The sequence below is a fragment of the Stenotrophomonas maltophilia genome, assembly GCF_013464485.1.
In the GTDB taxonomy this organism is placed as follows: Bacteria; Pseudomonadota; Gammaproteobacteria; order Xanthomonadales; family Xanthomonadaceae; genus Stenotrophomonas; species Stenotrophomonas maltophilia_AW.
The window spans coordinates 54,942-103,774 of record NZ_RAUX01000037.1; the positions used below are offsets into that span (position 1 = coordinate 54,942).

Below are 48,833 nucleotides of genomic sequence, written 5' to 3' on the forward strand. Positions count from 1 at the left end.
GTGGGCGCTGACCGAGCCGATGTTGATGATGCGGCCCCAGCCCCGCGTGGCCATGCCATCGACCACCTGCTTGGTCAGGTTGAACAGCGAATTGAGGTTGGAGGCGATCACCGCGTTCCAGTCTTCCACCGTCATCTGCCGGAACAGCAGATCACGGCTGCCACCGGAATTGTTGACCAGCACGTCCACCTCGCCGACCTCGGCACGCACCTTGGCGAACGCGGCGCTGGTCGAAGCCCAGTCGGTGGCGTTGCCTTCGGAGGCGATGAAGTCAAAGCCCTGTTCGCGCTGCTCGCGCAGCCAGTTGGCCTTGCGCGGTGAGTTCGGCGCGCAGCCGGCAACCACGGTGTGGCCGCTGCGGGCCAGGCTCTGGCAGATGGCAGTGCCGACACTGCCCATTCCACTGGTGACGTAAGCGATTCGAAGCGTCATTGCAGAAGGCTCCTTGGCAAAGGGTCAGGCGGCGAGGGGATACAGGCCGAACAGCAGGCTGCCGATCATCAGCAGCATCGAGATGGCGATGGCCCACTTCAGGGTGAACTTCTGGTGGTCGGCGAATTCGACCTTGGCCAGGCCCACCAGCAGGTAGGTGGACGGCACCAGCGGGCTGAGCAGGTGCACCGGCTGCCCGGCCAGCGAGGCGCGCGCCATTTCCACCGGGGTAATGCCATAGTTGCTGGCCGCCTCGGACAGGATCGGCAGCACGCCGAAGTAGAACGCGTCGTTGGACATGAAGAAGGTGAACGGCATCGACGCCACGGCGGTGATCACCGCCAGGTACGGGCCCCACGATTCCGGAATCACCGCCAGGAAGCTGTGCGACATCGCCTCCACCATGCCGGTGTTGTTGAGGATGCCGGTGAAGATGCCTGCGGCGAAGATCAGCGACACCACCGACAGCACGTTGCCGGCGTGGTTGACCACACGGCGGCGCTGTTCGGCCAGGTTCGGGTAGTTGATCACCAGCGCGATGGCGAAGCCGACCATGAACAGCACCGGCATCGGCAGCACGCCGATGATCAGCGCGGTCATCAGCGCCACGGTCAGCGCCAGATTCACCCACAGCAGCTTCGGGCGCTTGATGTCTTCGGCATCTTCCACGGTCGGCAGCGCATTGCTGTCGTCGGACACGCTGCTGTCCATCCAGCTGCCGCCCTTGGGCAGGGTCACCACGCCGAGGCGGCGGCGTTCCTTCAGGCCCAGGTACCAGGCCAGCAGCAGCACGCCGGCACAGGCGATCACCATCGACGGGATCAGCGGCACGAACACGTCGGCCGGGTCCACGTGCAGCGCGGTGGCCGCGCGTGCGGTCGGGCCGCCCCACGGGGTCAGGTTCATCACACCGCCGGCAAGGATGGTCACGCAGGTCATGTTCAGCGCGTTCATACCCAGCCGCTGGTACAGCGGCAGCATCGCCGAGACGGTGATCATGTAGGTGGTCGAGCCATCACCGTCGAGCGAGATCAGCATCGCCAGCACCGCGGTGCCAAACACGATCTTCATCGGATCGCCCTTGACGAAACGCAGGATCACCCGCACCAGCGGATCGAACAGGCCGGCGTCGATCATCACCCCGAAGTAGAGGATGGCGAACATCAGCATCACACCGGTCGGCGCGATCTTCTTGATGCCCTCCAGCATCATCTCGTCGATGCCGGCGCCGAAGCCTCCGATCAGCGCGAACAGGATGGGGATGGTGATCAGGGCGACCAGTGGCGACAGGCGCTTGCTCATGATCAAGTACATGAACGTAATGACCATGCCAAAGCCGAGGATGCTCAGCATCATCTGCGGACTCCTTGCGAAAACAGGACGTGGGGACGTGGAAGGGGCCCGGGCGGCATGCCCGGGGTATCAGGCTTAGAAGTCGTACTGCAGGCGCCCGGTGACCGCGCGCGTGCGGTCCACCGTCATCCCGGCCAGGCGGTCGCGGTTACGGCTTTCGATCACGTTGAGCATGAAGCGCAGGTTGTCGCGCAGGTACCAGTTGCCGCCCAGGGTCCAGGCTTCGGTGCTGCCGCGGCGCAGGTCCGGCGCACCATCCAGGTGCTGTGCGCCCCACATCTGGTCATAGCGCAGCGCCACTTCGAAGGCACCGGCCTTGTGGCGGATGTCCTTGACCCGTGCGAAGCGGCCGGTCTTGCGATCGTATGCGCGGCTTTCACCGGTGACGAACCAGCTGAGCATGCCGTAGGCGGACATCACATCACCCCGCTGGGCGCCGTCGTCGAAGGTGGCACCGCTGAATTCACCCTGCCAGGACAGTGGGCCGCGCACCTGCGCGTATTCCAGCGACCACTTGTTGACGTCGGTATCGCGGCCGGCAGAGAAATCGACCAGGGTCAGGCGGCTTTCGTCGGACAGGTGGCCGGCCGGGCGCGGGCGGATCTTCAGGCCCGGGGTACCATTGCTGCCGGGGTTGTCGTAGGCCTCGCGGGCCAGCGACAGACCCAGGTGCAGCACGTCGCCGTCGCTGGGCGCGGGCGCCCAGGTGACGCGGCCACCGGCGGCCCGGCCCTTCACCTGCCAGGCGTCGATGCTTTCCAGGCTGTAGACGCTGGCCGCCCAGGTGAAATCACCCGGATTGGCCTGCCAGGACGCACCCAGGCGGTACAGCGGCGCCAGCGTGGTTCCTGCGTTGCCGCGCTCCAGGAAGCTGCCGTAGTTGGAGCTGGTGCGGTCATCCAGCGAGAAGTACTGCTTGAACTGGCCGACGGTGAGCTTGCCGGCCTTGCCGAAGCGGCGTGCCAGGTACACGTCCTTGGCCTCGACGCGGTCGCCGGAGAAATCGGCTTCCAGCTTGTAGTCGACCACGAAGAACTTGCCGGACACGTCAACCCACGCGCGGCGGATTTCGGTGTCGTCCTTGTTCGGGGTGCCGCGGTTGTCGTTGTCGAAGGTGGCGAAGTCCAGGTGCAGGCGGCCACCCAGGGTGGCGGTGACCGGACGGTCGTCTTCGGCAGCGAAGGCTGGCGCCGACAGGGCAGCCAGCGCCATCATGGCGGCAGGACGCCGCCAGGCAAACGTGAATTCCACAAACCCTCCCAGGTGCGCGCCAGGCGCGCGGCAATCGTGGGCACCGGACGGTGCGCGGCCGCAGTCTGGGTCGTCGTAGCTGTCATCGTCCTGTCAGCAATTTGTGCGGTGCAGCGTAAATGGACGCCGGGCCACGCCCGGCGGGCGGACCCGGCACCATGCGGTAGCATTCGTTTCCCCTCCCACCCCCGTGCCCATGCGCCTGCTGCTGGTCGAAGACAACCCGGATCTGGCCGATGCGATCATCCGTCGCATGCGTCGCAGTGGCCATGCCGTGGACTGGCAGGCCGACGGCCTGGCTGCCGCCAGCGTGCTGCGCTACCAGAACTTCGACCTGGTGGTGCTGGATATCGGCCTGCCCAAGCTCGATGGCCTGCGCGTGCTGGCCGGCATGCGCGAGCGCGGCGACAGCACGCCGGTGTTGATGCTGACCGCACGCGATGGCATCGAAGACCGTGTGCAGGCGCTGGATGTCGGCGCCGACGACTACCTGGGCAAACCGTTCGATTTCCGCGAGTTCGAAGCGCGCTGCCGCGTGCTGCTGCGGCGTGCGCGTGGCCAGGCCAGCGAAGTGGTGCAGATCGGTGGCTTCCAGTTCGACAACGCGGCGCACCGGGTCAGTCTCGACGGTGAACCGATCGAACTGCCCAACCGCGAGTACCGGCTGCTGGAGATCCTGGTCGGCCGCCTCGGCCAGGTGGTCGGCAAGGACGAAATCGGCAACGGCCTGTTCGGCTTCGACGACGAAGCCGGCCCGAATGCAATCGAGCTGTATGTGGGTCGCCTGAGAAAGAAGCTGGCAGGCGCACCGCTGCGCATCACCACGGTGCGCGGCGTTGGCTACCTGCTGGAAACCAGTGATGACAGCGCCGACGCCGATGGCTGACGCGCGTACCGCGAATGCCGCACCGGGCTCGCTGCGGCGCACGCTGCTGCTCTACCTCGGCGCGTTGCTGGCGGTGTTCGCGGTGGCCCTGCTGTTTGCCGCGCGCGGCTATGGCCAGCGCGCCGCCAACCGTTCCTACGATCACCTGCTGGTGTCCTCGGCGTTGTCCATTGCCGATTCGGTGGCCCTGGTCGATGGCCAATGGCAGGTCGATCTGCCTTATGCCGCGTTGGACCTGCTGGCGATGGCCCCGGAAGACCGTGTGTTCTATCGGGTGGCCGACAGCCGCGGCAACCTGATCACCGGCTACGGCGACCTGCCGCCGCCGCCGCGCCGGCCCGGCACGCAACCGCAGCTGTTTGATGCGGCGTACAGCGGCGAGACCGTGCGCTTCGTGGTGGTCGGCCGCAGTTTCGCAGCCGCCTCGGCGCAGGGGGAGGTACAGGTGCAGGTCGGCCAGACCCGGCGAGCGCGCGAAGCGGTCGCGCAGGACATGGTCAACCGTGCATTGCTGGCGATCGGTGTGCTGTCCGGCCTGCTGCTGGCGCTGGTGGCCTTTGGCGTGCATCGCGCGTTCCGGCCACTGGTGCGGGTGGAGCGCGAGCTGTCGCGGCGCGAACCGTCCGACCTGAAACCGCTGGATGCGCGCGTGCCGCGCGAGATGGACCAGATGGTAGCGGCGTTGAACCGCTTCATGGAGCGCCTGTCCAGCAGCAACGAGACGCTGCGAGCGTTCATGGCCGAGGCCGCGCATCAGATGCGCACGCCGCTGGCGGCGCTGCGCGCGCAGGCACAGCTGGCGCTGGATGATGACGATCCGGAAGACATGCGACGCAGCCTGCAGGCGATCGAGCGCAATGCCACCCACATGAGCCGGTTGTTGAACCAGCTGCTCAGCGATGCCAGCGTGATCCATCGCTCGCATCTGCAGCGCTTTGCGGCGGTGGACCTGGCCGAGACTGTGCACCAGGCCCTGCATGAAGCCCTGCCGCAGGCCGGCCCAGCACCGCGCGTGCAACTTGCGATGACCGCCGAGCCGGTTCAGGTGCACGGCGACGCGCTGCTGCTGCGCGAGGCGATCAAGAACCTGGTCGACAACGCACTGAAGTACGGCGGCGAGGGCCCGTTGCAGATCGCGCTGACCGTGGAAGGCGGTCAGGCAGTGCTGACCATTGCCGACCATGGCGCAGGCATCGCGCCTGCTGATGCCGAACGCGTGTTCGAGCGCTTCGCCCGTGGCGAAGGCGCGCCGTCCGGCGGCGCCGGGCTCGGCCTGGCCATCGTCAAGCGCGTGGTCGACAGCCATGGCGGTCGCATCGACCTCAGCAACCGCCCGCAAGGCGGGCTGATCGCCACCATCCGCCTGCCCCGGAGCAGTTCATGATCCGTGTGTTCGCCACTGCCCTGGCCCTGTTGCTGGCCCTGCCGGCGCTGGCAGCACCCGGCGAGGTGCGCCGATTCCCGGCACAGGGAAAAACCACCGCGCAGCTGCGCATCCACGGCACCACCGACATCGAAGTGTTCGCGGTGGTGATCGCCGACTACCAGCGCCTGCATCCCGGCACCGAGGTGGTGTACGAAGACATCATCACCCAGGACCTGTACGCGCGTTACCTGCACGACCGCGGTGGACCGGCATCGCCGGACCTGCTGATCTCCAGCGGCATGGACCTGCAGACCAAACTGGTCAACGACGGCCACGCGCTGCCGCATCGTTCGGCGCAGACCGCTGCGCTACCAGCCTGGGCGCAGTGGCGCAGCGAGGCCTTCGGCATCAGCTACGAGCCGGTGGTGATGGTCTACAACACCCGCGCACTGTCGGCTGCGAAGGTGCCGCATACGCGTCGGCAACTGCTGGACCGGCTGCGCGCCGAAGGCGCCCCCCTGCGCGGCAGGGTCGGCACCTATGACATCGAGCGCAGCAGCGTCGGCTACCTGCTGTCTACCCAGGATGCGCAGCGTGGCAGCATCGCTGGCGCGTTGCTGGGCGCGCTGGGCGACAACGACGTGGTGCGCGAAGAGCGCACCGGTGTTCTGCTGGACAAGGTTGCCAGCGGACAGCTGTCGCTGGTCTACAACGTGCTCGGCTCCTACGCGCAGGCGCGCATCGACGCGGGTGCCCCGCTGGCGATTGTGGAGCCCGAGGACTACACGCTGGTGGTGCTGCGTACCGCGGTGATTCCAGGCACCGGCCCACACCCGGAAGAAGCCCGACGCTTCCTCGACTACCTGTTGTCACCGCGTGGCCAGCAGGTGCTGTCGCGCGAGGCGCGGCTGATGCCGATCGTGACCGGCAATGCACGTGGCGACGATGCGCCCGGCCGCAGCCGCCGCCCGATCCAGCTGGGTCCGGGCCTGCTGGTGTATCTGGATGCACTCAAGCGCCGTCAGTTCCTCGATGCCTGGCGCAGCAGCGTGGAGCCGGCAGGGCGCTGATGCTCTGGTTGCGTCGGGCCATGCCCGGCAGACGCGGTTTGCTGCCCGTACAATGGCGGCATGAGCGAATACACCATTCTGATCGCCGATGACCACCCGCTGCTGCGTTCGGCGGTGGTGCAGTCATTGCGGCAGAGCCTGCCGCTGGCGCAGGTGCGCGAGGTCGCCAGCGCCGATGCGCTTGCCGCCGCGCTCGACGCGCATCCGGATGTGGACTTGGTGCTGCTCGACCTGACCATGCCTGGTGCGCACGGTTTCTCCGCGCTGCTGCACGTGCGCGGCTCGCACCCGGACATTCCGGTGGTGATCCTCTCGTCCAACGATCATCCGCGGGTGATCCGCCGCGCCCAGCAGTTCGGCGCGGCCGGTTTCATCCCGAAGTCTGCGCCGGCCGAGACCATCGGCGAAGCCGTGCAGGCGGTGCTCGATGGTGGCCTGTGGTTCCCGGCGATGGCCGCCGAGCGTTCGGAGGCCGATGCGTTGCTTGCCAGCCGCCTGGCGCAACTGACCCCGCAGCAGTTTCGCGTGCTGCTGTGCCTGGCCGATGGGCTGCTCAACAAGCAGATCGCCTACACGCTGGGGCTGGCGGAAAACACGGTGAAGGTGCATGTCACCGCGATCCTGAAGAAACTCGAGTGCCATAGCCGCACCCAGGCAGCGGTGCTGGTGAAGGCGCTGGAGCCGGAAGGCGACGCCGGCGCCGGGCTGTAGTTTCCCGCCAACGGCGCAGCCCCTCGTGGGAGGGTAGAGGTAGAGTCGACTGTTAGTCGACTTGTGCCGTGGCTGGCCGGGTGGGTAGCGCGGACACCCCGCACTACACACCCACCCGGCCGCTGACAGATTCCGATGGTCTGCCACCCACGGATAAGAAAAAGAAGATCAAAAGCAAAAGCAGCCTGGCAGGCCGCCTTTTGTAGAGCCGAGCCCACGCTCGGCTGCTTTCCGGCCGGTCCTCGAAGCCGAGCATGGGCTCGGCTCTACACGAGCAAGCGCAGCGCAGCGGCCCGCTTTTGATCTTCTTTTTCTTCTCCGTGGGTGGACGCGCACGGAACTTGTCCGTGGCCGGGTAGATGGGCTGCGCAGGGGCGTGAGCCGCATGGATGCGGCGACCGAGCTTACAGGGATGTACTTGCAGCGTCCCCTGCGCAGCCCATCTACCCGGCCCCACCGATGAGCTGCTTTGCGCGACCACCCACGAGGGGCTGCGCCGTTGGCTGGAAACTACCCGCGATGGCGGATCAGCAACTGACTCATCAGCGCCCGCAGCGCCGGTGGCTTCACCGGCTTGGCCATCATCCCCCAGCCGCGCTCGGCGGCCATCTCGCGCAGCCCGGCATCGCGCTCTGCAGTCACCAGCACCACCGGCGGGCGCGCCTTCCACAGCGCCGCCAAGGTCTCATACAACACCGGCCCGTGGTGATCACCCATGCGCACATCCAGCAGCACCAGCTCCGGCACCGTTTCGACACTGGCCAGCTGCAGCGCGGCCTGCGGGCCATCGGCCAGCATCACCTCGCAGCCCCAGCGTTCCAGCAGCGCGCGGCTGGCCGCGCAGACGTGCGGATCGTCGTCGATCACCCACACCCGGCGCCCGCGCAGCGGATTGTCTGCGGCCGGTTCCTGCACCAGCACCGGCGCGGGTGCCGTAGCAGGAATCGCGCTGGCCTCGCCCAACGGTACGCCCACCGCGAACACGCTGCCCTGGCCCAGCTGCGAGCGCAGCCGGATCGGATGGCCAAGCAGGCGGCCGATGCGGTCGACGATGGCCAAGCCGAGACCAGCGCCCCGTTGCTGGCCGTCGTGCAGGCGGCGGAATTCCTCGAAGATTTCGCCCTGCAAGGCGTCCGGAATGCCCGGGCCCTGGTCATGCACTTCGATCCACAGCAGTCCGTCGCGGCGGCGGCAGCCGAGCAGCACGCGGCCGCGCTCGCTGTAGCGCAGTGCGTTGGACAGGAAGTTCTGCAGGATGCGGCGCAGCAGTGCTTCATCGCTGACCACCACTGCAGCGGTATCGATCCAGTCGACCACCAGCCCTCGTGACTGCGCGGCGATACCGAACTCGCGCGCCAGCGTCTGCAGCAGCGGGCCCAGCCGGAACGCCTGCACACGGGTGGGCAGGCTGCCTGATTCCAGCCGCGCGATGTCGAGCAGGCTGTTGAGGATCGCGTCCTGCGCGGCCAATGCGGCATCGATATGGTCGCTGGTCTGCTGCTGTGCGGGATCGCTCAGTTTGCCGCGAAGTACCGAGACGAACATGCGCGCGGCGTTGAGCGGCTGCAGCAGGTCGTGCACCGCCGAGGCGACGAAGCGGGTCTTGTAGCGGTTGGCCTGCTCGGCTTCGCGGCGTGCTTCGTCCAGGTCATGGGTGCGCTCGGCGATGCGGTGCTCCAGCGCATCGGCCAGAGAACGCAGTTCGCGAGCAGCGTTCTTGTAGCTGGTGATGTCGGCATAGCTGGTGACGAAGCCGCCGTCGGGCAATGGATTGCCACGGATCTCCAGCACCGTGCCGTCATCCTTCTCGCTTTCGCGCATGTGCGGGCGGCCGCTGCGCAGGTGGTTCAGGCGACGCTCGATGGCCTCGTCGACTGGGCCGGGTCCGAGCAGGCCACGGCGTGCGTTGAAGCGGAACAGTTCCTCGATCGGCCGGCCCACGCGCACCAGGTCTGCCGGGAACCGGAACAGTTCCAGATAGCGTGCATTCCATGCCACCAGCCGCAGTTCGCGGTCGATCACCACCACGCCCTGCGGCAGGTGCGCCAGGCTGCGGCTGAGGCCGCTGTCAGCGTCGGTTGCAGCCTGCAGCAGGCCATCCTGTGCGGTGCGCAGTTCCTGCGCATGCTGCTTGAGCAGGGTTTCCAGCTCGCGGCGACTGCGCAGGCGGTGCTTGGCCAGGCGCCGGCGCTGCTGCACGAACAGCACCAGGAAGCCCAGTGCAAGCCACGCAGCACCGCCGGTGAGCGCGGCCGCGCGACCGGCAGAAGTGGCTGCACTGGCATCGTGCAGCAGATGCAGGTTCCAGTCTTCGGCAGGCAGCGCCAGGCTCTGCCACAGCATCGGCTGCGGCAATGCGGGGTCCAGCAGGCGCACCATGCGTCCGCCGTCGGGCAGCACGTCCTCGGTACGCGCGCGCAATGGCTGCAGCGCGCGGTCGGCGTACTGGCGGGCGTCGAGCATCTCGCGGCGCTCATCGGCACCCAGCGGCCGCAGCAGCCGGTAACGCCACGCATCGCGGTTGGCCAGGAACACCACGTCGTGGTCGTCGCTGGCCAGCACCACGTCGGGGCTGCTCAGCCATTCCTGTTCCAGTGCGGACAGCTCGACCTTGATCACCACCACGCCCAGGCGCTGGCCATGTTCCTCGATAGCCTGCGACAGGTAGTAGCCGGGCACGCCGGTGGTCATGCCGATGCCGTAGAAGCGGCCACGGCCCTGGGCCAGGGCCTGGCGGTAATAGGGCCGGTAGCTGTAGTTCTCGCCGACATTGGTGGTCGGCTGGTCCCAGTTGCTGGCGGCCACCGCCACGCCGTCGTGGCCGACCAGGGTCAGGGTCGAGGCGCGGGTGACCTCATTGGCGCGTTGCAGCTTGAGGTTCAGCCGCTGCCGTTCGGTGGGCGAGGGCGGCACGCGCAGCGCGTGCAGCAGGTCCGGGTCCAGTGCCAGCACCTGCGGCAACGTGCCGAAGCGGTCGATGCGCTGCTGCAGGCCCTGGCCATACAACTGCAGCTGGCGTTGCACCTGGCTGCTTTCGTCACCCAGGGCACGCCGCCAGGCATAGTGGCCGGCGACAATCGCGCACAGCACGGTGCCACCGACCATCACCGCGATGGTCAGCAACAGCATCCGGTGGCGGCTGAGCCAGTACATGGCGGCAGTCTACGCAGGGCCGGCGGGCGKGGCATGCACGCCCGCCGGGGCCTGACGTGGAAGGGGTCAGAAGTGCATCTGCGCGCGCAGTTCGAAGATCTCCGGCGTGCTGTGCACACCGCGACGGCTGGCGTCGACCTTCACATAGTTGGCCTGGAACTTGAAGTGGCTGGTCAGGTACCAGTTCGCGCCCAGGGTCAGGTCGTGCTGGCGGCCACCGAGGATGTTGCCGTCATCCAGGTCCAGGCGGCTGTAGCGGGCCACGAGTTCCACTGCGCCGTAGTCATGCGCCGGCTTGATGTTGGCCACGGCACCGGCGTTGTACGGGCGCGACTCGCCGGTCAGCACCCAGCTGGCCATCGCGTACTGGCCGCTGCCGGTGTAATCCGGCTTGCCGTCATGGCGGGTGACCGTGGCGCGCAGGGCTTCGGCCTGCAGCGAGAACGGGCCGCGGATCCAGATGCCTTCCAGGCCGGTGCGACGGATTTGATCGGCGGTGACCAGGGCACCGGAATCGACGTAGCGGATATCGGTCAGGCCGGCCTCCGGGCGTGCGCGCAGCCGCGCGCTGGCCTCGTGGTGCACGTCGCGGCCATCGCTGTAGCCGCGCGGATTTTCCTGCGAATAGGCCACGCCCAGGTGGATCACGTCACCCGGCGCCTTCACCGGGGTCCACACCGCACGCACCGCCTGGGTGGTGCCGGGGTTGTCACCCTGCAGATCCTTGCCGCCATAGGCGCCGGCCTGCAGCAGGTACTGCGGGCGCTCCAGCACCCACTCCACGCCGGTGCGGCGGCCTGCGTAGAAGGCCTGCACGGGCAGCGCGGTTTCCAGGAAACTGCCGGCGCGCGAGGAGGTGTTGGCGTCCAGGCCGACCGGGGTCTTCATGTAACCGAAGCGGAAACGACCCACGTCGCGGCCGAAGAAGGCCTTGCTCTCGAAGCGAACGAACACGTCCAGCCAGGTGTCGGCCTGGAAGTCGTAGTACACCATCGCGTCATAGACGCCCTTCTTCTTCAGCGTCGCACCGAATTCCTTGCGACGCACGGCGTCGTCGTCCTCAAGGCCGCTGCCCGAGGAGAAATCGTTGTAGTCGTAGGCGATGTTGGCGGTGGCGGCCAACTCGGTGCCGTCGCCGAAGGCGTACTTGGTCGGCCAGTTGTCGAAATCGGCAGCCGAAGCGAAGGCGGGAAGCGCGGCCAGCGACAGGGCCAGCAAGGTGGGAATCGGGCGCATGTTGGGTGCGGCTCTCTCAGATTGCGTGTGGACAGGACAACAACGGCCGCAAGGGCCGGAACTTTCGCAATGACGCGCCCGGCCGTTCAGCTCGGGCCACCGGCCTCCCCGTGATCGGGCGGTGCAGCGCCAGTGTAGGCATCGCGGCCACCTGAACCGGGGGGCTAGTACCAATAGGTTATCTGCGCCAGCGTGCCCGGCGCGTACAAAGGCGTCCATTGGTCGCACCCCCTGCGCGTGCTGCACAGGGCCTGCGGTCAGTTTCCACGGTAACGGTTCCCGTGCAGTCCCGGGGCCGTACGTGCCTGAAAATGCCCCTTCCGGAGTCCGCCATGCACATCCCGACCGCAGCACCGGTGCCTGCAAAGCCGTTGCCGATCTATCGCCAGCTGTACTTCCAGGTGATCGTGGCGATCGTCCTGGGCGCCATCCTCGGCCACTACGAACCGTTGATCGGCGAGAAGATGAAGCCGCTCGGCGATGCCTTCATCAACCTGGTGAAGATGATCATCGCACCGGTGATCTTCCTGACCATCGTCACCGGCATCGCCGGCATGACCCACCTGCGCACGGTGGGCCGCGTATTCGCCAAGGCGATGGCGTACTTCCTGTTCTTCTCCACGCTGGCGCTGATCGTCGGCATGATCGTGGCGCACGTGGTGCAGCCCGGCGCCGGCATGAACATCAACCCGGCCGAGCTGGACCAGACCGCGGTGCACAGCTACGTCGAGAAGTCGCATGACCTGACCCTGGTCGGCTTCCTGATGGACATCATCCCGAAGACGCTGCTCAGCGCGTTCGTCGATGGCAACATCCTGCAGGTGCTGTTCGTGGCCGTGCTGTTCGGCATCGCGCTGGCATCGGTGGGCGAGAAGGGCAAGCCGATCGTGAACTTCCTGGAGGCGCTGGTCGCCCCGGTGTTCAAGCTGGTCCACATCCTGATGAAGGCCGCGCCGATCGGTGCCTTCGGCGCAATCGCCTTCACCATCGGCAAGTACGGCGTTGGCTCGCTGATCAACCTGGCCTGGCTGGTGGGTTCGTTCTACCTCACCGCCTTCCTGTTCGTGGCGGTCATCCTGGGCCTGGTCTGCCGCCTGTGCGGCTTCTCGGTGTTCAAGCTGGCGCGCTACCTGAAGGCCGAACTGCTGCTGGTGCTGGGCACCTCCTCGTCGGAGTCGGCGCTGCCGTCGCTGATGGAGAAGATGGAACGCGCCGGCTGCAGCAAGTCGGTGGTGGGCCTGGTGGTCCCGACCGGCTACTCGTTCAACCTGGACGGCACCAACATCTACATGACCCTGGCGGCGCTGTTCATCGCCCAGGCCACCAACACCGAACTGACCCTGGGCCATCAGATTGCCCTGCTGCTGGTCGCCATGCTCAGCTCCAAGGGCGCGGCCGGCGTCACCGGCGCCGGCTTCATCACCCTGGCCGCCACCCTGGCCGTGGTGCCGGAGGTGCCGGTGGCCGGCATGGCGCTGATCCTGGGCGTGGACCGCTTCATGAGCGAATGCCGCTCGCTGACCAACTTCATCGGCAATGCCGTGGCCACCGTGGTGGTCTCGCGCTGGGAGGGGGCGCTGGACCGCAACCGCCTGAAGCTGGCGCTGGATGGCCGCGAAAGCGAACTGCCGCCGCTGATCGATGCCGTGCCCGAGGCGCTGCCGGCCAGGGGCTGATCCAGGTGTGTGGTACCGCGGGGCCGATCACGACAGTGGTACGGCCCCGCGGCGTTTCAAGGCGTCCCATGGCTGTCATGGGACGCACCGAAGCTGGTGTCGCGGTACCGTCGCATACGGCACGGAATTGTGCGGTCGCAGCATGCCTGCGACAGGATAGCGACAGGTCCAGACGCTCCAACGGGGGTATCATCCCCTGTCCCTTCTGCCCATTCATGTAACCCACATCGATGTCCAACGAAGATTTCAAACAGGCCGCCCTCGATTACCACCGGATGTCCCCGCCGGGAAAGATCAAGGTTTCCGCTACCAAGCCCATGCTGACCCAGCGCGACCTGTCGCTGGCGTATTCGCCGGGCGTGGCGTACGCCTGTGAAGCGATCAAGGCCGACCCGCAGCAGGCCAGCGAGCTGACCGCCCGTGGCAACCTGGTGGCGGTGATCTCCAACGGCACCGCGGTGCTGGGCCTGGGCAACATCGGCGCGCTGGCCGGCAAGCCGGTGATGGAAGGCAAGGGTGTGCTGTTCCAGAAGTTCGCCGGCATCGATGTGTTCGACATCGAAGTGGATGAAACCGACCCGGACAAGCTGGTCGACATCATCGCCTCGCTGGAGCCGACTTTCGGCGGCATCAACCTGGAAGACATCAAGGCGCCGGAATGCTTCGTGGTCGAGCGCAAGCTGCGCGAGCGCATGAAGATCCCGGTGTTCCATGACGACCAGCACGGCACGGCGATCATCGTCGGCGCAGCGGTGCTCAACGCCATGGCGATCACCGGCAAGAAGATCGAGGAAGTGAAGCTGGCGACCACGGGCATGGGCGCGGCCGGCATTTCCTGCGTGAACATGCTGGTGCAGCTGGGCCTGAAGCCGGAGAACATCCTGGCCTTCGACCGCGAGGGCGTGATCCACACCGGTCGTACCGACCTGGACCCGGAAAAGCAGCGCTATGCGCGCGACACCGACAAGCGCACCCTGGCCGAGATCGTCGACGGCGCGGACATCTTCCTGGGCCTGTCGGCGCCGGGCATCCTGACCGCCGACATGGTCAAGACCATGGCGCCGGATCCGGTGATCTTCGCGCTGGCCAACCCGACTCCGGAAATCATGCCGGAACTGGCGCGCGCCGCCCGTCCGGACGCGATCATCGGCACCGGCCGTTCGGATTACCCGAACCAGGTCAACAACGTGCTGTGCTTCCCGTACCTGTTCCGTGGTGCGCTGGACGTGGGCGCGACCGCGATCAACGAGGAAATGAAGATCGCCTGCGTGCGCGCCATCGCGGCGCTGGCGCGTCGTGCGGCCACCGACATGGGTTCGGCCTATGGCGGCGAGACCCCGAGCTTCGGTCGTGAATACCTGATCCCGCGCCCGTTCGACCGCCGCCTGCTGGTGGAGCTGTCGGCCGCCGTGGCCCAGGCCGCGATGGACTCGGGCGTGGCCTCGCGCCCGATCGACGACATGGGCGCTTACCGCGACAAGCTGGCCCAGTTCGTCTACCGCACCAGCCTGATGATGAAGCCGGTCTACGACCGCGCGCGCAGCGACAAGCAGCGCGTTGTGTATGCCGAGGGCGAAGAGGAAGTGGTGCTGCAGGCGGTGCAGAACGTGGTCGATGACGGCCTGGCGCACCCGATCCTGATCGGCCGCCCGGAAGTGATCGAGTCGCGCATCGAGCGCCTCGGCCTGCGCCTGAAGATCGGCGAGAACGTTGAAGTCACCAACATCAACGACGACCCGCGCTTCAACGAGTACTGGCAGTACTACCACGGCCTGACCGGCCGCCGTGGCGTGACCGTGGCCGCGGCGAAGAACCTGATGCGTTCGCGCCCGACCCTGATCGCTGCAGTGATGGTGGCCCGTGGCGAAGCCGATGCGATGCTGACCGGCATCGTCGGCCGTTTCCACAAGAAGCTGGGCTACGTGCGCAGCGTGCTGCCGCTGGAGCCGAAGGTCACCTCGACCTCGGCGATGACCGGCGTGATCAACCAGCAGGGCGTGTTCTTCTTCGTCGATACCCACGTGCAGGAAGACCCGACCGCCGAGCAGCTGTGCGAAGCGACCCTGCAGGCGGCCTACCGCATGAAGCTGTTCGGCATCGAGCCGAAGGTGGCGCTGCTGTCGCACTCCAACTTCGGCAGCCACGATTCGAAGGACGCGCTGAAGATGCGCCAGGTGCGCGAGCTGCTGCTCAAGCGCAACCCGCGTCTGAACGTGGACGGCGAAATGCAGGGTGACACCGCATGGGACGAAGCGCTGCGCCAGAAGCTGCTGCCGGGCTCGACCCTGCAGGGTCGCGCCAACCTGTTCGTGCTGCCGAACCTGGAAGCGGCCAACATCGCCTACAACCTGGTGCGTGTGTTCACCGACGGCGTGGCGATCGGCCCGATCCTGATGGGCGTGAACAAGCCGGTGCATATCCTGACCACCAGCGCGACCTCGCGCAGGATCCTGAACATGACCGCCATTGCGGCGGTGGATGCGCAGATCCGCAAGCAGCTGGAAGCGGAAAAGAAGGCGTAAGCCTTCTTTCCGATTCCAGCTGCAGAAGCGCGCCCCCCGGGGCGCGTTTCTGTTTCCGCAAAGCGGAAACGGGTAGTGCCGGCCGCTGGCCGGCAACCGCAATCATGTCCACCGCCACTGCAGCCGGCCAGCGGCCGGCTCTACCGCCCGCCGGCCTGTGCCACACGCGCTACGCCGCCCGGTCATGTCCCTGCAACGCCTTTGCGGCCCAATACGCCCACGCGGCCCGGCCGTGGGAAGGGACCGGACCGGCCTTCCCACCCTGGGCCCGACCAACTTTTCATGGGCGAGGGTGTCATGCGCAATCGAGTGACGCGGCGGTACTTCCAGCAGCTGTTCGCGCTCTACGCCGGCTTCGTGCGGTCGCGCTGAGGCGTAGAAGGCAGCGAGGTAGAGTCGACCGTTGGTCGACTATCGCGCGAAGCGCGGGGTTTTCGGTGGCTGAATCAAGGGCAGTCGACTAACAGTCGACTCTACCCAGTCGCCCCGATATCCAGTCGACCACCCAGTCAGTGCCGCTTGCCGCGCCGTGCCGGCGCCGGCGGCGGTGCGTCCGAACGCGGCTTGGCGTACTGCGCCCACAACGCTGGCAGTGCCTTGCCGGTGTGCTTCTGCCACAGCGCCGGTGCATAGCGGCCATCGCGCAGGGCCTTGTCCAGTGCCAGCACCAGGCCCGGGTGTTCGGCGTCGGCCCACTTCAGGAACGCACCGGTGACACGGTAGCCGCTGTCGACGTTCTGCCCCTTCTCGACCTTGCCGGGCAATGCCCAGCCGGCGGCGGCGTTATCCATGCCATAGCGGTCGCGGGCGTAGTCGGCGATGCCTTCCACCAGCCAGCCCGGCACCCGTGCATCGCCATAGCCGGGATACCCCTGCACGATGTGCATCGCCTCGTGGGTGACCAGGTCGATGTCGTTCGGGTGCTGCGCCAGCCAACCCGGATTGATGGTGATCGTCGCTGCCTGGTCCTTGTCGCCGACGAAGGCGATGCCGGTGTAGGCCGGATCGATCACGATGCGCACCATTGACGGCGCAGCGGGATGGAAGTCCGCACGTTCGCGCAGGTACGCGAAGAAGAACGTATCGATCACCCGCTTGCGCTGCGGTGCGGCCAGGGCGCCACGGGCGTCCTGGTAGTTCAGCGTCACGCCGTCGCGGGTCAGCTGCGTATCGAACGCCTGGGTCTGGCCGAAGCTTGAGAAGGACAGGGCAACAAGGGCCAGAGGCAATAGACGGAAGCGCATGCAGCTCATTGTACGGTGCCGGCCGCCAGCAGTTCGATCTCCGCCAGCGGCAGCCGTGCCGGTGCCGCCAGGCGCAGGCGGTACTCGCTGTAACGACCGGGTTTGGCGATGCGGAACGGACGGGTCTGGCGGGCGGATTCGAAGTCTTCGCCGCTGCGCTGGTCGAGCACGGCCCAGCTGCCGCCGCCGTTGCGCGCCTCCAGCGTCCACTCACCGCCCTGGATGCGGCCGTCACCGCTGGTCAGCGTGTACATCGTCGGGGTGCCCTCGGCCAGGCCGGTCAGCGCGATGGTTGCACCGGCGCCCAGACCCACCGTGGTGCCGGCATCGTCATCGACCAGCGCGGGCAGGGCACGGCCATCGGCCAGCGTCGCCTTCGTGCCGCTGCCGAGCAGGTCGTGCAGCAGCTGCGGGTGCTGGCCGCGCGCGGTCAACGAGCGCGGCACATCGTCCACGCCGCTGCCCCAGCGCGAGGGGCGGGGTCCCATCACGAAGTCGAGGGTCGCGCCCTTGGCGATCAGGTCGTGCGGCACCCAGGTCTTCGTCCACGGCGTACCGTTGATCTTCAGCGACTGCACGTAGACGTTCTCACGCGAGTTGTTGGCCGCGTTCACGGTCAGCACCGCACCACCCTGCAGCTCCACCCGTGCATGCTCGAATGCCGGCGAGCCGATCACGTACTCCGGGGCGCCCATGCGCAGCGGGTACAGGCCCAGCGAGGCCAGTACGTACCATGCCGAGGTTTCACCGTTGTCCTCATCGCCCGGGTAGCCCTGGCCGATCTCGCTGCCGACGTACAACCGCGACAGGATCTCGCGCACGTGCTGCTGGGTCTTCCACGGCTGCCCGGCGTACAGGTACATCCACGGGATGTGGTGCGCCGGCTGGTTGCTGTGCGCATACATGCCCATGCGCACGTCGCGCGCTTCGGTCATCTCGTGGATGGTACCGCCGTAGGAGCCGGCCAGTGCCGGGTCCGCGGTTTCCGGCGTGGCGAAGAAGGTATCCAGCTTCGCCGCCAGCTTTTCGCGGCCGCCATACAACGCGGCCAGGCCTTCACCGTCGTGCGCGGCGGTGAACGCGAACGTCCAGCCGTTGGATTCGGTGTAGTCGTGGCCCCACACGCGCGGATCGTAGGCCTTTGCGTCCACGCGCCAGCGACCATCGGCCTTGCGGCCCTGGAAGAAGCCTGCCGCCGGATCGAACATCGTCGCGTAGCTGGCGGCGCGATGGCGGAAGTAGTCGGCCTCGGTGCTGTAGCGCTCGCGTGCGGCGGGCGCGGTCGCGCGCTTGGCCAGGGCATCGGCCATGTTGGCGATGCCAAAGTCATTGAGTGCGCCTTCCATCGTCCACGACATGCCTTCGTGCACGTCGGCACTGGCATAGCCGCGGAAGGTCGAACGGTTCATGCCCTTGCGGCCGACATGGCGGTCCGGCGGCACCACGGTCGCGTTCTTCAGCGCGGCGGCATAGGCCTCGGCCGGATCGAAACCGCCGACGCCCTTCAGCCATGCATCGGCGAAGGCCACATCGGAGCTGGTGCCGACCATCAGATCGGCGTAGCCCGGCGACGACCAGCGTGCGATCCAGCCGCCGGCGCGGTACTGCTCGATGAAGCCCTGCACCAGCTGCCCGGCATCGTCGGGCGTGAACAGCGCATAGGCCGGCCAGGTGGTGCGGAAGGTGTCCCAGAAGCCGTTGTTGACGAATACCTTGCCGTCGCGCACGGCGGCATAGCTGCGGGTCGCGCTGCCCTCGGTGTTGTCATCGCTGGCGCTGGCCTGGTTGGCGTAGCGCCATTCCGGTGCGGCGGCGCTGCCCACGTTCTCATGGCCGGAATTGGGGTACAGGAACAGCCGGTACAGGCTGGAGTACAGCGTGGTCTTCTGGTCGTCGCTGGCATCGCCGATGTCGAAACGGGCCAGGCGCGCATCCCATGCATCCTGCGCACGGCCGGACACGCTTTCCAGCGTGTCGGCCGCGGCGATTTCCAGTGCCAGGTTGTGCCGCGCCTGCTCCACCGAGATCAACGACGTGGCGATGCGCATGGTCACCCGCCGGTCGCTGCCGGCATCGAACTTGATGTAACCGGTCGGGCGGCCGGTGTTGAGGCGCCCACTGCTGCGCCAGGGCTTGTCGAAGCTGGCGACCACGTACATGCGACTGGCGCCGTTGGACAGGCCGCTGCGCGTGTCGGTATAGCCGGACAGCGTCTGCGTGGCGGCGTCCAGAGTCAGGCCGCCGCGTGCATCGACATTGTCGAACAGCAGGTTGGCGTCGCCGCCCTCTGGGAAGTCGAAGCGGAACAACGCCGCATGATCGGTTGGCGCGATCGATGCTGCGACGCCGTTGTCGAAGCGCACGTCGTAGCGGTAAGGGCGGGCGCTCTCGTGGCTGCGGTCGAACGGCAAGGCACGCTTGCGGCGATCAGCCTCCGGCACGCCACGGCTGGCCGAGGGCATCACCTGGAAGGTCTGGCGGTCGCCCATCCACGGGCTGGGCTGATGGCTCAGCGCAAGCGCCTGCAGCTGCGGGCGGTTCTGTGCGTCGTTCTGTTCGTTCCAGCGGTACAGCCAGTTCAGTGCGCCGGCATCGGTCACCGGGGTCCAGAAGTTGAAGCCGTGCGGCACCGCGGTGGCCGGGAAATTGTTGCCGCGCGAGAAGGTGCCGTTGGCCTGGGTGCCACGGGTGGTCAGCACCCAGTCGGAGACGCGCGCTGGCTGCTGACGTGGCACTGTGTCCAGGCGCACGTCATCGATCCAGCCGGAGACCGCTGCACCGTCGGTACTGGCCACTTCCAGTTCGATCGCGACCACGCGGCGGCCCTTCAGCGTGGGCACGTCGCCCAGCCGCACCGCCTTGCGCGCCCATTGCTGTGGATACAGCGTCTTCGACGCGCCCTGCGCGCGTGCGCCCACGGCCACGCCATGCTGGTCGCGCGCAGCGCTGGCCGAAATGCGGCTGCCATCGTCCAGCCGCAGGTCCAGCGAGACATAGGTCGAGGCGACGGTGTCCTTGCCGACGATTTCCGGAAGCACCAGCCACGACAGAGTGGTGTCGGCCTCGATGGGCAGGTCGGTGCTGAACAGTTCGCGCCGCGCGCTGCCGCCTCCGCTGCTGTAGCGCAGTGCATGCAGGCCGCTGTAGCCCGCATTGCGCTTGGCGGCGTAAGGCGCCGCAGGGCCGTTGCCGATCGTGACCTGCAGTGCACCTGCGGCCTGCGACGGGGCAGGTTCGCCGGGCTCGAACGAGGTCTGCAGTCCCTGTGCCAGCACCGGCATCGCGGTAGTCGCACAGGCCAGGGCCAGGGCGAGCGGAAGCAGAGCGCGGCGAGGATCGGACAGGGTCATGCAAGGGTCTCCCGGAAGGGCAGGCGGCGGGCAGAACCCGCATCGGCGGACACCACGGACAGCATCGCTCCGCCCGCCGGGGTGGCAGTGGGAGAGGCGATGCCGGTCCGGTGGGGGCGGGCCATGCGATCGGGTCGGATTTGGGGCAGGTCGGTTCACGACCTGGCCCGATCCTGCAACAGCCGTGGCAACCTGACAAGTGCCATTTAGTTCGATCCAAATGCGGAAAATACTGTTGTCGGCGGTTTCCCGGCGTGAACCTGCTGGTTCGGTCAGGAATTTCCAGTGGCACCCCATCCGGAGGTGGCGTGCAAGGTCGCAGGGAATCGGTCCGGTACGCGTAAAGACCCGTTGCGGCGCAATGTCGGGGCGGCCCGGATGCTAGAATCACAGGCCTCGCAACCCGTTCATCGACATCCGCCATGAGCCATACCGCCACTGCGCCCGCCAACGCCGAGAAGCGCTACACCGTGCACCGCAGCGATCTGCCGCTGAGCTGCCCGACCCCGGAAATGGCGCTGTGGAACTCGCATCCGCGCGTGTACCTGCCGATCGAAGACGAGCCCAATGGCGAAGCGCAGTGCCCGTACTGCGGTTCCGTGTTCGTGCTGGCCGACTAAGCGGCTGCCCCTTCGATGCGCCGATTGACCGTGGTGCAGTTGCTGCCGGCGCTGCACTCCGGCGGTGTCGAGCGCTCGACCCTGGAAATCGCTGCGGCGCTGGTCGCTGCCGGCCATCGTGCGCTGGTGGTCTCCGCCGGTGGCCGCCTGGTGCAGCCGCTGCTCGATAGCGGTGCCGAGCACCTCACCCTCGACATCGGCCGCAAATCGCTGCTGACCCTGCGCCACCTGCCGACCCTGCGCCGCCTGTTTGCCGAGGTGGGCGCGGACATCGTGCATGCCCGCTCGCGCCTGCCGGCCTGGCTGGGCCTGTACGCGATCCGTGCCATGCCCGCCGCGCAGCGCCCGCACTGGGTGACCACCGTGCACGGGCTGAATTCGCCCAGCCGCTACAGCGCAGTGATGACCAGTGGTGAACGCGTGATCTGCGTGTCCAACACCGTGCGCGATTACGTGCAGCGGCACTACCCGACCGTGCCGGAAGAGAAGCTGCAGGTGATTCCGCGTGGCGTCGACGTCGCCCAGTTCCCGCGGGTGGCGCGCGCCGACCGCCGGCCACGACTGGCGCTGGCAGCCGACTACCCGTGGCTGGCGCAGGTTGAGGGCCCGCTGCTGCTGTTGCCGGGGCGGGGCACCCGCCTGAAGGGCCACGCACATGCGCTGCAGCTGCTGGCCGATGTGCGCACCGCCGGTGTACCGGCGCAGCTGTGGATGCTGGGCACCGATGAACCCGGTCGCGAAGCCTACGTGGCTGACCTGCGCCTGCAGGCGGCGGCATTGGGTGTGGCCGGCGCGGTGCAGATCAGTACGCCGACCGCGCGCATCGCCCAGGCCTACGCGGCCAGCGACCTGGTGCTGCAGCTGTCGGACAAGCCCGAAGCGTTCGGCCGTACGGTGGTCGAGGCGCTGTCCGTGGGTCGCCCGGTGCTGGGCTGGGACCACGGTGGCGTCGGTGAGCTGCTTCGGCAGCTGCAACCCGCAGGTGCCGTGCCGCTCGGCGATGCGCACGCACTGGGTGAACGTGCGCTGGCCCTGCTGGCCCAGCCGCCGTCCTTGTCGACCCGCATCCCGTTTACCCTGCAGGCCATGCAGCGTGACACCCTCCGCCTCTATGCCGACCTCGCCGGCTGATCCTGCCGTTGTCGTGCGCGACGACCGCGCCGGGCGCTGGGCGCCCTGGTGGGTGCTGGCGTACGTGGCGATGTGGCCGTTGCCGGGCATCGCCGAAACCGTGTTGGGCCTGGGGGCGCTGTACGCCGCGGCGCGCATGGTGATGCGCCGCCTGCAACGCCGCCCGCATCTGTTGAGCACGGCAGCCTGGGCACTGACCTCGATCCTGTTCCTCGGCTACTGGCTGCCGCAGGCGTTTTCCGCGTTCGATGCGATCGATCCGGCGGCGTCGTGGACCAAGGCGGCCGCAGGCCTGCGCTATCTGCCCTTCATGTGGCTGGTGGCGATCGCGGTGGCCACACCGGAACGGCGACGGCTGACCTTCGTTGGCCTCGCGCTGATCACCGGCGCCTGGACGTTGGATGCACTGGTGCAGGCCGTGGCCGGTACCAGCCCATGGTTCTGGTCACTGGAGCACCTGAAGCTGGCAGTGAGCGGCCATGCACTGTGCCCGGCCGAGGAGGCCGCCGTGGCCGATCGGCTCAGTGGCGCCCTGGGACCCTGCAACCTGAAGTTCGGCCAGGTGCTGGCCAGCCTGTCGCCGTTCCTGTTGCTGCCGGTGGCACGCCGCTTCGGCAACGTCGGCTGGCTGCTTGCGGCTGCGGCGCTGGGCAGCGTGCTGCTGCTGGCCGGTTCGCGCGCCTCGTGGATCACCTTCGCGCTGGTGCTGGCCTACAGCGGCATGCGCCAGTTCGGCTGGAAACGGCTGCTGCTGCTGACGCTGGTCGCTGTGATCGGCGCGGGCGCGCTGACCGCCAGCGTGCCGCAGCTGCGCGAACGCTTCGCACGCACGGCGATGGCTTGGGATGAGGGCGAGCGGGGGGTCGACGAGGCATTGTCCGGGCGCGCGCGGATCTGGGAAGCCGCGGCGTGCATGATCGAGGAACACCCGATCAACGGTGTCGGCGCACGTGGCTTCCGCGACGCCTATCCGGCCTGTGTAGCAGAGGAGGGGCCCGCGGTGTGGGGCAACGCCCCGGCGTTGCACGCGCACCAGATCGTTCTGGAAATTCTCGCCGAGACCGGTGTGATCGGCCTGCTGCTGTGGCTGGCGGCAGTTGCCCAGGCCTGGCGTGCATGGCGCTATGCACCGGTGGCCGCGCGTGACCGGGCCCGCCCGGCGATGCTGGCGCTGGCGGTCACCGTGTTCCCGCTCAACACCCACCTGGCTTTCTATTCGGCGTTCTGGGGTGGCCTGACCGTGCTGCTGGCGGCGCTGTTCGCCGGCAGCCTGCTGGCGCGGGACGCGGATGACACACCGGCGGTGACGTAACGGAACATCCACGCATGGCGTGGGTCACCGAACGAACGCCGCCGTAGTAGATCCACGCCATGCGTGGATGAAGCCAACCCGGCCCCGCGTTACTTGTAAAAATCGCTCCGCCCGCCCGGCTGGCGCTTGAAACGGCGGTGAATCCACAGGTACTGGTCGGGCGCCTCGCGCACCATCTCTTCGATGGCCTGGTTGACCCGCGTGGTATCGGCTTCCACATCCTCGCTGGGGAAGTTCTCCAGCGGTGCGCCGATCTTCAGGAAGTACCTCCCGCCTTCACGGCGATGGAAGTACGGAATCACCGCGCAGCCGGTCATCCGCGCCAGCTGGTGGGTGGCGGTGATGGTCGAGGCGGTGTGTCCGAAGAAGGGCACGAAGACGGTGTCCTTGCCACGCATGTCCTGGTCCGGCGCATACCAGAGGAAGCCACCCTTCTTCAGGTGGCGCACGGTGGCGCGGATGTCTTCGTTGGCGAACATCGCCTTCGCATAGCGCAGGCGGCCGAACTTCACCGCCCACTCGTACACCGGGTTCTTGTGCTTGCGGTACATGCCGGACAGGTCGACGTAGTCGCACAGCAGGCGTCCGCACATCTCCAGGGTCATGAAGTGGCCGGATACCAGCAGTACGCCGCGGCCCTCGGCCTGCATCTGCCGCAGATGCTCGAGGCCTTCGATCTTCACCTGCGGGCGGATGCGGTCGATGCTGCCCCACCACGCGCGGACGCACTCGAGCACGCCCACGCCCAGCGCATCGAAGCTGTCGCGCACCAGACGCTGGCGCCAGGCTTCGTCCTTCTCCGGGAAGCACAACTTCAGGTTGACCTCGGCGGCGCGACGGCGGCTGCCGAGCAGGCGCCAGCTGATCCAGCCGACGCCACGGCCGAGCGCACGCTGCAGCATCCACGGCAGGCGGGCGAGGGCGAAGGCGCCGAACATGGCGGCGAACATCGGCCAGTTGCGGGGATCGCGCAGCGACGGGCGGATGGCGGTGGTGGCATCGGACATTGCCCCATTCTACCAACCCGGCCGCGTGTCTTTCCCGGGGGGCTCCCGTATCCTTGCCGCATGCGCAAAGACCCTGTCGAATGGATCCTGCGCGGCCTGTACTCGGCCGTGCTCTATCTTCTTCTGCCGATTACCGTGTACCACCTGGTCTGGCGCGGCTTCCGGGTCCGTGAGTACTTCCGGCGCTGGGATGAGCGCTATGCCTCGTATCCGCAGCCGACCGGCCAGCCGCGGGTCTGGCTGCACGCGGTCTCGGTCGGCGAGGTCAATGCTGCCGCTCCGCTGGTGAATGCCCTTCGCAAGCAGCGCCCGGACATCCGCTGGGTCATCACCACCATCACCCCGACCGGTTCGGAGCGTGTTCGCGCGCTGTGGGGAGATGCGCTCGACCATGTCTACCTGCCATATGACGTGCCGGGCAGCGTCAACCGCTTCCTCGGCCACTTCCAGCCCAGCCTGGCGCTGATCCTGGAAACCGAACTATGGCCGAACATGCTGTTCGGCTGTCGGGACCGCCGCATCCCGGTCTATATCCTCAACGCCCGCCTGTCGGCACGTTCGTTGCGCGGTTACCGGTTGCTCGCGGCGCTGATTCGACGTGCCCTGCGCACGGTCACCTGCGTGGCTGCGCAGTCGCAGGACGACGCCGATCGCTTCGTGCAGCTGGGCGCTGCGCCGGAGCAGGTACAGGCTCTGGGCAACCTGAAGTTCGATATCGCGACACCGGAGGTGCAGGACTTCGTCGCGCAGTTCCATGCCCGCGTACCGGCCGCAAGCCCTGTGTGGATCGCTGCCAGTACCCATGACGGTGAGGAGCAGGCGGTGATCGACCTGCATCGCCACCTGCGCAGGCAGCACCCCGATCTGCTGCTGCTGTGGGCTCCGCGCCATCCTGAGCGCTTCCCGAAAGTGGAGGCGTTGGCGCGCGAGCAGGGCTGGAACGTGGCCACACGGCGTGCAAAGCAGTGGCCGGAGTCGGGCACCGACGTGTTCGTCATCGACACCCTCGGCGAACTGATGCCGTTCTATGCGTGTGCGCAGGTGGCGTTCGTCGGCGGCAGCCTGCAGCCGATCGGCGGCCACAACCTGCTGGAACCGGCCGCGATGGGCACGGCCGCGGTGACCGGCCCGCACCTGCACAATTTCTCTGAAATCTCACGTCGCATGCGCGAAGCCGGCGCACTGCTGATCGGCGAGGATGCGCAGGCCGTCGGCGACCTGCTGCAGCATCTGCTTGATGACGCGCAGGCTCGCGAGGACATGGCGAGGGCCGGCTGCACGCTGGTCAGCAACGGCCGCGGTGCATTGCAGCGCACGCTGGCGCTGGTCGCGCCGCATCTGCCCCCGCCGCGCAGCTGAGTCGGGTCGAAGTAACGGACCGACGCCGTGCTGACGGGCTGACGTGATCAGCTGCTTCAATTCTGCTTAGCGATCGGGGCGCTGTCGCGCTCGGACCGTCGGCGCATCTGCCAATGTGTTTGTGGTCACATCGCGGCACCTACGGCTTGGAATCCGATACCGCTCATTGGCACAGGCTGCCAGCCTGCTGTCGACCGCGCTTGGGCGGATATCAAGAGGACTTGCAATGGACAGCGACTATCGCCACGGCCAGGATGCCGAGCTGGGAATGGATCACTTCGCGATGATGGCGATGGCCCTGTTGCTGGGCGGCAGCGTGACTGCGCTGATCGGCGAGTACACTTCTTCCCTGGCGGGACCGGCCATCGTGCTGAGCCTGGCGCTGGCTGCGCTGGGGACACTGCCGATGCTGTACTGCCTACGTGTTATGAACCTGCATGTCCCGACTGCCGATGGCCTGCTTGGCATGCTGCTGGCCGGCTGGGGCCGGGCACCCGCGCGCCTGATGGGGGCGGCACTGCTGCTGGAACTGGTTGTGGCCAGCATCGGTGCGGCGCAGTCCCTGGCCCGTCATGCGCGTGCCGTACTTGCCAGCCGCAGCATCGAAGCTGGCGATGGGATGCCGGAGCCGCTGATGGCTGCTGCCGGCCTGGCGTTGCTGGGCGGGATCGTGCTGCTGCCGTCGCGCCGCGTGGCGCTTTCGGTCTGCGCGCTGTTGACGGTGAAGATCGGCGTGGGGTTGTTGTTGCTGGCTCTGGCGGCACGGCATGTGCACTACGCGAACTGGGTTCCGTGGCTGCCGGACGCGACGGCCCCTTATCGTTTCGGAGTTGGTGGCGTGCTGGCGGCCAGCGTGCCGTTGCTGGGCATGTATGCCGGTGCCGGGCTGGCGCTGGGGGTTCCTGGCATGGGCCGGCAGGCGCGCGCCCGGTCGCCGCAGCTGCTGGCGGTCGCACTGCTGTCGGGCATGCTGTTGCTGATGGTGCTGGCCGCGTTGCAGGCCGGCCTGGTCGGGTTTCCTTCATTGGCTGGCGGGCAGCCCTTGCCGGTGGCATTGCAGCGCCACCCGCAGCTGCAGTGGGTGCTGCCGCTGCTGCCTCTGGCGAGTGTGGCCGGCCTGGCCGCGCTGATGCTGGTGTTGTTGTCGCTGGCTGCACGCCTGGCGGCCCAGCTGTGGCCTGCGGCCCGCGACGAAGTGCCTGGGCTGCGGATGCGGCTGATGGCGGTCGTCGTAATTCTGCCGGCGGCGCTGCTGGCGCTTGTGTTGCCGATGGGAGGCCTGCCGGTGCTGCCAGGTCCGGTAACGCTGCTGGTGATGGCGGCCTTGAGCCTGGCTGCGCTGCGTGTAGGCCGGCCGGTGCCTGGTGCACTACCGGTGCTGGCGCCGCTGGCCGCTGCGCTGTGCGTGTTGGCTGCTGCCGAGCGGATGCGAGCCTGGCCGGGCTGACATTCAGGCCCACGCGGCACGCGGGTGCGTCGGCATGCACCGCCTACGAAAAAGCCACCCGTGCGGGTGGCTTTTTCATGTCAGGCTGGGCGACGGCTCAGTGCGTGGTCGTCGCCGGGTTGCCTGCGTCCTGGGTCAGCAGGCGGTTCACGTCCTGCAGCTCGGCCACGTCCAGTGCGCCCAGCGACTGGCTCAACAGCAGGCGGTTCTGCAGGAACGTATAGCGCGCATTGGCGTAATCCAGCTGCGCCGAGAACAGGATGCGCTGGTTCTGGATCACGTCCAGCACGGTACGGGTACCGACTTCCAGGCCGACCTGCGACGCGTCGTACGCGCTCTGCGCCGAGACCACCGCCAGGCGGCGGGCTTCCACTTCGCTGATGCCCTGCACCAGGGTCTGGTAGGCATTGCGGGTGTTGCGGTCCAGGGCGCGTTTCTGCTGCTCGTAGCCGTCCTGGGCGATGTCACGCTGGGCCAGCGCCTGGCGCACGTTGGACTGGGTGGCGCCGCCGGCGAAGATCGGCACGTTCAGGGTCAGGCCGATGCTGTTGGTGCGGGCATCGGGGGACAACGAGCCGGAGCCGGTGCTGTCACCCCAGGTGGCGGACTTGCCCCAGCTACCGCCCAGCGACAGGGTCGGATAATGACCACCACGGGCGGCCTGCACGCCGGCTTCGGCCGCGCTGACCTTCAGTTCCTGCGCCTTCAGCGCCGGATTCTGGTTGGTGGCCTGGTGCACCAGCTCGTCGATGTTGCCGCGGTTGGCCGGCACTTCCGGGCGGAAGTCCGCCGGCAGGCCGCGCAGGTTGACCACCGGCTGGCCGGTCAGTTCGGTCAGCGCCTGGTAGTTATCGGCCAGGGTGTTCTGCGCAACGATGGTGTTGGCGCGCGCCTGGTCGTACTGGGCGCGGGCTTCGTGCACGTCGGTGATCGGCGCCAGGCCCACTTCCAGGCGCTTGTCGGCGAAGTCGAACTGCTTCTTCGCGGCCGCTTCATTGGTCTGTGCGGCGTTCAGCGATTCGATCGCCACCAGCACGTTGAAGTAGGCCGCCGAGGTGCGCACGATCAGGCTGTCGTTGGCCGAATCGAGGGTGAAGTCCGCCGCCTTGCTCAGCTCGCGCTGCGAGCGCAGGTTGTTGATCTGGGTCCAGTTGAACAGCGTCTGGCTGCCATCGATCGTGTAATTGCGGCGCTTGCTGGTGAACGAGCCGGAGTTGATGTCGGCGTTCGGCTCGCTGCGCGTGCGGTTCAGCGTGGCCTGGCCGTTGATCTGCGGCAGCAGGGCGGCGCGCGCCTGCACGGCGCCTTCCTTGTCGACCAGCCGGGTCGATTCGGCGGCGGACAGCTGCGGATCGCCGTTGCGCGCCATTTCGTAGACCTGCAGCAGGTCGGCGGCATGGGCGGACAACGGCAGCAGGGCAGTGGCCAGCGCAACAGCGAGGGATCGGCGGATCATTGCGGCTTCCTTGGACTCAGAGGTGGAACTGGGGTGCCGGGGCGGCACCACGCAGGTAATCGATATCGGTCTCGAACAGGGACTCGGTGCTGCCGTCAGCCTTGACCAGCAGGGCCTCCATCGCCGGCGAGCGGCCGTGGATCACGAACAGGCGACCACCCGGACGCAGCCACGAGGCGAACTGTGACGGCACCACGTCGACGGCACCAGTGACACAGATCACGTCAAAGCGGCGTTCGGTCTGCCAGGACAGGGCGTCGGCCACTTCCACGCGGACGTTGGTGCCCAGGCCGGAGGCGTCCAGGCGGGCACGCGCGGCAGCGGCCAGCTCCGGGTCGATCTCCAGGCTCAGCACGTCGCGCGCCAGCGCGCCGATGCAGGCGGCCAGGAAGCCGCTGCCGGTGCCGATTTCCAGCACTTCGTCACCCGGCTGCAGATCCAGCGCCTGCAGGGTACGGCCCTCGATGACCGGCTTCATCATCTTCTGGCCATGGCCGATCGGCAGTTCGACATCGGCGTAGGCCAGCGCCCGGTGTGCATCGGCGACAAAGGCCTCGCGCGGCAGGCGGGCCAGGACGTCGAGCACCTTGATGTCCAGCACGTCCCAGGGACGGATCTGCTGTTCCACCATCAGTTCGCGGGCGTGGGCGTAATCAATCGTCATGAGGTTCAAATCCAGCGCAGTGGGCCGGCCATTTTACCGGTGCCGGAGGCCGGCGGCGCGCCCAGAGCATCAGCTGCCGGGTGGCCGGGGTCGCAGTGCCGGAAGTCATCGCGACCTCCGGTTCGTTCAGTTTTGGTTATTCAGCCGTCCCGGCCCCTCGCGGCGCATAGGCGCGCAGGAAGAAGTCGATGCTGGCGGTCACATGGGCAAGAGGGTCGCATTCCACCGGTGACAGTGGCATGCCGCACATCATATGCATGTGCACTTCGCCCTTCACCAGGGTCAGGAACTGCTGGCCTGCCAGGTAGTAGTCGGAGATGTCCAGCTCGCCGCGTTCCCCGCGCGCGCGCAGGAAGTCGGCCAGGGCCTCGCAGGTACGCTCCGGACCGGCCTGCCAGAACAGCTCGCGCAGGCGTTCGTCGGTCTCCGGCGCCATCATCATGCGCTGGATCGAGATCGCCGCGTCGGAGGTGATCAGTTCGAAGAAGGCCAGGCCGATGCCGATCAGCTGGTCGCGCAGCGGGCCGTCCGTGTCGGCCACGAACAGCGCGTCGGGCAGCATTTCAATGCACTTGGACTGCACAGCCTCGGAGAACAGGGTCTCCTTGTCGCCGAAGTGGCTGTACACAGTCAGCTTCGAGACGCCCGCCTGAGCAGCGATGGTGTCCATGCTCACGCCGGTATAGCCCTGTTCGATGAACAGTGCCTTGGCTGCTTCAAGGATCGCCGCGCGCTTGCCGAGGTCCTTGGGACGCCCGGGTCCGGCGGCCTTGGCAGCGGGCTTGGCCGACGGCTTGCGGGAAGTGGGAGAACTCATCGCAACAATACTAGACCAAGCGGTTCGATATTTATACTATACCGGTCGGTTTATTAAATTGGGCCGGCAGTCGCGGCTCCCCCTTGTTGGACCCTGTGTTTTCAGGACCTTGACCGATGAAGATCGTGCGCTGGATGGGCGGTATGGTGTGGGTGGCTGCGTTGGCAGCCTGTTCGGGACAGGAACAGGCGCCGCAGGCGGCCGTGCCGGTACTGGTGGTTCATCCCGGCGAACAGGCCGGACAGGCGCCGGCGGCGTTCCCGGGCACGGTGCGCGCCCGCCAGGAAAGCCCGCTGTCGTTCCGCGTCGGCGGCAACCTGGTCAAGCGTCATGTCGATGCCGGCCAGCGGGTGAAGGAGGGCGACGTACTGGCCGAACTGGACGTGGCCGACTTCGCGCTGCAGGCGCGTGCCTCGCAGGCGCAGCTGGCGGCGGCCGAAGCCGACCTGGTGCGCGCCCGTGACGATCTCAAGCGCTACCAGGTGCTGGCCGACCAGCAACTGGTCAGCCGCTCGCAGCTGGACCAGCAGTCCGCAGCGTTCAAGGCTGCGCAGGGCCAGGCCAATGCCGCCCGCGCCAACCTCGATGTGCTGCGCAATCAGGCCGACTACGCACAGCTGCGCGCACCGGCTGACGGCGTGATCGCCAGCCGTGAGGCCGAGGCCGGGCAGGTGGTGTCGGCCGGTCAGACCATCTTCAACCTGGCCGCCGATGGTGGCCGCGAAGTGCTGATCGACCTGCCTGAAGCCACCATCCGCGACTACGCGGTCGGCCAGCCGGTCGAGGTGGAACTGTGGAACCGTCCGGGCCAGCGCCTGCCGGGCACGATCCGCGAGATTGCTGCCGCCGCCGATCCGCAGGCGCGAACCTATGCCACCCGCGTCAGCCTGGCCGCCGATGCGCTGGCCGATGTCGAACTGGGCCAGAGTGCACGCGTCTACAGCAGCGCCGGCCGCCACGGCACCCTGCAGCTGCCGCTGGGCGCGCTGCAGCGCGGTGCCAACGGTGTCGCCAGCGTGTGGGTGGTTGATCCGGCCAACAGCACGCTGAAGGCCGCATCGGTGACCACCGGAGCCTATGGCAGCGAATCGGTGCCGGTGCTGTCTGGCGTGGGTGCCGGTGACTGGGTGGTTGCTGCCGGTGGGCACTTGCTGCGCGCCGGCCAGCCGGTGATCGCGGTGGACCGGCAGAACCGCCCGGTGCTGAAGCCGGCCGCGCCGGCCGCTGCCGCCAAGGCCAAGGAGTAAGCCGGTGCGCCGCTTCAATCTCTCCGAGTGGGCGCTGGCCAATCGCCCGCTGGTGCTGTTTGCGATGCTCGCCTTCGCCCTGATCGGCGCATGGTCGTACAAGCATCTGGGCCAGTCCGAAGACCCGCCGTTCACCTTCAAGGCGATGGTGGTGCGCACGCTGTGGCCGGGCGCCACCGCCGAGCAGGTCTCGCGGCAGGTGACCGAGCCGATCGAGAAGGCGCTGATGAACACCGGCGAGTACGAGTTCATCCGCTCGTACTCGCGCCCGGGCGAATCGCAGGTGATCTTCATGGCCCGCGACAGCCTGCGTTCCAAGCAGATTCCGGACCTGTGGTACCAGGTGCGCAAGCGCGTGGGCGATATCCGCGCGACGCTGCCGCGCGAGATCGTCGGCCCGTTCTTCAACGATGAGTTCGGCGACACCTACGGCAACATCTATGCGCTGACCGGCAAGGGCTTCGACTATGCGGTGATGCGTGACTACGCCGACCGCATCCAGCTGGAACTGCAGCGCGTGCCCGATGTCGGCAAGATCGACCTGGTCGGCCTGCAGGACGAGAAGGTGTGGATCGAGCTGTCCAACACCCGGCTGGCCACGCTGGGCGTGTCGATGCAGCAGGTGCAGCAGGCACTGGCCGACCAGAATGCGGTGACCGGCACCAGCTTCTTCGAGACCGCCACCGATCGCGTGCAGCTGCGCGTGACTGGCCAGTTCAACGATATCGAAGCGATCCGCCAGTTCCCGATCCGCGCCGGTGAGCGCACCGTGCACCTGGGCGACATCGCCGAGGTCAAGCGCGGCTTCGCCGATCCGGCGTCGCCGAAGATGCGCTTCATGGGCGAAGAGGCGATCGGCCTGGCGGTGGCGATGAAGGATGGCGGTGACATCCTCAAACTGGGCGCCAACCTGGATGCCGAGTTCGAACGCCTGCAGAAGACCCTGCCGGCCGGCATGCAGCTGCGCAAGGTGTCTGACCAGCCGCAGTCGGTGGAAGAGTCGGTCGGCGAGTTCGTGCAGGTGCTGACCGAGGCGGTGGTGATCGTGCTGCTGGTCAGCTTCTTCTCGCTGGGCCTGCGAACGGGCCTGGTGGTCGGCGTGACCATCCCGCTGGTGCTGGCGATGACGTTCTTCGTCATGCACTACTTCGACATCGGCCTGCACAAGATCTCGCTGGGCGCGCTGGTGCTGGCGCTGGGCCTGCTGGTGGACGATGCGATCATCGCGGTGGAGATGATGGCCACCAAGATGGAGCAGGGCTATGACCGCCTGCGTGCGGCCAGCTTCGCCTGGGAGTCGACCGCGTTCCCGATGCTGACCGGTACCCTGATCACCGCGGCCGGCTTCCTGCCGATCGCCACGGCGGCCTCGAGCACTGGTGAATACACCCGCTCGCTGTTCCAGGTGGTGACCATCGCGCTGGTGGTGTCGTGGATCGCAGCGGTGCTGTTCATCCCGTACCTGGGCGACAAGATGCTGCCGGACCTGTTCAATCCGCAGCCGCCGAAGCCGGGCAGCCTCTCCGCGCGCTGGCATGCCAAGCGCCAGCAGTGGGCCGACCGCTACCCTGCGATGGCCAACCTGATCGCGCCGCCGCAGCACGGGCATGACCATGATCCGTACCAGCGCCCGTTCTACCGCAGCTTCCGCCGCTTCCTCGATACCTGCCTGCGCCGACGCTGGTGGGTGATCGCCGCGACCATCGCGTTGTTCATCGGTTCGCTGATGCTGTTCCGCTTCGTGCCACAGCAGTTCTTCCCGGATTCGACCCGGCCGGAACTGATGGTGGACATCGAGCTGGCCGAAGGCGCGTCGCTGCGTTCGACCCAGGCCCAGGCCGAGAAGCTGGAGAAACTGCTGTCCAGCCGCGAGGGCATCGCCAACTACGTGTCCTACGTGGGCACCGGTTCGCCGCGCTTCTACCTGCCGTTGGACCAGCAGCTGCCGGCGACCAATTTCGCCCAGTTCGTGGTGCTGGCAAAGGACATCAAGTCGCGCGAAAGCACCCGCGACTGGCTGCTGCATGAGGTGATCCCGAAGTTCCCTGACGTGCAGATGCGCGTGACCCGCCTGGAGAACGGCCCGCCGGTCGGTTATCCGGTGCAGATGCGTATTTCCGGCGAGCACATCGAGAAGGTGCAGGCGATCGCGCGCCAGGTCGAGGCCAAGGTGCGTGGGAATCCGCACGTGATGAACGTCAACCTGGACTGGAGCGAGCCGAGCAAAGTGGTGCGGCTGGTGATCGACCAGGAGCGTGCCCGCGCGCTGGGCGTGAGCAGTGCCCAGGTCAGCCAGTTCCTGTCCAGTTCGCTGGCCGGGCAGTCGGTGAGCGTGTACCGCGAAGGCAATCGCCAGATCGAGATGCTGCTGCGTGGCCCGGCCGATGAGCGCAATCAGCTGGAGCTGCTGTCGAGCCTGTCGATGCCGACTGCCAACGGCGGCAGCATCACGCTGTCGCAGGTGGCGACGATGGAGTACGGCTTCGAGGACGGCATCATCTGGCACCGCAACCGCCTGCCGACGGTCACCGTGCGTGCCGACATCAGCGATGGCATGCAGCCGCTGGACGTGGTGCACCAGATCCTGCCGACGCTGGACGGCATCCGTGCCGAGCTGCCCAGCGGCTACCTGCTGGAAACTGGCGGCACCGTGGAGGATTCGGCCCGTGGCCAGAACTCGATCAAGGCCGGCATGCCACTGTTCCTGGTGGTGGTGGCCACGCTGCTGATGCTGCAGCTGCGCAGCTTCTCGCGCGCGGCGATGGTGCTGGTGACCGCGCCACTGGGCATCATCGGCGCGACGTTGTTCCTGCTGCTGTTCCGCGCGCCGTTCGGCTTCGTGGCACTGCTGGGCACGATCGCGCTGGCCGGCATGATCATGCGCAACTCGGTGATCCTGATCGACCAGATCCAGCAGGACATCGATGCCGGGCATGACCGCTGGCATTCGATCATCGATGCCACGGTGCGCCGTTTCCGCCCGATCGTGCTGACTGCGCTTGCGGCCGTGCTGGCGATGATTCCGCTGTCGCGCAGCGCGTTCTACGGCTCGATGGCGATCTCGATCATGGGCGGCCTGATCGTGGGCACGGTGCTGACCCTGGTGTTCCTCCCGGCGCTGTATGCTGCGTGGTTCCGGGTGAAGCCGGACGAATCCGGGGCATAACGCCCCGGGTTCTACGGCCACCGCCTCTGGCAGGTGCCAACCTTGGTTGGCACGGATGCATGCATCCACGCATGGCGTGGATCTACCGCAATTGCAGACCGGTTCGCAGCACAGGCAACAACCACTCGATGAACACCTGCACACGCTGCGCGCGGTGCTGCCGATGCGGTAGCAGCAGGGTCACCGGCAACGGCTGCGCTACGTACTGCGGCATCACTTCCACCAGTTCGCCGGATTGCAGTTCGGCCTGCACGTCGTAACGCGGAATCTGCAGCAATCCCAGCCCGGCCACGCAGCACGCGATCGACGCTTCTGCACTGTTCACCCGCACCCAGCCGGCCATCGGCAATGTGCGTAGCTGCGGGCCCTCCCGCCACTCCCACGGTTCCACCCGCGCGGTGGTCGGCGAGGCGTAGTTCACGGCACGGTGCTGCTGCAGGTCGGCAGGCTGCTGCGGCATGCCGTGTTCACGCAGGTACGCCGGTGCGGCAACGTTGACGAAGTCGAGCTGGCCCAGCGCGCGCGCAATCAGGCTGGAATCACCCAGTTGGCCGACCCTCAGCACGGCATCGCAGCCGTCTTCGATCAGGTTCACCGCGCGGTCGGTCATGCCCAGGTCCACTTCCACCTGCGGGTAGTGGGCGAAAAAGTCGGGCAGGGCCGGGGCGATGACGCGGCGGCCGATGCGGCTGGGCACGTCGATCTTCAGCAGGCCCACCGGTTGCGCATCGTCCTGCCGGAACAGCGTTTCGGCGTCCTCGACTTCGGCGATCAGGCGCAGGCAGCGCGCATGGAACACATCGCCGTCGTGGGTGGTGGAGACGCGGCGGGTCGAGCGCTGCAGCAGGCGGGTGCCGAGCCGCTGCTCCAGTTCGGCCACCGCCGCCGATACCGTTGAGCGGGGCAGGCCGAGCTGGTCGGCGGCGCGGGTAAAGCTGGCGCACTCCACCACCCGGGTGAAGATGCGGAAGCGATCGATCCGATCCATTGTTCGCTGGCTCTGGAAAGTTAAGTCAATGTGGCGGGCTTTATCCGCCTTTTCTGCACGATATCGTCGTCAGGGCAGGGTTGCCACCCCGGGCAGCCCCCTCCCGAGATCGAAGCCATGACCGACCATTCCCTCATGGGCAAGACCGTGCTGATCGCCGGTGGCGCCAAGAACCTGGGTGGGCTGATCGCCCGCGACTTTGCCGCACAAGGTGCCAAGGCCATCGTGGTGCACTACAACAGTGCCGCCAGCCACGCCGACGCCGAAGCCACCGTTGCTGCGGTGCAGGCCGCGGGCAGCAAGGCGGTGGCCCTGCAGGGCGACCTGACGTCGGCCGCAGCGATGGAGCGCTTGTTCGCCGACGCCGTGGCAGCGGTCGGTCGCCCTGACATCGCCATCAACACGGTCGGCAAGGTACTGAAGAAGCCACTGGTGGACATCAGCGAAGCGGAGTACGACGAGATGAGCGCGGTCAACGCCAAGGCGGCGTTCTTCTTCCTCAAGGAAGCCGGCCGCCACGTCAATGACGGTGGTCGCATCTGCACCCTGGTCACCTCGCTGCTGGGTGCGTTCACGCCGTTCTATTCCAGCTATGCCGGTACCAAGGCGCCGGTCGAGCACTTCACCCGCGCGGCGTCGAAGGAGTTCGGCGAGCGCGGCATCTCGGTGACCGCGATCGGGCCGGGCCCGATGGACACGCCGTTCTTCTACCCGGCCGAGAGTGCCGATGCGCAGGCGTATCACAAGACTGCTGCGGCGCTGTCGGCATTCACCCGCACCGGCCTGACCGACATCGCCGACATCGTGCCGTGGATCCGCTTCCTGGTGACCGACGGCTGGTGGATGACCGGGCAGACGATTCTGGTCAATGGTGGGTACACCACCAAGTAAGGCAGCCACGCATGGCGTGGCTCTACCATCCTGGTAGGTGCCAACCTTGGTTGGCACGGGCTGCGGCATCCGCGCATGGCGTGGATCTACCGCTTCGGTAGGTACCAACCTTGGTTGGCACGGGTTTGGGCATCTACGCATGGCGTGGATCTACCGGTAGAGCCACCCCATGGGTGGCTGCGCGCAATATCCGAAGAAGGCCGGATCAGGCCAGCTTGGCCAGCACCGCGTCGGTGGCGGCTGCCGTGCTCACGGCCTGGCCTTTTGCGGCCAGGTCGGCGGTGAACACGCCGTCGTCCAGCACCGCATGCACGGCTGCTTCGACGGCGGCGGCTTCCGCTTCCAGCCCCAGCGAATGGCGCAGCAGCATCGCCGCGCTGAAGATCGTCGCGTAGGGGTTGGCGATGCCCTTGCCGGCGATGTCCGGCGCCGAGCCATGGATGGGTTCGTAGATGCCCACCGCGCCCGGCTCACCCAGCGAGGCCGACGGCAGCAGGCCCAGCGAACCCGCCAGCATCGAGGCCTCATCGGTGAGGATGTCGCCGAACATGTTCTCGGTCACGATCACGTCGTACTCGCGCGGCTTGGCCAGCAGGTGCATGGCCATCGAGTCGACCAGCTGGTGCTCCAGCGCAACGTCCGGGAATTCCTCGCGGCCGATGCGCGCGGCCACGTCACGCCACAGGCGCGAGGTCTCCAGCACGTTGGCCTTGTCCACCGAGGTGACCTTGCCGCGACGCTGCTGCGCCAGGCGGAAGGCACTGCGCAGCACGCGCTCGATTTCGGCCACGGTGTAGCGGCACAGGTCGCTGGCGCTGTCGGCGTCGCGGGTCTTGTCGCCGAAGTAGATGCCGCCGGTCAGTTCGCGCACCACCACGAAGTCCACGCCCTGCAGCAGCTCGGCTTTGATCGGCGAAGCATGCAGCGCGGCTTCGTGGGTGCGCACCGGGCGCAGGTTGGCGTACAGGCCCAGCGCCTTGCGGATCGCCAGCAGGCCCTGTTCGGGGCGCACCTTGGCGTTCGGGTCGGACCACTTCGGACCACCGACCGCGCCCAGCAGCACCGCATTGGCGGCCTGGCAGGCGGCCAGCGTCGAGGCAGGCAGCGGTTCGCCATGGCGGTCGATGGCGGCGCCACCGATATCGTGCTCGCTGAAGGTGAAGGTGTGGTTGAAGCGGTCGGCGACGGACTTCAGGACGGCGACTGCCGCGGCGGCCACTTCCGGGCCGATGCCATCACCGGGCAGGACAACAATATCAGCGTGCATGCTCACTCTCGTAACGTTCGATTTCAGGGACACGGCCCAACAGATACCCCAACTGATCGACACCTTCCAGCAGGCAGGTCTGCGAGAAGCCGTCCAGCGGGAAGGAATAGACGCGGCCATCGGGGGTGCGCAGCTCGCGCGCGGCTACGTCGATGGTCAGCTCATCGTCCGGGCGCTGCATCAGCACCTGCACGTCGGCCTCGTCCAGCACGATCGGCAGCAGGCCGTTCTTCAGCGAATTGCCACGGAAGATGTCGGCGATCTCGCTGCTGACGATGGCGCGCAGGCCGAGGTCGGTCAGCGCCCACGGTGCATGCTCGCGCGAGGAGCCGCAGCCGAAGTTGCGGCCGGCCAGCAGGATGCTGCGGCCGGCGTTGTGGGGCTGGTTGAAGGCAAAGTCGGCCACCGGCGAACCATCGGCCTGCCAGCGCCAGTCATTGAAGGCGTTGCGGCCCAGGCCGGCACGTTCGGTGGTGGACAGGAACCGCGCCGGAATGATCTGGTCGGTGTCGATGTTGGTTTGGCGCAGCACCACGCTGGCCGAGGTCAGAGTGCGGAAACCGGCCATCACGCCACCTCCTGTGCAAACAGTTCGCGGGTATCGGCAACGTGCCCGTTCACGGCGGCCCACGCCGCGCTCATCGGCGACGCCAGCAGCGTGCGCGAACCGGGGCCCTGGCGGCCCTCGAAATTGCGGTTGCTGGTGCTCACCGCCAGCTGCCCGGGCGCGACCAGATCACCGTTCATGGCGATGCACATCGAGCAGCCCGGCTCGCGCCATTCGGCACCGGCCGCGCGCACGATTTCGTGGATGCCTTCGGCCTCGGCCTCGCGCTTGACGATCTCCGAGCCCGGTACCACCAGCATGCGTACCCGTTCGGCGACATGACGGCCACGCAGCACCTGCGCCACTTCGCGCATGTCGCTCAGGCGACCATTGGTACACGAACCGACGAACACCACGTCCACCGGCGTACCGGCCAGCGCCTTGCCCGCTTGGAAGTGCATGTAGTCCAGGCCCTTCTGTGCGGCGGCATCGTTGGCGGCGGGTATCGGTGCATCCACTGCGATGGCGGTGCCCGGATGCGTGCCCCAGGTCAGGGTCGGGCGGATGTCGGCGGCGTCGATGTGCACTTCGCTGTCGAAGCGTGCGCCGTCATCACTGCGCAGCTGCTGCCAGCGTGCGACGGCGGCGTCGAACTCGGCACCCTTGGGGCCACGCGGGGTACTGGCCACGAAGTCGAAGGTGACCTGGTCCGGCGCCACCATGCCGGCACGCGCGCCGGCTTCGATCGACATGTTGCACAGGGTCATGCGCTGTTCCATGTCCATCGCTTCGATGGTGCTGCCACGGAACTCGATCACGTGGCCGGTGCCGCCATTGACGCCGATCACGCCGATGATGTGCAGGACCACATCCTTGGCGCCGACACCGGGCGCCAGCGCGCCATCGACGGTGATCGCAAACGTCTTGGCCTTGCGCTGCAGCAGGCACTGCGTGGCCAGCACGTGGCCGACTTCGCTGGTGCCGATGCCGAACGCCAGCGAGCCGAAGGCACCGTGGGTAGAGGTATGGCTGTCGCCGCAGACGATGGTCATGCCCGGCTGGGTGAAGCCTTGTTCCGGCGCGATCACGTGGACAATGCCGCGGTTGTCCGACGCCATGTCGAACAGCTCGATGCCGTGCTCGGCGCAGTTGCGTGCCAGCGTGGCGACCTGTGCTTCGGAGGCGGCGCTGGCGTAGGGCAGCGTGCCGTCGGCGGCGGCCGGCAGTGTCGGCGTGGAGTGGTCCATCGTCGCTTTGGTGCGGTCCGGCCGGCGTGGCGACAGGCCGCGTTCACGCAGCTCGGTGAAAGCCTGCGGTGAGGTCACCTCGTGGATCAGGTGCAGGTCGATGTACAGCACGGCGGGCGCGCTGTCGGATTCGGGAACCACCACGTGGGCGTCCCACAGTTTGTCGTACAGGGTGCGGGGTGCAGAAGTCATGCGTGTGCCTGGCAGAAGTACGAAGGTGCGGACATCGGGAAAGATAGCGAAAAGGTCATGTCAGCGGCGGCGGGCGAGAACCCGCAGCCGCACGTAGTCGGCCAGCGGCTGGCCGGTGGCGTTGCGCGGCAGATCGGCCAGCAGTGCAGCGGCGGCGTCGCGCACAGTGGCGCGGGCCTCGCTGGGCAGGTCATCCAGCAGCGGCGCGGCGAAGACCCGTAGCCAGCCGGCCACGCCGGTCGGCAGTGCGGTCGGGCGCGGCGTGCATTCGATCAGCTGCACCTGGAAGCCGTGCTGGCGCAGGCGGTCGGCGTAGGTATCTGCGGTTGGGAAGTACCACTGGAAGACGCTGGCGGCATGGCCGTGGGCCACGCGTGCGGCCTGCAGCGCGGCGATGATCGTGGCCACGTTGCCATGGCCGCCGAACTCGGCGACGAAGCGACCACCGGGGCGCAGGGCGCGGCGCACGCCTTCCAGCACCTGGTCGGGGTTGCCCATCCAATGCAGTGCGGCATTGCTGAACACCGCATCGAACTCGCTGTCGAACGACAGCGCATGGCCGTCCATCACCTGCGCGTCGACACCGCGCGCGCGGGCGGCGATCACCAGTTCCGGCGAGGCATCCACACCGTGGATGCGTGCGCCGCTCAGCGTCAGCTCGGTGCTGAGTACGCCATCGCCACAGCCCAGGTCGAGGATGCGCTCACCGGCGCGCGGATCGAGCAGGCGCGCCACCGCGCTGCCGAGCAGCGGCACGAAACCGGCATCGATCGCATAGTCCTGGGCGTTCCACTGCTGGCCAGCGGCGCTGGTCGGGGTGGGGGTGTCGAAGGCGCTCATCTCGGCTTCCTCAGGCGGTGGCGGGGGTGGGAATTTCGGTGCTGCTGTGGGCGGCGGCCTGGCGCTGGCGCAGCAGGCGGTTGGCAACATCCAGCCAGGCCAGCGCGGACGCTTCGATGATGTCCTTGCTGGTGCCGGTACCGTCGTACTCCACGCCCTCGTGGCGCACGCTCAGGTTGGCTTCGCCACGCGCATCGGCGCCGATGCCGACGCTGTGCACGTGGTAGCTGTCCAGCATCAGCTGTACGCCGGTGGCTGCCGACAGCGCGCCGAACAGCGCATCGACCGGGCCGTCGCCCTGCGCGGTCTCGGCCACGCGGTTGCCGTCCGGGTCGGACAGTTCGACCAGCGCGTTGGCACGGCTGCCGACATCGCTGATGGTCATCGACGCCAGGCGGTAGCCCTGTGCGTTGGAACCGCCCTGCATCAGCGTCTGCAGGTCAGCATCCGTGACCACGCGCTGCTGCTCGCACAGGCCCTTGAACTGCTCGAACACCAGCTTCAGCTCGTCTTCGTCCAGCCAGAAGCCCAGCGCACGCAGGCGCGCTTCAACGGCGGCGCGGCCACTGTGGCGGCCCAGCACCATCTGTGAGTCTTCCCAGCCCACATCTTCCGGGCGCATGATTTCGTAGGTGCCACGGTGGCGCAGCATGCCGTGCTGGTGGATGCCCGATTCATGGGCGAACGCGTTGGCGCCGACGATCGCCTTGTTGCGCTGGACCGGCATGCCGACCAGACGCTGCAGCAGCTGCGAGGTGCCGACGATGCGCGGGGTGTTGATCGCGCTGTCCTGCTCGTAGAAGGCCTGGCGCACCTTCAGCACCATCGCGATTTCTTCCAGCGAGCAGTTGCCGGCACGTTCACCGATGCCGTTGATGGTGCACTCGACCTGGCGTGCGCCGCCTTCGATGGCGGCCAGCGAGTTGGCTACGGCCAAGCCCAGGTCGTTGTGGCAATGCGCACTGAAGATCACGTTGGCGGCATTCGGCACGTCGGCGACGCCGGCAATGACCTGCTGGAACATCGCACGGATTTCTTCCGGCGTGGTGAAGCCGACGGTGTCGGGCAGGTTGATGGTGGTGGCGCCGGCGGCGATCGCCACGCGCGAGACTTCGATCAGGTAATCCAGCTCGGTACGGGTGGCATCCTCGGCCGAGAATTCGACATCATCGATGTAGGAACGCGCCAGCGCTACGTGCTTGCGTACCGACTCCAGTACCTGCTCTCGGGTCATGCGCAGCTTGTGCTCGCGGTGCAGCGGGCTGGTCGACAGGAACACGTGCAGGCGCGGACTGGCAGCCGCTTCCAGGGCCCGTGCGGAAGTTTCGATGTCGGCCTGCAGGCAGCGCGACAGCACCGCCAGGCTCAGGCTGGGGCGGCGCAGTTCGCGGCCGATCAGTGCCATTGCCTCGCGGTCGGACTGCGAGCTGGCCGGGAAGCCGGTCTCGATGATGTCCACGCCCAGTTCGTCCAGCGCACGCGCCATCACCAGCTTCTGCGGCGGGCTCATGCTGCAGCCGGGGGACTGCTCGCCGTCACGCAGGGTGGTGTCGAAGATGCGGATGCGCGGGATGGTAATTCGTTCGATGGTGGTCACAGGGAAATCTCCTCGACAGCGGGCGTTGCGGCTTGCAGGTGGGAAGGGGAAGAAGTGGGGGAGGACGGCGCGCTGGCCCTGGCGGGCGAGCGGGGTGTTTCGCTGCGCCGTCGCCGCGGTTTGCGTGGCGGTCGCGGACGGATGTCGGTGAGCAGGCCGGCCAGTACGCCGGCATCGATGTTGCCGCCGGAGACCACCGCGCACTTGCGGCGGCCGGCGACGCGGCGGCCCGCGGCCAGTGCCAACGCACCGGCGCCCTCGGCGATGATGTGTTCTTCCAGCGCCAGCCGCACCAGGGTTTCGCGCAGCTCGGCTTCGCGCACGATCACCACGTCGTCCAGCAGCGATGTGCACAAGCGGCGGGTCAGGAAGCCGGGGATCTTCACCCGCACGCCGTCGGCCAACGAGGCAACGGGGACGATCTCGCGGACATCGCCACGGATCGCGCGTGCCATGGAATCCACCCCCTCAACCTGTGCGCCAACCACGCGCACGCCCTGTGATTTCAGCGCCAGGGCCACGCCGGAGGCCAGTCCACCACCACCGATCGGTACGATCACCACGTCCGGTGCGTGTGCGGCCAGCTCGATGCCGACCGTACCCTGACCGGCGATCACGTCGGCATCGTCGAACGCGGAGAGGAAGCGGTAGCCGTGGCGCTGCGCGAGTTGGACCGCGAAGGCGTAGGCCTCGTCGTAGCTGTTGCCATGCTGGCGCACGGTGGCGCCCCAATGCGCGACGCCGGCAATCTTGGTTGCCGGCGCACCATGCGGCATCACCGTGATGGCCGGTACGTCCAGGCGGTACGCGGCCCAGGCCACGCCCTGGGCGTGGTTGCCGGCCGAGGCGCAGATCACCGGCCGGGTGTCACCGCGCTCGCGACCGGCCAGCAGCGCATTCAATGCGCCGCGTACCTTGTAGGATCCGGTGCGCTGCAGGTTCTCCAGCTTCAGCCAGGTGCCGAAGCGCTCGGCATGGTGCAGCGGGGTGGGTGGCAGGAAACGGCGCAGGCGGGCCTGCGCGGCCAGAACGTCGGCAACGCTTACGTCGCCGACATCGCTTTCCTGGCTGGCATCAGCGGCCGGCATGGGCCACCAGCGCGGTGCGGTCGACCGCCGCATGCGGGCACGGGCGACGAAGAAGACGCCTCCGTACCGGCACCGTAGTCACTACGGTACGGGTGTTCATGGCGATACTCCTTCCACGGCGGTGACCTGCACGGACACGCAGTCGTAGATCTTCTCGATCTGCCGGCACAGCGTTTCCGCCGGGCGCTGGCCATCGACGACCAGCTGCAGGTGCCAGCGGCCATCGTCGGCGGCCACCGGCGCACCGCTGATCGCGCGCGGCGCGAAGCCGCGACGCTCGGCCATGCCGATCACGCGCAGCAGCGCGCCTTCGGCCGGGTGCAGCACCAGGTCAAGCCGGTAGTGCATTGGGGGTCTCCTGGCGGGCATGGGCGGGGTTGCTTTCCAGCATCGTGCTGTTGGCGGTGTTCGGCGGCACCAGCGGCCACACGTTGGCGCGCGCATCGATGGCTACGTGCAGCAGGGCCGGGCCGGGTTCGGCCAGCAGCGCGGCCAGGCCGCCTTCCACGTCGTCGCGGTTGTCGATGCGGGTGGCGGCGATGCCGAACACCTGCGCCAGTGCCACGAAGTCGGGGTTGTCGGACAGGTCGATTTCGCTGTAACGCTCGGCGAAGAACAGTTCCTGCCACTGTCGCACCATGCCCAGCGAACTGTTGTCCAGCAGCACGATCTTCACCGGCAGGCGGCAGCGGGCGATGGTCGCCAGCTCCTGCACGTTCATCATGAAGCTGCCATCACCGGACACCAGCACCACTGTGCGCTCGGGGCAGGCGAACTGCGCGCCCATCGCTGCCGGCAGGCCGAAGCCCATGGTGCCCAACGCGCCACTGGTCAGGTGGTTGCGCGGGTGGTTGAAGCGGCAGTGCTGGGCCACCCACATCTGGTGCTGGCCAACGTCGCAGGCGATCACCGCATCGGCCGGGGCCAGCTCGCTCAAGCGTTTCAGCAGGGCCGGCGCGTAGATGTGCTGGCCCGGTGCGTCATAGCGCGCAGCGAAACGATCACGATGCTGTGCACAGCGCTTGCGCCATGTGTCCTGGTGGGCCTTGGGGGAGGGGAAGGCCGCATGCAGGGCACGGATGGCATGGCCGACATTGCCCGGCACGGCAACATCGGCGCTGCGCAGCTTGCAGATCTCGTAGGCGTCGGCGTCGATGTGGACGACGCGGGCGAACGGTGCGAACTCGGCCAGCTTGCCGGTGGCACGGTCATCGAAGCGCGCACCCAACACCAGCAGCAGGTCGCTTTCCTGCACTGCCATGTTGGCCGCGCGGGTGCCGTGCATGCCCAGCATGCCCAACGACTGCGGATGATGCGCTGGCAACGCACCCAGGCCGCGCAGGGTCATCACGGTGGGAATCGCGCTGGCTTCAACGAAGTCGCGCAGGTCCTGCACCGCATCACCCAGCGCGATGCCACCACCGGCGTAGATCACTGGCTTCTCGGCCGCCGCCAGCGCCGCAATGGCCTCGGCGATGGCCGTGTCGGCGGGTGCCGGCGGCGGTTCGATGCTGCTCGGCACGTGCACCGGCAGATGGCTGGCATCGGCCAGTTGCACGTCCTTGGGCAGGTCGATCAGCACCGGGCCGGGGCGGCCCTCGCGGGCGATGCGGAAGGCATCGGCCACCACGCGCGGCAGGTCATCGATGCTGCGCACCAGCCAGCTGTGCTTGACGATCGGCATCGTCAGGCCGAACACATCCAGTTCCTGGAAGGCGTCGGTGCCCAGCAGCGGCGTGCCGACCTGGCCGGTGATGCAGACCATCGGCACCGAATCCAGCATCGCGTCGGCAATGCCGGTGACCAGGTTCGAGGCGCCCGGGCCGGAGGTGGCCACGCAGACGCCCACCTGGTTGCTGGCGCGGGCGAAGCCGTTGGCGGCCAGCGCCGCGCCCTGCTCATGGCGTACCAGGATGTGCTTCAGCGACGAATCCACCAGTGCATCGTAGAACGGCATGATGGTGCCACCGGGATAGCCGAACAGCGTGCGGACGCCTTCGGCTTCCAGCGCCTGGGTCAGCCAGCGCGCGCCATTCGGCGGTGCGCTGCGGTGTGTGGAAGAGTTCATGGGGGAACCTTGCAGAGCGGGTGGGGGAGGGCCGCGTGGTTACGCGGCCTGTCCTTGCAACCAGACCATCTTGGCGCGCAGTTCCTTGCCCACTTTTTCGATCGGGTGCTCCAGATCGGCCTGCTTGAACTTGTTGTAGTTCGGCAGGCCCGCTTCGTACTCGGCCACCCAGTTCTTGGTGAAAGTGCCGTCCTGGATGTCCTTCAGGACTTCCTTCATGCGCTCTTTGGTGCCGGCGTCGATCACTCGCGGGCCACTGACGTAGTCGCCGTACTGCGCGGTTTCCGAAATGAATTCCAGCATGCGCGAGATGCCGCCTTCGTAGAACAGATCCACGATCAGCTTCAGCTCGTGCAGCACTTCGTAGTAGGCGATCTCCGGCTGGTAGCCGGCTTCGACCAGGGTCTCGAAACCGGCCTGCACCAGTGCCGAGGCACCGCCACACAGCACGGCCTGCTCGCCGAACAGATCGGTCTCGGTTTCTTCCTTGAAGGTGGTCTGGATCAGGTTGGCACGGGCACCGCCGAGGCCGGCCGCATAGGCCTGCGCATGCTGCGCGGCCTTGCCGCTGATGTCCTGGTAGACCGCCCAGATGCACGGCACGCCACGGCCGATCTCGTACTCACGGCGCACCAGCGCGCCAGGGCCCTTCGGCGCCACCAGCACCACGTCCAGATCGGGGCGCGGATCGATCATGCCGTAATGCACGTTCAGGCCATGCGCGAACAGCAGGCATGCGCCCTGTTTCATGTTCGGCGCCAGCACGTCGTTGTAGAGCTTTTTCTGCACCATGTCCGGGGTCAGTACGGCGACCAGGTCGGCGTCCTTCACCGCTTCGGCGGGCGCGATCACGGTGAAGCCATCGGCCTGTGCCTTGGCTTCGGTCGGGCCACCTGGGCGCAGGCCTACCACCACGTCGAAACCGGATTCGCGCAGGTTCAGTGCGTGGGCGCGGCCCTGGCTGCCGTAGCCGATGACGGCGATCTTGGTCTGGGGCAGGTCGTTGGTGCTCATGGGGGAGGTTCCTTGCGGTGGGAAGAAAAAAGAACGGCCGGTCGTCGAGGTGACGTGCCGGCCGGTCAGGGGAAAGCGGTGGGGGAGGCGCCATGCATCGCACGCGAACACCCGCCACGAGGCGTCGTGGTGGTGTGGGTCCGGGTTTTGAAGTTGGCGGTATGCATGGTGGTTGCGTCTGAAACCAGGTCCTGAAATGAAAAAACCCGCACCTGGGCGGGTGCGGGTTTTGAAGAGTTCCGGTGTGTTTGTTGCTTACACGCTGGCTCGTCCCGCACCTGTGGGTTGGGTAATAAGTACGAGCACAAGAATCGAACGCAGCGAGGCGGCGCCGGTGTCGGCGGCTTCGATGTGGGTTCGCGGTGGCGTGTTGTGATGCAACATGTGATCGAGAGAAACACAGCCGTTTCGGCGGTGTCAACCCTGGCGACGGATTTTTTTTCGGTTTCCGCTGCATCCAGCGCAATCGCTTGCGGCACAAGGATGGTTGCCGCTGAAAGTGTTTCGGTGAACCCGAATTCAGTCTTTTCAGCCTGTTTTCTGCGCGGATTCCGGGCTGTTTTCGCCTTGGTGGGTGCGGACCTGGGTCCGCATCCACCGAAAGACCATCGCCCATGACCTCTGCCCGATACCGCGTGAAGGCCACAGCGGCGAAGATCGGGCAACCACCCTTCCATCGGAACCCGACCGTGTCCCGACGCCTTGCCCGTTCCCTGCTCGCCGCCGCCGTGCTCGCCGCCGTGCCTGCACTGTCTTTCGCCGCCGACCGCATCACAGGCCAGACCTTCGCCACCCGTTCGGAGGTGATCGCCCCGCACGCGATGGCCGCCACCTCGCAGCCGCTGGCCACCCAGATCGCGCTGGACGTGATGAAGGGCGGCGGTTCGGCGGTGGACGCGGCGATTGCCGCCAACGCCGCGCTCGGCCTGATGGAACCCACCGGCAATGGCATCGGTGGCGATCTGTTCGCCATCGTCTGGGACCCGAAGACGCAGAAGCTCTACGGCTACAACGGCTCGGGCCGCTCGCCGAAATCGCTCACTCTTGCCGAGTTCCAGCGCCGTGGCCTGAAGGACATCCCGGCCACGGGCCCGCTGCCGGTGTCGGTGCCGGGCGCGGTCGATGGCTGGTTCGCACTGCACGACCGTTTCGGTCGCATGCCGATGGCCGACAACCTGGCGCCCGCCATCCGTTACGCACGCGAAGGGCACCCGGTGGCCGAAGTGATCGCCTACTACTGGGATCGCTCGGTGCCCAAGCTGTCGCAGTACCCGGGCTTCAAGGAGCAGTTCACGATCAACGGCCACGCCCCGCGCAAGGGTGAGATGTGGAAGAACCCGAACCTGGCCAGCACCCTGCAGAAGATTGCAGATGGTGGCCGCGATGCCTTCTACAAGGGCGAGATCGCCCACACCATCGGCGATTACTTCAAGGCCAACGGCGGTTACCTGAGCTATCAGGACATGGCCGACCACCACGGTGAATGGGTCGAGCCGGTCAGCAGCAACTACCGTGGCTACGACGTATGGGAGCTGCCACCGAACAGCCAGGGCATCGCTGCGCTGCAGATCCTCAACGTGCTGGAAGGCTACGACTTCTCGAAGATCCCGTTTGGCTCACCCGAGCACGTGCACCTGTTCGTTGAAGCGAAGAAGCTGGCCTTCGCCGACCGCGCACGCTTCTACGCCGATATGGCGTTCCAGCCGGCACCGGTGCAGAGACTGATATCCAAGGAGTACGCGGCGCAGCGCCGCGCGCTGATCTCGATGGACAAGGCGCTGAAGGAAGTGCAGCCGGGCACGCCGAAGCAGTTGGAGGAGGGCGACACGATCTACATGACCGTGGCCGACGCGGACGGCATGATGGTCTCGCTGATCCAGTCCAACTACCGCGGCATGGGCAGTGGCATGGCGCCGCCGGGACTGGGCTTCATCCTGCAGGACCGCGGCGAGATGTTCGTGCTGCAGAAGAACCATCCCAACGGCTACGCACCGGGCAAGCGCCCGTTCCAGACCATCATCCCGGCGTTCATCACCAAGGGCGGCAAGCCGTACGCCAGCTTCGGCGTGATGGGCGGCGCGATGCAGCCGCAGGGCCATGCGCAGATCGTGATGAACCTGGTGGACTTCGGTATGAACCTGCAGGAAGCCGGCGATGCGCCGCGCATCCAGCATGAAGGTTCCACCGAGCCGACCGGGCAGGCCACGGCGATGACCGACGGTGGCGAAGTGAATCTGGAAACCGGCTTCCCGTACGAGACGGTGCGCGCGCTGATGCGCAAGGGGCATCGCATCGTGTTCGCCGACGGCCCGTATGGTGGGTATCAGGCGATCATGCGCGATCCGGAAACGGGCGTGTATTACGGCGCGTCGGAGAGTCGCAAGGATGGGCAGGCGGCGGGGTATTGAGGTTTCCCGGCCACCGGGCTGAGCCCCCTCTGCGGTGGGTTCCGGAAAGCGGAATCATGTGATTGGGCCGGGGGGGGGGGGGGGGGGGGGGGGGGSSGGGGGSGGGGGGGGGGGGGGGGGGGGGGGGGGGGGGGGGGSGGGGGGGGGGGGGGGGGGGGGGGGGGGGGGGGGGGGGGGCGGGGGGGGGGGGGGGGGGGGGGGGGGGGGGGG

36 protein-coding genes (1 of these 36 only partly in view) are annotated in these 48,833 nt (G+C 67.4%); 15 read left to right on the forward strand and 21 right to left on the reverse strand.

Features of this window, described 5'->3' with window-relative positions:
* The 3 genes from phbB to D7Y61_RS16880 all read right to left on the reverse strand — a co-directional run.
* Positions 1–432, reverse strand: the 5' portion of a protein-coding gene (gene phbB / locus D7Y61_RS16870; protein WP_012481221.1) for an acetoacetyl-CoA reductase. 309 nt of this gene lie to the left of the window's left edge; the window shows 432 of its 741 coding nt (coding positions 1–432); the start codon lies at positions 430–432; the stop codon falls past the left edge of the window.
* 24 nt (positions 433–456) lie between these two features.
* A complete protein-coding gene (locus tag D7Y61_RS16875) occupies positions 457–1,785 on the reverse strand; it encodes a CitMHS family transporter (protein ID WP_180867974.1) in 1,329 nt (442 codons plus the stop codon).
* A gap of 75 nt (positions 1,786–1,860) precedes the next feature.
* Positions 1,861–3,000, reverse strand: a complete 1,140-nt coding sequence (locus tag D7Y61_RS16880) for an OprO/OprP family phosphate-selective porin (protein WP_180867975.1) — start codon at positions 2,998–3,000, stop codon at positions 1,861–1,863.
* Positions 3,001–3,232: 232 nt separating this feature from the next.
* On the opposite strand from D7Y61_RS16880, the gene D7Y61_RS16885 reads away from it, so the two are divergent.
* Genes D7Y61_RS16885 through D7Y61_RS16900 form a run of 4 tightly spaced genes read left to right on the forward strand, consistent with a single transcriptional unit; the run spans position 3,233 to position 7,069 of the window.
* Complete coding sequence (locus tag D7Y61_RS16885) at positions 3,233–3,922, forward strand: response regulator (RefSeq protein ID WP_180867936.1); 690 nt, start codon at positions 3,233–3,235, stop codon at positions 3,920–3,922.
* Positions 3,915–5,306 carry a sensor histidine kinase gene (locus tag D7Y61_RS16890; RefSeq protein ID WP_180867977.1) on the forward strand — a complete coding sequence of 464 codons (1,392 nt, stop codon included), beginning with the start codon at positions 3,915–3,917 and terminating at the stop codon, positions 5,304–5,306. The genes D7Y61_RS16885 and D7Y61_RS16890 overlap by 8 nt, the downstream gene beginning before the upstream one ends.
* Positions 5,303–6,358, forward strand: a complete 1,056-nt coding sequence (locus D7Y61_RS16895) for an ABC transporter substrate-binding protein (RefSeq protein ID WP_180867938.1) — start codon at positions 5,303–5,305, stop codon at positions 6,356–6,358. Before D7Y61_RS16890 ends, D7Y61_RS16895 begins: the two co-directional genes overlap by 4 nt.
* 60 nt (positions 6,359–6,418) lie before the next feature.
* Positions 6,419–7,069 (forward strand): response regulator, encoded by a 651-nt coding sequence (locus tag D7Y61_RS16900; RefSeq protein WP_106551256.1) that lies wholly within the window; start codon positions 6,419–6,421, stop codon positions 7,067–7,069.
* A 510-nt stretch (positions 7,070–7,579) separates the two neighbouring features.
* Here the strand turns inward: D7Y61_RS16900 and D7Y61_RS16905 are convergent.
* The gene (locus D7Y61_RS16905) at positions 7,580–10,222 is read right to left on the reverse strand and encodes a hybrid sensor histidine kinase/response regulator (RefSeq protein WP_180867939.1); all 2,643 of its coding nucleotides are present in this window, start codon (positions 10,220–10,222) and stop codon (positions 7,580–7,582) included.
* A 66-nt stretch (positions 10,223–10,288) separates the two neighbouring features.
* Entirely contained in the window at positions 10,289–11,458 is a 1,170-nt protein-coding gene (locus D7Y61_RS16910; protein WP_180867941.1) for an OprO/OprP family phosphate-selective porin, read from the reverse strand.
* Between the two features lie 332 nt (positions 11,459–11,790).
* On the opposite strand from D7Y61_RS16910, the gene D7Y61_RS16915 reads away from it, so the two are divergent.
* Positions 11,791–13,134 carry a dicarboxylate/amino acid:cation symporter gene (locus tag D7Y61_RS16915; RefSeq protein ID WP_049398388.1) on the forward strand — a complete coding sequence of 448 codons (1,344 nt, stop codon included), beginning with the start codon at positions 11,791–11,793 and terminating at the stop codon, positions 13,132–13,134.
* Positions 13,135–13,364: 230 nt separating this feature from the next.
* Positions 13,365–15,656 (forward strand): NADP-dependent malic enzyme, encoded by a 2,292-nt coding sequence (locus tag D7Y61_RS16920; protein WP_032129106.1) that lies wholly within the window; start codon positions 13,365–13,367, stop codon positions 15,654–15,656.
* Between the two features lie 509 nt (positions 15,657–16,165).
* Here D7Y61_RS16920 and D7Y61_RS16925 read toward each other — a convergent pair.
* Entirely contained in the window at positions 16,166–16,909 is a 744-nt protein-coding gene (locus D7Y61_RS16925; protein WP_180867943.1) for a basic secretory protein-like protein, read from the reverse strand.
* On the reverse strand, positions 16,906–20,250 hold the full coding sequence (locus D7Y61_RS16930) for a GH92 family glycosyl hydrolase (protein ID WP_180867945.1): 3,345 nt from the start codon (positions 20,248–20,250) through the stop codon (positions 16,906–16,908). The genes D7Y61_RS16925 and D7Y61_RS16930 overlap by 4 nt, the downstream gene beginning before the upstream one ends.
* A gap of 422 nt (positions 20,251–20,672) precedes the next feature.
* Here D7Y61_RS16930 and D7Y61_RS16935 point away from each other — a divergent pair, with 422 nt between their 5' ends.
* The 3 genes from D7Y61_RS16935 to D7Y61_RS16945 are packed head-to-tail and all read left to right on the forward strand — an operon-like array spanning position 20,673 to position 23,313.
* A complete protein-coding gene (locus D7Y61_RS16935) occupies positions 20,673–20,870 on the forward strand; it encodes a zinc-finger domain-containing protein (protein ID WP_005410967.1) in 198 nt (65 codons plus the stop codon).
* A 15-nt stretch (positions 20,871–20,885) separates the two neighbouring features.
* Positions 20,886–22,001, forward strand: coding sequence for a glycosyltransferase (locus D7Y61_RS16940; RefSeq protein WP_180867947.1), 1,116 nt, complete (start codon positions 20,886–20,888; stop codon positions 21,999–22,001).
* A complete protein-coding gene (locus tag D7Y61_RS16945; protein ID WP_180867978.1) occupies positions 21,982–23,313 on the forward strand; it encodes an O-antigen ligase family protein in 1,332 nt (443 codons plus the stop codon). Before D7Y61_RS16940 ends, D7Y61_RS16945 begins: the two co-directional genes overlap by 20 nt.
* Positions 23,314–23,402: 89 nt before the next feature.
* On the opposite strand, the gene D7Y61_RS16950 is transcribed toward D7Y61_RS16945, so the two are convergent.
* Complete coding sequence (locus D7Y61_RS16950; protein WP_180867949.1) at positions 23,403–24,320, reverse strand: LpxL/LpxP family Kdo(2)-lipid IV(A) lauroyl/palmitoleoyl acyltransferase; 918 nt, start codon at positions 24,318–24,320, stop codon at positions 23,403–23,405.
* Between the two features lie 60 nt (positions 24,321–24,380).
* On the opposite strand from D7Y61_RS16950, the gene waaA reads away from it, so the two are divergent.
* A complete protein-coding gene (gene waaA, locus D7Y61_RS16955) occupies positions 24,381–25,679 on the forward strand; it encodes a lipid IV(A) 3-deoxy-D-manno-octulosonic acid transferase (RefSeq protein WP_180867950.1) in 1,299 nt (432 codons plus the stop codon).
* Between the two features lie 226 nt (positions 25,680–25,905).
* Positions 25,906–27,126 carry an amino acid transporter gene (locus D7Y61_RS16960; RefSeq protein WP_180867952.1) on the forward strand — a complete coding sequence of 407 codons (1,221 nt, stop codon included), beginning with the start codon at positions 25,906–25,908 and terminating at the stop codon, positions 27,124–27,126.
* A gap of 97 nt (positions 27,127–27,223) precedes the next feature.
* On the opposite strand, the gene D7Y61_RS16965 is transcribed toward D7Y61_RS16960, so the two are convergent.
* From D7Y61_RS16965 to D7Y61_RS16975, 3 genes are all read right to left on the reverse strand, one after another.
* A complete protein-coding gene (locus D7Y61_RS16965) occupies positions 27,224–28,582 on the reverse strand; it encodes a TolC family outer membrane protein (RefSeq protein WP_180867954.1) in 1,359 nt (452 codons plus the stop codon).
* Positions 28,583–28,598: 16 nt separating this feature from the next.
* Positions 28,599–29,246, reverse strand: a complete 648-nt coding sequence (locus D7Y61_RS16970; protein ID WP_049398378.1) for a protein-L-isoaspartate O-methyltransferase family protein — start codon at positions 29,244–29,246, stop codon at positions 28,599–28,601.
* A gap of 136 nt (positions 29,247–29,382) precedes the next feature.
* Entirely contained in the window at positions 29,383–30,063 is a 681-nt protein-coding gene (locus tag D7Y61_RS16975; RefSeq protein ID WP_180867956.1) for a TetR/AcrR family transcriptional regulator, read from the reverse strand.
* Between the two features lie 116 nt (positions 30,064–30,179).
* On the opposite strand from D7Y61_RS16975, the gene D7Y61_RS16980 reads away from it, so the two are divergent.
* Positions 30,180–31,310, forward strand: a complete 1,131-nt coding sequence (locus D7Y61_RS16980) for an efflux RND transporter periplasmic adaptor subunit (RefSeq protein ID WP_180867958.1) — start codon at positions 30,180–30,182, stop codon at positions 31,308–31,310.
* Between the two features lie 4 nt (positions 31,311–31,314).
* Positions 31,315–34,476 carry an efflux RND transporter permease subunit gene (locus D7Y61_RS16985; RefSeq protein WP_180867960.1) on the forward strand — a complete coding sequence of 1,054 codons (3,162 nt, stop codon included), beginning with the start codon at positions 31,315–31,317 and terminating at the stop codon, positions 34,474–34,476.
* 82 nt (positions 34,477–34,558) lie between these two features.
* Here D7Y61_RS16985 and D7Y61_RS16990 read toward each other — a convergent pair whose 3' ends face one another.
* A complete protein-coding gene (locus D7Y61_RS16990) occupies positions 34,559–35,464 on the reverse strand; it encodes a LysR family transcriptional regulator (RefSeq protein WP_180867961.1) in 906 nt (301 codons plus the stop codon).
* A 117-nt stretch (positions 35,465–35,581) separates the two neighbouring features.
* On the opposite strand from D7Y61_RS16990, the gene D7Y61_RS16995 reads away from it, so the two are divergent.
* A complete protein-coding gene (locus D7Y61_RS16995) occupies positions 35,582–36,355 on the forward strand; it encodes an SDR family oxidoreductase (protein WP_180867962.1) in 774 nt (257 codons plus the stop codon).
* 205 nt (positions 36,356–36,560) lie between these two features.
* Here the strand turns inward: D7Y61_RS16995 and leuB are convergent, their stop codons facing one another.
* The 9 genes from leuB to ilvC form a co-directional block, all read right to left on the reverse strand.
* A complete protein-coding gene (leuB, locus tag D7Y61_RS17000; RefSeq protein WP_180867963.1) occupies positions 36,561–37,622 on the reverse strand; it encodes a 3-isopropylmalate dehydrogenase in 1,062 nt (353 codons plus the stop codon).
* Positions 37,612–38,190, reverse strand: coding sequence for a 3-isopropylmalate dehydratase small subunit (gene leuD, locus D7Y61_RS17005; protein ID WP_180867964.1), 579 nt, complete (start codon positions 38,188–38,190; stop codon positions 37,612–37,614). The genes leuB and leuD overlap by 11 nt, the downstream gene beginning before the upstream one ends.
* Positions 38,190–39,608 carry a 3-isopropylmalate dehydratase large subunit gene (leuC, locus tag D7Y61_RS17010; RefSeq protein ID WP_180867965.1) on the reverse strand — a complete coding sequence of 473 codons (1,419 nt, stop codon included), beginning with the start codon at positions 39,606–39,608 and terminating at the stop codon, positions 38,190–38,192. Before leuC ends, leuD begins: the two co-directional genes overlap by 1 nt.
* A 60-nt stretch (positions 39,609–39,668) precedes the next feature.
* Positions 39,669–40,448, reverse strand: a complete 780-nt coding sequence (locus tag D7Y61_RS17015) for a class I SAM-dependent methyltransferase (RefSeq protein ID WP_180867966.1) — start codon at positions 40,446–40,448, stop codon at positions 39,669–39,671.
* A 10-nt stretch (positions 40,449–40,458) separates the two neighbouring features.
* Entirely contained in the window at positions 40,459–42,045 is a 1,587-nt protein-coding gene (locus D7Y61_RS17020) for a 2-isopropylmalate synthase (RefSeq protein WP_180867968.1), read from the reverse strand.
* The gene (locus D7Y61_RS17025; RefSeq protein WP_180867969.1) at positions 42,042–43,133 is read right to left on the reverse strand and encodes a threonine dehydratase; all 1,092 of its coding nucleotides are present in this window, start codon (positions 43,131–43,133) and stop codon (positions 42,042–42,044) included. Before D7Y61_RS17025 ends, D7Y61_RS17020 begins: the two co-directional genes overlap by 4 nt.
* A gap of 96 nt (positions 43,134–43,229) precedes the next feature.
* Positions 43,230–43,481 carry an ACT domain-containing protein gene (locus D7Y61_RS17030; RefSeq protein ID WP_049428486.1) on the reverse strand — a complete coding sequence of 84 codons (252 nt, stop codon included), beginning with the start codon at positions 43,479–43,481 and terminating at the stop codon, positions 43,230–43,232.
* A complete protein-coding gene (gene ilvG / locus D7Y61_RS17035) occupies positions 43,465–45,201 on the reverse strand; it encodes an acetolactate synthase 2 catalytic subunit (protein WP_180867970.1) in 1,737 nt (578 codons plus the stop codon). Before ilvG ends, D7Y61_RS17030 begins: the two co-directional genes overlap by 17 nt.
* Positions 45,202–45,240: 39 nt before the next feature.
* Positions 45,241–46,215 carry a ketol-acid reductoisomerase gene (ilvC, locus tag D7Y61_RS17040; protein ID WP_180867971.1) on the reverse strand — a complete coding sequence of 325 codons (975 nt, stop codon included), beginning with the start codon at positions 46,213–46,215 and terminating at the stop codon, positions 45,241–45,243.
* Positions 46,216–46,829: 614 nt separating this feature from the next.
* Here ilvC and ggt point away from each other — a divergent pair.
* The gene (ggt, locus tag D7Y61_RS17045) at positions 46,830–48,623 is read left to right on the forward strand and encodes a gamma-glutamyltransferase (RefSeq protein ID WP_258010407.1); all 1,794 of its coding nucleotides are present in this window, start codon (positions 46,830–46,832) and stop codon (positions 48,621–48,623) included.
* The last annotated feature ends 210 nt before the right edge of the window (positions 48,624–48,833 follow it).

Excerpts from the sequence above, each read along its gene's own strand:
- D7Y61_RS16875 (WP_180867974.1), bottom strand. The coding sequence starts at position 1,785 with ATGCTGAGCATCCTCGGCTTTGGCATGGTCATTACGTTCATGTACTTG.
- D7Y61_RS16880 (WP_180867975.1), bottom strand. The coding sequence starts at position 3,000 with ATGATGGCGCTGGCTGCCCTGTCGGCGCCAGCCTTCGCTGCCGAAGAC.
- D7Y61_RS16885 (WP_180867936.1), top strand. The coding sequence starts at position 3,233 with ATGCGCCTGCTGCTGGTCGAAGACAACCCGGATCTGGCCGATGCGATC.
- D7Y61_RS16890 (WP_180867977.1), top strand. The coding sequence starts at position 3,915 with ATGGCTGACGCGCGTACCGCGAATGCCGCACCGGGCTCGCTGCGGCGC.
- D7Y61_RS16895 (WP_180867938.1), top strand. The coding sequence starts at position 5,303 with ATGATCCGTGTGTTCGCCACTGCCCTGGCCCTGTTGCTGGCCCTGCCG.
- D7Y61_RS16900 (WP_106551256.1), top strand. The coding sequence starts at position 6,419 with ATGAGCGAATACACCATTCTGATCGCCGATGACCACCCGCTGCTGCGT.
- D7Y61_RS16905 (WP_180867939.1), bottom strand. The coding sequence starts at position 10,222 with ATGTACTGGCTCAGCCGCCACCGGATGCTGTTGCTGACCATCGCGGTG.
- D7Y61_RS16910 (WP_180867941.1), bottom strand. The coding sequence starts at position 11,458 with ATGCGCCCGATTCCCACCTTGCTGGCCCTGTCGCTGGCCGCGCTTCCC.
- D7Y61_RS16915 (WP_049398388.1), top strand. The coding sequence starts at position 11,791 with ATGCACATCCCGACCGCAGCACCGGTGCCTGCAAAGCCGTTGCCGATC.
- D7Y61_RS16920 (WP_032129106.1), top strand. The coding sequence starts at position 13,365 with ATGTCCAACGAAGATTTCAAACAGGCCGCCCTCGATTACCACCGGATG.
- D7Y61_RS16925 (WP_180867943.1), bottom strand. The coding sequence starts at position 16,909 with ATGAGCTGCATGCGCTTCCGTCTATTGCCTCTGGCCCTTGTTGCCCTG.
- D7Y61_RS16930 (WP_180867945.1), bottom strand. The coding sequence starts at position 20,250 with ATGACCCTGTCCGATCCTCGCCGCGCTCTGCTTCCGCTCGCCCTGGCC.
- D7Y61_RS16935 (WP_005410967.1), top strand. The coding sequence starts at position 20,673 with ATGAGCCATACCGCCACTGCGCCCGCCAACGCCGAGAAGCGCTACACC.
- D7Y61_RS16940 (WP_180867947.1), top strand. The coding sequence starts at position 20,886 with ATGCGCCGATTGACCGTGGTGCAGTTGCTGCCGGCGCTGCACTCCGGC.
- D7Y61_RS16945 (WP_180867978.1), top strand. The coding sequence starts at position 21,982 with ATGCCGACCTCGCCGGCTGATCCTGCCGTTGTCGTGCGCGACGACCGC.
- D7Y61_RS16950 (WP_180867949.1), bottom strand. The coding sequence starts at position 24,320 with ATGTCCGATGCCACCACCGCCATCCGCCCGTCGCTGCGCGATCCCCGC.
- waaA (WP_180867950.1), top strand. The coding sequence starts at position 24,381 with ATGCGCAAAGACCCTGTCGAATGGATCCTGCGCGGCCTGTACTCGGCC.
- D7Y61_RS16960 (WP_180867952.1), top strand. The coding sequence starts at position 25,906 with ATGGACAGCGACTATCGCCACGGCCAGGATGCCGAGCTGGGAATGGAT.
- D7Y61_RS16965 (WP_180867954.1), bottom strand. The coding sequence starts at position 28,582 with ATGATCCGCCGATCCCTCGCTGTTGCGCTGGCCACTGCCCTGCTGCCG.
- D7Y61_RS16970 (WP_049398378.1), bottom strand. The coding sequence starts at position 29,246 with ATGACGATTGATTACGCCCACGCCCGCGAACTGATGGTGGAACAGCAG.
- D7Y61_RS16975 (WP_180867956.1), bottom strand. The coding sequence starts at position 30,063 with ATGAGTTCTCCCACTTCCCGCAAGCCGTCGGCCAAGCCCGCTGCCAAG.
- D7Y61_RS16980 (WP_180867958.1), top strand. The coding sequence starts at position 30,180 with ATGAAGATCGTGCGCTGGATGGGCGGTATGGTGTGGGTGGCTGCGTTG.
- D7Y61_RS16990 (WP_180867961.1), bottom strand. The coding sequence starts at position 35,464 with ATGGATCGGATCGATCGCTTCCGCATCTTCACCCGGGTGGTGGAGTGC.
- D7Y61_RS16995 (WP_180867962.1), top strand. The coding sequence starts at position 35,582 with ATGACCGACCATTCCCTCATGGGCAAGACCGTGCTGATCGCCGGTGGC.
- leuB (WP_180867963.1), bottom strand. The coding sequence starts at position 37,622 with ATGCACGCTGATATTGTTGTCCTGCCCGGTGATGGCATCGGCCCGGAA.
- leuD (WP_180867964.1), bottom strand. The coding sequence starts at position 38,190 with ATGGCCGGTTTCCGCACTCTGACCTCGGCCAGCGTGGTGCTGCGCCAA.
- leuC (WP_180867965.1), bottom strand. The coding sequence starts at position 39,608 with ATGACTTCTGCACCCCGCACCCTGTACGACAAACTGTGGGACGCCCAC.
- D7Y61_RS17015 (WP_180867966.1), bottom strand. The coding sequence starts at position 40,448 with ATGAGCGCCTTCGACACCCCCACCCCGACCAGCGCCGCTGGCCAGCAG.
- D7Y61_RS17025 (WP_180867969.1), bottom strand. The coding sequence starts at position 43,133 with ATGCCGGCCGCTGATGCCAGCCAGGAAAGCGATGTCGGCGACGTAAGC.
- D7Y61_RS17030 (WP_049428486.1), bottom strand. The coding sequence starts at position 43,481 with ATGCACTACCGGCTTGACCTGGTGCTGCACCCGGCCGAAGGCGCGCTG.
- ilvG (WP_180867970.1), bottom strand. The coding sequence starts at position 45,201 with ATGAACTCTTCCACACACCGCAGCGCACCGCCGAATGGCGCGCGCTGG.
- ilvC (WP_180867971.1), bottom strand. The coding sequence starts at position 46,215 with ATGAGCACCAACGACCTGCCCCAGACCAAGATCGCCGTCATCGGCTAC.
- ggt (WP_258010407.1), top strand. The coding sequence starts at position 46,830 with ATGACCTCTGCCCGATACCGCGTGAAGGCCACAGCGGCGAAGATCGGG.